Origin of the sequence: Mycoplasma anserisalpingitidis, from assembly GCF_007858495.1 — a bacterium.
In the GTDB taxonomy this organism is placed as follows: domain Bacteria; phylum Bacillota_I; class Bacilli_A; order Mycoplasmatales; family Metamycoplasmataceae; genus Mycoplasmopsis; species Mycoplasmopsis anserisalpingitidis_A.
On sequence record NZ_CP041663.1, the window covers coordinates 173,015 to 230,685 of the forward strand.

A 57,671-nucleotide genomic window follows, 5' to 3' on the forward strand; every position below is an offset into this window, starting at 1 on the left:
TATGAAATTAAGGATCCTACTTCACTTATTGACTCTAAAGAAGGTGAAAATAACACCAAAAAGGCTTATGCAGAGCTAAATAGCGCTATAACATTAGCTAAAAATATTTTGATGCAACCTAAAAACGATTCAACTGAAACTACTAAAGTTGAGATTGGTAAACAACTTGAATCAAAAGTTATTAAATTGATGAATGCTAAATCTGCTGATATTGATAGATTTAAGACACTTGCACAAAATATTTTAGATTATGTTAAGACAGAAAACAAAGAAGTCATACTAAATGCTGAATTTAATAAAAAAACTATTGAATTATTAGATGAAACTAAAGCTAAATTTGAAATCGCAATTAATAATAGAAATAACAATACTGTCGATAGTGAAGATATTTCAATTGATCAAGTAAACTTAAAACTTAAAGAAGTTTATAAAGAAGTTCAAAACCAAACTAAATTATTATTTGAATCATATCGTGAAGATCTTGTAAACACTAGAGATAAAGTTCAAAACTACATAAATGACTTCAGTAATTCAAATACTAGAGTTGCTGCTGAAGTAATAGCAAGTACTTATAATAAAATGAACACTGAAATTAATAATAGTAAAACTTCTTCAACTCTTAAAACTTTTAGTACAGAAGAAATTATTAATTTTGAAAATACTATTAATACTAAATTTAAGTCTCACATTAGCAATCTTGAAACTTCTTTAGAAAACTTTGTAAATGAATTTGTAACTGGTACTAAGAAATATTTAGCAACCGATACTGGTTTATTCAATAAATTTGACCAATTTATATCACCATATGTAAATAATACTGTTACTGATAAAACTGATTTATTTATCAATTCTGAATTTACTAAATCTATTTCTGAATATACAAATAATTTCAAAGTTAAATTAAATGCTATATTAACTAAATATGATCAAGTTTTAACTTCAAATGATTCAAGTTACTTATCTACTTTTGGAATTGAATTTACAGAAGTTCGTGAATCATACTTTAGTTTAATTACTAGCTTAAAAGAAGAAAGCACTAGATTTGTTTCACCTCAATTTAGAGGGGATTTACATGAAATTCTTAGTGAAATGAGTTCTGAACCTACAAGTAGTGGTTTTGCTAAAGTTAAAACTAAATATCAAAGCGAAATTGATAAAATTAATAACATTTTAGTAAATATTAGTAATACTTCAACTGATATTGATTCTGCTATTAATAATTTAACAAGTGTCTTTAGCAATATTCATGAACTTTATACATGAACAAATGTTGAAGAAAATAATAAGTTATTCTTCGATTATCTTGATTGAAATATCGATAATACTCAAAGATATCAGTATATCAAACCTAAAGAACAAGCAAGAAAAAATGAATTCTTAGATAATATTAAACTTATAAAACCTAAAGATGTAAACATAAATGAAGTAGATATTACCGAATCAAATATTTTCTTAAATCTTTTTGATGAATTTGCATTCACTAAACTTGGTATCAAAAATCAAGAATCATTATTTAACATTAACAATGTAAGAGTATCTTTAGTTAAAGATGGAACTGAATGAACTAAAGTTACTACTAATTCAACAGACATTGCAGACCGTAAACAAGTAGTGCAATTTAAGTTAAAATACGTTTATACTCCAAATAATTTATCTAAATTTAAAAATCAAGAGGTTATTAGTGTAACTAAAAACGTAAAAATCGCATTTAATACCGTTAATGATATTACAATTCCTTCTGGAACATCCAACTTATTCTACCAAGAAAAAGATGGTCAACTTGTTTATGGTCAAGATGCTAAGGTTGAAGTTCTTGATTTAGCTTCATCAGGACTAATGGATGTAAGCGAGTCAAGAAATAATCCAGTTCAATTTGTATATAATAGATTTAAATCTAATGTTTTAGATAATAAGGAAAAATTAATTATCACTCCAGAAATTAGAAATAATTCAGCATACACTAATTCTGAATTAGCTTATATGGTAGATATTCAAACTCAAACTAATAACAGTTTAGACCAAAACGTATCTGCTGCAGCACAATTTGATAAACGTTATACTATTATTTTTGGTGATGATAGTGACCAAAGTATTAATATTATTAACGTTATACCTGGAAGTTTTGATAGTACTAATAGTAATGAAAATTCTTGATTTGATACAAGTAAAGGTGCACTTCTTGATAGAAATGATATCACCAAATTAATGCCAAATGCCTTAGTGAATTACGTTAAAATTAAGCTTTCAAATGATGATAGCAAAATGTATGCTCACATAGATCATTTACAAAATTCATACCTTTCTAAGGTTTATAATTTCGATTGAACTAAAGCTGATAATTTTGATATTTATCAACCTGTTGATCCAAGTACTACAAGAGCAACTGGAAGCAATAGAGTGGTTTGAGAACCTGAAAAATTCGTAGAATATGTAGTAGCAAATTACAAAGATGTGTTATATAACCAAACTGCAAAACGTCTTTATACAACACAAAAAGATGGAAATTTTGGAACAGATTATACTAAACCATTAATTAAATCTAATATTGTAATCTTACCTACAGACAATAGATCAGAAGCTAAATTGCTTCAAGAAAAACCACCTCTTCACAAGAATTTTAACTACCGTTCCGGAGCTATTTATATCTCTAAAGGTGTATTGAATGCAGATTTAACTGTTAACCAAGCAGCCGTAATCTATAACTCAGGAATTGAAAACTTCAAAATTAATTTTAGAAAATAGCACTAAGTTGTAAATTATTAAACTTCATCAATGAAAGTTAATAAAAATCGTAAAAAAGAACAGTCATACAACAATTGTTGCATGACTGTTTTATATTCTTGGTCCTTTTAGTAAAATTATAGTGCAAAAAAATAAGAAAGGAACCAATATGATTATAGCAAATATTAAAAATTCTCTTGAAAAAGTTGTGTGTATTAAAACTAAAGAAAAACATTTACCAAACAATCACTATTTAATCAAAAATTCTGAAGAAGAAATCAGAATTCTTCATTCAAAAGTTATAAATAACAGATTACTCAAAGCGAATCAAATGAACATTCTTCATTTAAATGAATGCCTAAGATTATTCAAAGAAGGAAAGAATTTTTCTAAAGTTTCAGAAGTGATTGGATTTCAAACACACACCATTAAAAAGTTATTGAAAATTTCAACAACAAATCAAGGTGATTTTGTCAAAAAATATAAAAAAGTTTGTCGCAACTGTGATCAATATATTAATTATGTAAACTATATTGATTTCCAATTAATTGCCGAACATCTTATGCTTTATAAGTCCAAAAGAACAAGACTTCATTCAAAGACTATTAAAAATAAATGAAGAGATTTTATTAGATTTTGAAAATCTGAAGTTAGTTATTATAGGAAAAATAGATTCAATAAAGATTTTACAAAAAGAGCAATCAAAGTTTCAGCTAAAGCTCTTGTTAATAAATTTAAGAAGATGTTTCCTAACAGTTTCTGCCCTACTCCTAGCACTGTATACAAGTGCTTAAAGTCAAATGAGTTTAATTTATCTATAGATATTTTGCTCTTTCTTTCTGTAGGAAAATATCACAAGAAAACTAGAAAAGTTCAAAAAAGTTCTCTTAAAAATGCTGTTAGTATTCATCAAAGGCCTGATGAGGCCAACCATAGATTAAAGGAAGGTCATTTTGAACTTGATACTGTGATTGGACAAAGCAAGGATAAGAATTGTTTGGTAACTTTATTAGATAGAAAAACTAGAAAACTTTATGTAATATTATCACGCAAAACTTCTGAGGCAGTGAAAGATGCTTTACTTGAAATGATTAAAGTTAATTCCATAAAAATAACAACATTAACGGTTGATAACGGCTCCGAGAACGTGCGCTTGCACGAAGTTATTTCTAATAACAATTTGTTTAAATGTGATGCATATTGTTCATACCAAAAAGGTTCAATAGAAAATATCCACAGACACATTAGAAGATTTATTCCTAAGGGTGTGTCTATGGATAAATTCACAAATAAACAAATTTATGTGATGAGCAAAAGAATTAATGAATATTTAACACTTATCAATCAATAATTTTACTAAAAATTTTAAAATCGGTCATGACCGATTCTTTTGGTGTGCTTTTTTATATAAAAAAGCATTATAATTATATAAATCGTAGCACTAACGTACTTCAAGGACTTTGATTAAAATGCATTGTTAAATGACTTTTCTATTTCATAAGTTAATAAAAATAATTAATAATTTATTAATTTTGTAATAAATTGCATATAATAATATTGTATGTCGATAAATAAAAGATTAAGATTCGTGATTGGCATACAACATGATGTCCCCTAAACAGGGACATTTCTTTTTTATTTTAAATACACTATGGAACTATTATTTATTGATTTTGGTTGTTTATATTTATAAACATCCGTTTTTTTATTATTAAATTTATTTTTTAAAACATGATAAATTAATTAAAAATATATTTTGAAATTGTTATCAGCGGAATAAATTATTCATATATTTTGTGATAAAAAACATGTTTTCATATTAAACTATTATGAATTTGAATTAAATATACAATCATCATTACTCCTTAATTTTAAAAAAATAAAATTTAGTAGAAATTATTTAATTAAGGTGGTTTTAATGAAGAAACAAAACAAGAAAAAAGCATTAACTATTATAGGGATAGCCGGTTCAATTGGAGCTGCTTCTTTAGGATTTATTAGTGCAAATACTGAAAATAATAATATCAGAAGTACGTATGAGATATATCCAAATCCACACACAATTTCTTATGATGGAAAGCAATCGCTTATTTCAACAAGCGTAAATGTTGTTATTGAAGATGATGTTGACCAAGCTACAATTACTAGATTCAAGGAAGCTCTAGCACTTAGAGGCATAACTAATATAAACTTTAGTAGAAGAATTGTTGATGATCAAACTAACTTTATTTTAGGGATAAAGGGAAATAGAGACACCTTTGTTGATGATTATATGAGTTCCGAAAATATTAGTTATGAATCTGATTTGATGAACAAAATCGATGCTTATGTTTTAAGTGTAAAAGATAATGTTATAGCAATTTATGGTAATGAGGCTGATTCAACATTTTACGGAGCCACAACATTATGGCATATTCTAAATCAACTTGAAGGATTAGAAATTGAAAATATTAAAATTCAAGATTATGCTGATGTTAAAACTCGTGGTGCTATCGAAGGATATTATGGAAATCCTTGAACAGTTCAAGATAGAATTAACTATATGAGTTGGGGGGGTTATTACAAACTAAATGCATATTTTTATGCACCTAAAGATGATCCAAAACACAACTCAAAATGAGCTGAATTATACACAAATGAAGAAATTCAAAATCTTATCAGACCAATTGCTGAGGCAGGTAATAATTCAAAAGTTAGATTTATTTATGCATTGCATCCATTTATGCACAACAGACTTGATAATGGAAATGTAGCGGATAAAAAAGAAAAATTGAAAGCAAAATTTCTTCAAGTCATTGAAGCTGGTGTTAGGCAAATTTCTATTTTAGCCGATGATGCCGCCAAACCTAATGAACAATTCCAAATTGATTTATTAACAGAAATGGTCGATTGACTTAAAGAACTTAAAGCAAATAGATTTCCAGATTTAAAAACAACTCTACCATATGTTGTTCAAGAATATATGGGTTGAGGTCAAGAATATTTTAAACGATTTCCTCCTGAAGTTCAAATAGTTATGACTGGGGGTACAATTTGGGGACAAGTTACTAAAAATTTCACTGATTCATTCACTAATAAGATAGGTGAAGGTCCGATGTTATGAATTAACTGACCATGTACTGACAACTCTAAAGAGCATTTAATTATGGGTGGTTTTAAAGAATTCTTAAAACCTGATGTAAATCCAAAGAATGTAGAAGGTATTATTTTAAATCCTATGCAACAATCTGAACCTTCAAAAGTTGCGCTTTTTGGTAATGCAGTTTACTCATGAAATTTATGAAAAACTAATGAACAGGCAGATAAAGCTTGAAATGATGCATTTAAACATGTAGATAACAAATCAAGTATTGAAACACCAACTTCTAAAGCTTTTAGAGAACTTTCAAAACATATGATTAACCAAAAAATGGATGGTAGAGTTGTAAAACTCGAAGAATCTCTTGAGCTCAAACCATATCTTTATGGTCTAATCAATAAACTTTCAACAAAAAGTTATTCTAAAGAAGAGTTAACTAAATTAACTGAAGAATTCACTTTATTAAATGAATCAGCTAAAATCTTTCTTGAAAATGGTAATGATCGTAATTTAGTTGAACAAATGCGTCCATTTTTAGAATCTTGAGTTGATTTAACCGACTCAGCACTAATCTATTTAGAAATTTTAGAACACATTTTAAGTGATAACATTACTAGTGTTAATAACCTTTATCAACAAGCTAAAAATAAATTAATTTTAGCTAGAAATAACCATAAATTTAGATACTTAAGTGAAATGAAAAATGCTGAAGTAGGACCTCAGCACATTCAACCATTTTTGGATGAATTAGATTCATTTTCATCTAAATATCTTAAAGAAAATCTTGATGATAATTTTGTTAGCTTAACTTGAATTTCGGATGTGTTTACTACTCCAAGCAGTGGAAATAAAGATGAAGTATTTAATCAAACTTCTCCAAAAGCAATGCAATTTAAAAATCCATTATATATCATGAAAGATAATTATATCGGAGTTGAATTTAGTAAAGAAATTGAGTTAAATAATGTAGTTATATCAATGGGTGGTGGAAAGAACCATTTTTACAAATCTAAATTACAATATAAATCTACCAATGGTGAGTGAATTGACGTAAATAGTAATGTATATGAAAGACCAAATGGCTCAATTATACCTATTGAAGAATATAATTTATCTATACCTAATGTTAAAGCATTAAGATTAGTTTCACTTCAAAATGATATTGATGACAAATGATTAATGATAAACAGTTTTATTGTTAATAAACCATTAATAAAGAAAGCACAAACTGGGGATAATAAATTAACTTTTTCAAGTGTTGAACTAGATGGACTTCAAGTTGCTGGTGGTGAGTTAGATAAAATTACTGATGAATCAGAAAATACTGAAGCACATTTACGTTCTAGCGAGCAACCTAAATATGATGGAATTAGACCGAATAATTCAATTGTTTTCAATTTTGATGAAGTAACAGAAGTTACAAAGTTTGTTTTTGTGCAAGGAAGTTCTAATTCTGGAGACGTTCTTAAAAGTGGTATTGTTGAATATTATGACTCGAATACTTCAACTTGAAAACAATTTGGTTCAGGTTCTTTAGATAGTCAGAAAAAGCAAACAATTATCGGTTATGCTCAAACTAATAAAATAAGAGTTAGAAATTTAGCAGATAAAAAAGTATGATGAAGAGTTGGCGCAGCCTTTGCTTATGGCTTTGATGAAAAGTTGGACATTAACTATACAACAGACACAGAAAATATTATGATTGGTAAAAATCCTGCTATTAACGATGGTGCCAGAAATAATAAATTCGATCATCTTTATGACAATAATCCAAGTACAATAGCTTGAATGGCTGGTAAGGATAATGGTAATATTGGAAATAACAGTAAATTAATTATCAATTTTGATAAGTCAATGAGAATTGATGAAATTCTGATCAGACAAGGTGATGGTGATAATCTAAGACAGATTCTTGTAGAAGCTTACACTAATGGAACTTGAGTTGAACTAGATAGAAACACAAATGCTACAAGAGAATATACAATAGATACTAGAAATAAAGAAGAACATTTTAGTAAGTTAAGAATTAGCTCGCTTGTTAACACTAACATATGATGAAAACTAGCTGATGTAAAAATAACTGAAAGAAAAAGAGCTTCAGATGAATATGTTATTGTTGGTTCAAAAGATAATAGTGTTCTATCACTAAAAAATCAAAATAACTTTACCTTGTTGAACAAATCAAATCAAAATATTTCTTTAGCTAAAGATCAATACATTGGTTTAGACTTAAAATCAATTCAAAAAATTCAATCATTTACTCAAAGTACTCTAGAATTAAATGATGCGCAAATCCAAATCTCTGTAAATGGAATAGCATGAGAAAATATCACTTCACTTGAACAAGTTAAAAATAAAGCATTAAGATACATTAGAATTGTAAATAATAATTCTGAATCAGAAATAAATGTAAATTTTGATAATTTCACCTTAACAGCTGCAAAAACAAACGAATTTGGTGAACTAGTCAAAACAACTTTACCTGAAGGAAATTCAGGTTGAGGTGACACTCGTTATAATAAAGCTGCTTTTGATGGAAAGATGAATACATCTACTAAATTTGGTGTTTCTCCAACTTTGGGAAAAGAAATAATTTATGACTTAGGAAAAGAAATTGATATTCATAAACTAAGAATATACGCTCCAGATTCAACTAGTGATTTTCCTAGAAGTATTGATGTAATGTATGGAACTGAATTAAATGGTGAATATCAAACTTTATTTAGTATTGGTCATGAAGAAAATAGAGATATTAATTTAATTGATGTACAAAATAACTATAGTTATGTTGATTCAAAATATCCTAATGTAAGATTTTTCGGAAATACAGATAACTTAGAAACTCCAGTAAAAGCTAGATATATTAAGTTATTAATCACTAAAAATTATCCAAATAGAGCTTTAATTATTAGTGAAATTCAAATTAATGATGGTCAATATATTTCGCTTGATAATGATCCTAGATTTAACGGAGCAGAAGAAACAGAAAAAAATACTCTAGCAAGTAAAATGATTGATGGCGATTTCTTAACTTACTATGAACCAAAAATTTCAAATTCATCAATAACATTTTTTAATGATGATCCTCAACCTAATAAATTTGTTAAATTTATCACTAGTTCAGAAAACTCAGATGCAAATGTTGAAGTAAAAACAGCAGATTCAAATGGTGATATTCATCAAATAACCCTTGGTAAACTTTCATTTAACAATATTGGATTTAGAGTTCCAAGTGGTCATTCTATTTTAGAATTAAAAGTTTCTTGAACTGAAATAAAACCTAAAATTAATGAAGTGATTTTCTTTAATTCAAATGAAACTGAAGAATTAAATAAAGTTGAATTAAACACTTTGATTTCTAGTTTACCAGAAGACTTTGATTTATGAGTGAAAAGTAACAAAGATGCATATAATGAAACAGTTGAAATAGCTAAGAAAATTTTAACTTTTGAAAACATAACTCAATCTACAATAAATGAAATTAAGCAAAGTTTAAATAGTATTATTCAAAATAAAAAGCTAAAAGGTGATTTTAGTAAATTAATTGAGGAATTAAATAATGAAATTACTAATTTTGAAGATTATTTATCTTCAACTACATCTGAATATAAATTAGCTATTTCAAAAGCTAAAAACTTAATTAAGAGTGAAGAGGTTACTCAAAGATCAATAGATTCATCTCTTAATCAAATAATTAGCGCCAAAACTGTTTTAAGATATTCTCCAGTAAATAAAGATACACTTCAGATTAAAGTAAATGAATTTGAAAAATTAGATAAAAGTAGATTTAGTGAAGAAACTTATAATTTATTAAAAGATAAAGTTTTACATGCTAAGCAAACTATATCTGATGATAATGCTATTACAGAAAATTCTCAAAAAATTCATCCTTCAGTATTTAAAAATCTTTTAGATGAATATAATAATTTATACCAAGACCTTGTAGACTCTGAAAAAGGAGTTAGATACAAAGAATATCTAAAAATAAGAGATTTAGCATACAAATTTATTGATGAAAATGGTTCGAACTGACAAATTTTATCTAGAGATCTAAATGCAAAAGTTGATGAAAAAGATATTGAAGTTAAAGATGAGAGTTCTACAGTTGAAATCATTGATCAAGCTATTGCTGAATTATCTAACTTAATTGCTGAAAGCCAAAAAATTAAATCTAATAAGATTGCAAGAATTAAAGAATATGCTAATGGTGTTGTCTTAAACGAAAATAGTGTTTATACTATTGAAAGCTATAATAACTATAAACAATATGTAGACAAATTAATCGATTTATCAAGTGACAGCAGAAAAATTTATGAAGAAGAACTAGATGAATTATTTGATAACTATATTCAAGCTAAAAATAATTTAAGTTTTAATGATTCAATAGATTTAGAAGAAATTAGACAATATTTATTAAGTTTAGTTCAAGCCTTGGATGAAAATCAAGAATACATTGCTAAAATTCAAAATAGTAACGAAGCAAGTTCATTAAAGACTTTAAGTGATGAGATAAATATTAAAATCGAAGAGCAAAATACAAGAAAAATCGAATCTAAACGTCAAGAGGCCAAAGATTTATTGTTTGAACTTTCTAAAGAGAATAATGATTTAACAAATAATTTAACTTATGAGTTAAATAACTCAACAGATATTGAAAGTATTACAACTGTAATAGTAAAAATTAAAGAAGAATTAAATCAAATTAAGTCTACTTTAGTTGAAGAATTAATAAATGAATTACCAGGATTAGAAAATAGCGAATTAAAACAAAAAGCTAATTTAAGTATTTCTAATGTTGAACAAGTCTCAATTGAACAACTACGAAATCTTATAAAAGAAGTTGTGAATGGAAAAGAAAATGAACTAATTAAAAAAATAAGTAAATTTAAGGTTGAAAATAATAATTTAATTTCACAACTTGAAGAAAATGTTGAATCTTATTTAGTTAAACTTAAATCTGCAACTACCCTTGAAGAGTTGACTAATTTAAATTCTGAATTAAAACCTATTGTTCAAGATTTAATTTCTAAATACAAGAAAATTGCGCTTGAAAAATTAAATGAGTTGGAAAATAAAGAAAACTACAATAGTTTAATTGAAAATAGTGAAAATGTTAGCCAGTTAAAAAAATTAATTAGTGAAATTCAAGAAAAAATCAGTAAGGAAAAAACTAATAAGAAAGTTGATGAATTAACTACTAGAATAAATGAATTAGAGGATCCAAAATTAGTTTCTGATTTATTAAAAGAGTTAAATAATATAAATGATTTAGCTAACTATGATGCTTTTGCCGAAAAAGTTGAACAAAAAGTTGTTGAACTTATTGAAAACTTAAAACAAAAAGCTATTGAAATTTTAGAAAAATTAGAAAACAAAGATGACTTAAGCGCTGAACAAATTCAACAAATTAAAGTACTTAAAGAAATTAGAGAACTTCTATCAAAACTTGAAGTTAAACTTGAAGAACAAAATAATATCTTACTAGATATATTGAATTCTAAGAAACAAGAATTATTAAACAAAATTAAGAATTACAGTGAATTAGAAAGTTATACCGAAAACATTAATAACAGTTTAACTGTTGAAGAATTAAATATAATTGAACAACAAATCGATCTAAAAATTAATGCCTTAATTGAAGCAAAAATTAATAATAACAAAATTTGAATTAATGCTAATGTTAGTTTATTAAATAGGGATCTTGAATTGCTTAAAAATCAAGAGATTCAAGATGAATTAATTAATCTATTAAATGTAAAAATTAAAGAATTGCAAAACTTAAATCCTTTAGAAATTAGTGAAAATGAAAAAGAAATAGAAAATTCAAAATTAAGTGAATTATTAGTTAAAACAAATAACTTGCTTAAATCAAATCTAGTTTCTTTACCAACATACGAATTACCATTAAACAAAGAAATAATAAAAAATAATATTAATATAATTACAAATCTCCTCACAAATAATAACTCCGTATCCGATTTAAGTGTTGAAGATAAAGAAACTATCAAAAACAATATTTCTAATTTAGATTACTCACTAGAACTAAAAGATTTAATAAATAATCAAATTAAGATCATTAAGCAATATGACGATTTATGATTAAAAACCAAAAGAGCTCAATTGCAAAATGATTTTGACCAATTGAATAGCTTAAAATATCAAATTGACAAGCTAATTGTTGATAATAAATTAACTGACAATGTTCAAATTTATGAATTAATGTCTAAAATTAATTTAACTCCAAATAATAGTTCAATTTTAGAATTAACAACTCTTAAAAATCAACAAAAGGAATTAATAGATAAAATCAATGAATTGATTGAAAATAATAAAGTAGATTCAAAACAAACAGCCAAAAAAAATCAAACTAAATCAAATAAATCTCCAATTTTAATCGCTGTAAGTGCAATTCTATTAGTTATTATTGCATCAACTTCAGTATTTAGTTTCCTTAAATTTAAAAAACATAAAAAGAAATAATTTTTATACGCAAGTAACTACTTGCGTTTTTTGTATAAAAAAGTGTAAGATGACTTACACTTCCTATGCTTTAGTTTGTTTATAGTATTCAAATACAACTTTAGAATTTAAATAATCTTCTATAGGTGCTAAACCTTGATATTGTACTTTATCACCATTATCAACTCAAAAAATATCCTGTGCAATTGGATCTAAATTAAAATCATCATCTATAAAATAATTTTTATAAACAAATAACATATCAGAATTTATTGCAGTAGCGTAATTTATAAAATCAAAATTATCTAAATTTAGATATTCATGACTCATCTTATAATTTACTATAGAGTTGTATTGTTCCGAGTTATATTCTTTTTCATTTAGGTTAACTGTCGAAAGATAACCAGTTGCAATATGTTGTAATCTTTCTAAACTAAAGTTATTATTTTGATTAGCAAAACTTTTAGTTAAATCAAAGCTTAAATACTCACTAAATTTTTTTAATATTGCTAAAACAAGTAATTCATTTTTTTCGGTTGATTCGTTAACTAAATTTGCGTAATCCAAGTGTTTCTTTTGATTACTAAAGTTTTCGATCACTGGTTTAATAAATTCAGAAATAACACTAATATAATGATTTTCCATTAAATCATTGGTTTTATTATATTTTGAATAATGTGATTCATTGATACTATCTAAGAGTTGATTTGCTAATTGATTAGAAACATTTTCATCACGATAATAATTAAACAATTCACTATATTTGGCAAATTGAAAATCTTTGAATAATTTTTCCTCTGACTTAATTAAAGCTAAATTTTTAACTTCTTCAAATGAATAATTAGAATAATTTTGCTTTATTTCTAAAAAACTTTGGTAATTTAATGAAAGATTTTGAAATATATTATCACTAATATAATCTGTAAAGTTATCATTATTTTCCTTTGCGTTTGTTGAACTAAACATAATTCCGTCAACAAGGAAAATATTTTGACTAGGTCTAATAAATCTTATTGTTTGTCCATCTATAGTTAGTTCTGAATTATCACTAGAATAGTATGAATCAACAGCATCACCATTATACATAATTGTAGCATTGGTTGGATCGTGTGGATCGACAAGTCGATTAACAATCTCTAAACCTTCACCTTTGAATGTAATGTGGTTAGTATCATTAAAATCATACCCAGTTCCATCTTTAATTAATGACTTAAAATTATCTATTAGCCTAGTGTAAGTTTCTTCAGTAACTTCACCAGTGAAATTTTCACTGGTTCTTAAACCATCCGAACCTAAAATTACATCATAAGTTGATCCATATAACATATTATCTCTGAACGCGTCAGTGATCATGTATTTGTTATAACCGACAGTTCTAAGAGCTTTTAAAATATCTATAATATCGAATTTTGTATTAGATGATTCGAATCCTAATACTTTATTAAAATCAATCTCATTTAATAATTTACCATCTTGGTCAACTTTTCTGTATTTATCATCGATATTTAATTTATTGATGTTGTAAGTTATGACCATATCTTGGATGATATATGGAAAGAAATATTCTCAAAGATGAGCGTTAATTTCATTTCCATTTTCATCATATTGTAAGTATTTGTCATAACTTTTAAGATGCAGGAAGACGTTGTCACGTAAAATTACTTTAACAGCTTCTTCATAATCTTCTTCTTTTAATTCAGGCATTTTAAGCAATTTAGAATAATTTATTTTACTTAATTTACCTTGCCTTATAAGTTTAGTTGCTAAAAATTCTGTACCAATACCAAGTGCAGCATGGTTATTTAACATTGCGGTTTGAAATTCATTTATTTCATTAAATTGTTTGTATAAGAAATTTTTACTTAGTTCTTTTTCATTATTTTTCGATATTGCGGCTTTATAGTTATAAAAACTAGGTTTAAATTTGTGTGTTACTTTATAAATGACGCTAGCACCAAAAGCTCCAACAGCTGCAGCGATCCCTAGTGAATATAAGATTATTTTTGCTTTACGCTTTAAAGTTTTCATTATCACCTTTGTTAATTTTTGGTTTTTATTTTTATAATCTTTTTTGTTCTTTTTAAGTTAAATATTTAGCAAATTATACATAAAATAATTTTTATTTTTCAAAAAAATAAAATTCTAAAATTACTATAAAATAGAGATATTTTATGATTTTGTTTGTTTATAATATTCAAAAGTAATTTTACTATTTAGATAATCTTCAATTGGTGAAATTCCTTGATATTCGATTTCTTCATTTTCATCAATTCAAAGAATTTTTCTAACTGTTTCATCATGTGTTAAATCACCATTATAGAAGTAATTTTTATAGATTATATTCATATCTAAATTTACTCCAGTGGTATAGTTAACATAGTCAAAATTATCTAAATTTAAATATTTTGTAGTTATTAAATCATTAATGAATTCATTATATTCATCTGAATTAACTTCACTTTCAGTTATGGTGATAAATCCTAAATAACTTGCAGCTTTATCAATTCAATTCATTTTAAATTCATTGGTGTATTGTTCGATGATATTTTTTTCAGGATCAAATTTTAATTCATCACTAAATTTATTTAATATTGCAAACATTAAAGTTTTTTCTCACGTTTTATCATCATTTTGAGTAGAATTTAATACTAATTGATCAATTTTATCTTCGAAGTAGTTTTTAATTACTTCAACATAAAAATCATCTAAGATATTATCTTGATTTTTAGAAGCAATTTCAAAATGTTTAGAATTAAATAAATCTACAATTTGTTCTGAGACTTGATTATAGTTATTCTCAAAGTATGAATCTTGTTTGATTAGCTCTGCTACTTTAGCTGTTTGTCAATCCTTAAAAACCTTTTCTTCGGCTTTGATCATTGCAAGTTTTCTTAGTTGATCAAATGAAAGATTAGGTAATTCTTTTTTAAGTTTTTGATATTCAATGTAAGCAAGGCTAACGTTTTGATATACATTATCAGTAAGATAATTCATATATAACTTATTATTTTCATCAGAATTTGATGCGCTAAACATTATACCATCTACTAAATATACATTTTTATTAGGTCTAACAAAACGAATTGTTTCACCATCAACAGTTGAGGCTGCATTATCGCTAGAATAATATGCATCAATACCATCACCATTATACATAATAGAAACATTAGTTGAGTCACTAGGATTAACTATTGTATTAACAATTTCTAATCCATCTCCTTTAAATGTAATATGTGAAGTGTCATTAATATTAAAACCTGAACCATCTTTTATTAAGTCTTTGAAATTTTTAATTAGACGATCATATGTTTGTTCAGTCACTTCACCAGTAAAATTTTCATCCGTTCTAGTATAAGGCTCGTCAAGTAAGATATCATAAGCCGAACCATAAAGCATATTATCTCTTATTGCATCAGTTATAATGTATTTATCATAACCAACCATACCAAGAGTTTTCATGATATCAACCATGCTAAATGCATCTTTATTTTTAGAATTTAATAATTTTGAAAAATCAATTTCATTTAATAATTCACCATTTTCATTAACTTTTTTGTATTCATCGTTAATTTTAACTTTTTGAACGTTATAAGCAATAATAGCATCTTGGATAAAGTATGGAAAGAAATATTCTCAAAGGTGAGCGTTGATTTCATTTCCATTTTCATCGTATTTTAAGTATTTATCATAACTTTTTAAGTGGTTGAATACAGATGGTTTTAAAATTACTTTTATAGCTTCTTCATAATCTTCTTGTTTTAAATTTGGAAGGTTTAGAAATTTTGAATAGTCAATTTTAGCTAACTTACCTTTAATAATTAATCTTGTAGCTAAATATTCAGTTCCAATTCCAGTTGCTGCTCTATTATTTAGAATAGCATTTTGAAATTCACTTAGTTCATTGAATTGTTTATATAAAAAATGTTGTCCGATCTTTTCTTCATTACTTTTTGAAATAGAAGCACGATAGTTGTAAAAACTAGGTTTAAATTTTTCTGAAATTTTATAGGTTACTACGCTTGATAAAATTCCGATTGAAAGAAGTGAACCTGTAATTAAAGCTGTATTTCTATATACTGTTTTTTTAAAGTAATTTTTAGACATCCATCTCACCTCCTCGTAAATTTAGTTCAATAGTATTTTCAAAATTTCCTTTATTCTTATTTTTGTTAAATAATCTTTTAATGACTATTGTTTTTTTATTTCTTTTAATGTGTTTATTTTTGATACTAATGTAAATTGCATTTCCAAAAATAACTATAATTAAGGCAATAACACCAAAACAAAGTGCTCAAGCCTCGAATTGTCCTTCATAAAGTTTAAGACCTAATGTAGGGGTGTTTGATGTTGTTCTAGTAATAATAAAATCATCAAAACTAAATACACAACAAACTACGGCAGTCATTATTATTGAAGGGATCATGTATATAAAATATGTTTTAAATCAAGATCTAATTTTTGAGTATCCTAAATCCATTGATGCTTCAAACAAGTTATTGTTGAATTTTTCACTTCTTGGATACATTAAAAATATAGCATAAGGTAAAGTCATAACAGCGTGACCAATTACAACTCTTAAAAATCCTTCGTTATCTGAACTAATAACTCCAAAGAATAAAGTAAAAACTAATACTAAGCCAATAGCTGTAATATTATCTGGATTAATTAAGGGTATGTTTGATGTTGCGCTAAGAGAACTTCTTAAAACTCTACTTTTTGAACGATAAACTGCATAAACCGAAATCAGAGAAATGGTAATTACAATAATTGAAGTAAGAACTGCTAAAATAATTGAATTAATTAAAGCAATATCTCTACCTGAGTTAAATATAGTCGCTCAGTTACTTCATGAGAATTTTGATCAAGATGTTAAATAAGTACCTTTATCACTACTTTTATTGAATGTAAAGATTGCGCCAACTACAAGCGGAATATAAACAAAAGCTAAAATTATAAAAACATAACTACGTTTAATTGTTTCTCAAATCTTACTCATAAGTAAATCCTCTCTTGAATCTAAAAACAATTTTAGGCGCAATAATAATAATTGAGTAAATTCCTATAAAAATAAATGAAACAACAATAACTAATGATGAACCTTTAGCTAAATCGTATTTATTTCCTGGGTTAATTGTAATATTGATTAAATCCCCAACCATTTGTTTTTGGGTTCCGTCAGGAAGTAATTTAGCTGAAACTAAGAACGTAGTTGCTGTACTTAAAAAGATCATGCTGTAACCACTTAAAATAGCCTTAAGAGAGTAAGGAATAATAACTTTAAATACAGTTTTAAATGTGTTGTACCCCATGTCGCTAGATGCTTCAATAATATTTCTAGGCATGTCTTTTAACACTGTATAAAGAGGCATTATCATTAATGGTAAATTCAAGTAAAATAAACCAAAAACTAAAAATCACTCTGAATTTAAACTGTCAACATTGTTTGGGTCAATAATATTTAAGAATAATGTTCTGATTGAATAAATTCTTGCAATAGTGAAAATAGCCATAGGACTTAAAATTAAACTAATGGCATAAATTTTAAATATTTTTGACTTACTACTTGAAACAAAATATGCATAAGGAAAACCTACTAACAAACATAGAATTGAAGAGATAATCCCAATTCTTAATGAACGAAAAATGATACTTCAAGTTGAGTAAGTTTTTAGTAATTCTCAGTTGTCACTAATTGAACCATTTGGTGTTTTTAAAGGAGCAAAAGCACTAACTATAATTAAAATAATTGGAAGAATAATTAATAGCAGAGCAATTAATAAGTATGGACTAAGCAATCAACCACGTTTATTATCAGTGGTGAATAATCTATCTTTAATTTTTGAAAACATTAGATTCGTAATCTCACTTAGGATCTTTAGCCATTAAATGAATTGAGTCGATAGTTCAACTTAAGTAAACTGTATCGCCAATTTCGAATTTTTTAGCTGTTTCTACAAAAATTTCTTGTCCATCATTAACAACTACTTTAATGTAGTAATAACTTCCTCTATATGTTAAATCTTCAATTACCCCTTTAATTCTTTTGGCGCTTTTTACCTCTTTATCAGTAATATCAATATCTTCAGGTCTAATTAGCGCATCAACTTTTGAATTAATTGGAAATTCATCTTCGGTGTGAATTGTCTTAAATTCGCTGTTAAGCATTTTTACATTTCCGCCTTTTACAAATTTAGCGTCAAAGATGTTCGAGTCACCAATAAAACGAGCAACTCAAATGTTTTTTGGATAGTCATAAATTTGTTTGGGAGTGTCATATTGTTCAATTTTTCCGGCGCGTACTATAGCAATTCTATCTGATAGAGCAAGTGCTTCATTTTGATCATGTGTAACGAAAATAAATGTTAAACCAAGTTCTTGTTGAATGCTTCTGAGTAAAACTTGCATTTTTTGCCTAATTTTAGCATCAAGTGCACTAAGTGGTTCATCAAGAAGTAAAATTTCTGGTTCAATAACTAAACTACGAGCAAGTGCAACACGTTGTTTCATACCACCGGAGAGTTGAGTGATTGCTCTGTTTTCATTTCCTTTTAGACCAACTAATTCAATCATTTCAGAAATTTTTTGGTCCATTTCTTCACGTGTCATTTTTCTTTTGAAATAACGGTTTTCAAATGCTTGAGTTTTTTGGATGACGTAATTTTCTCAATATGAGTATTTAAAGTCAGAATCATCTAATCAATTTTGACGTTTTCTGTATTGTAATGTTTTTGGTTTAAGAGTTTCTAATTCTTTTTCATACTGTTCTTGAATTTTGTCAAGTTTTTTCATTTCAAGATCAGCTTTTTTAGTTCATATTTCAATTTTTTTCTTTAATAAATTAATGTGTTTTTCATTTACAGTTTTTTTAGGTACTCTTTTTAGTTTAAGACCATATCTAATATTTCCTTCAACATTAAGATGTGGGAAAAGTGCATAGTCTTGAAAAATTGTAGATAAATTTCTTTTATATGGTGGCAAATCCTTGATATCACGATTATTAAATTTAATTTCACCACGAGTAGCTCATTCAAAACCGCCAATAAGTCTTAAAATAGTTGTTTTACCTGAACCAGAAGGACCAAGCAAAGTTACAAATTCACCTTTAGTAATTGTCAAATCAACATTATCTAAAACTACTTTAGAGCCAAATTCTTTAACAACTTCTTTTAATTCAACAATTGAATTTTTTTTAGCTTCTTTTTTAGCCATTTTAACCTCCTTAATAAATAATTAATTAAAAATTCAAAGTTTATTTGGATTAGGGGAGGCTAAATCATATAAATCTTTAAGATATTCCTCAACAAAAAAAGATAATTTTGGGTACTGAATATCACTAAAAATTACAAGAATAAATCTTGTAATGTTTTGGTGAATTTTCTTCAGTATTTTAATCATGTAAAACATTATACAAAAATTAAAAAAAATTTACCAATAATAGTTTAAAAAAATAATTAGCTTTTTTTCACTAAAATAACTATTTTATAGTAATAAAAAACTGAAAATAAATTTTGTTTTTTCTAAAAAAATTATCAAAAAAATAAAACTAAAAAATTTACCATATTTTTGCAATAAAAATTAAGCGATTTCACTGCTAAAAAACATTAAATGCTATAATATTTTCATTATACTAGAAGGGGATATATGTGAAAAATGTTTAAAATGCTTCCAAAGAAGATTAAGTTTTTCTTCTTCGTTGGAATATTTTTAATTTTGCTTAATGTTATTATAAGTTTAATCTTACCTGGATTTATTTCACAATACGTTGTTTTAGCGGTAAGTTCAAGTGATGAACAAAGTGTTTCACTTAAAGTTTTTAATAAATTTATAGTAGCAACTGGAACTAGAAGTGAAATGTTAACTGAATTAACAATAATTTCAGTAATATTGATTCTTTTAGCATTTTTAACTTCATTTTTAAGTATTGTAATTACTACTTGAGGTGGTGAAAGAAGTAGTGAATTTTTTAGAAATAAGATTTTTAATAAGATTCAACATCTTTCTTTACATGATATTAATAAGGTAACTCCTGAGAGTCTAATTACTAGAATTTCAAACGATGTTGCTATTTACTGAGAATTACTTATCAGCGCAACTAATGCGCTTATTAGAGCACCATTACTCATTGTTGGTGGAATAATCTTTACTATTATTACTGATCCAAAATTATCTTTATCTATCTTTTTATACTTACCAATTTTAATTATTGTTTTAATTGTAATGATTAAAATTAATAACCCACTATTAGTTAAAAATCAAATTACTATTGATAAAATCACTAAGGAAGTTGAAGAAAATATTCTTGGCGCTAGATTGATTAAAACATTTAATCTTAAAGAAAAACAAATGGATAAGTTTACTAAACAGAACAATAAATGATTAAAATTTCAAACAAAAATTAACAATGTTTTTGCTATCGGTCATCCAGTTTTCTTTGCACTAATTAACCTTGTTGCGGTTGCTATTTATGCTTTAACGGCTAATACACTTTTTAATAGCACCAATCCAGATGTGCAAGAATTAGCAAACATTAATGTTTTTTTAGAATATATTTTTACTATTTCTTTAGGTATTGTTCTTTTTAGTACATTCTTATTTGTGTTTTTTAGAGCTAGAGTTAGCTGTGAAAGAATTAATGAAGTTTTAGACTTTAAAAACCAAGATCTTAAGGTTGAAAATGGTCTTTCGATTGAAAGTACTGTTGAAAATCAAAGTGGTCTTTCAGTGCAATTCAAGAACTTTAATTACAAATATTTTAATGACTCAGAAGAATATGCCTTATATGACATCAATATTGATCTTAAATCTGGTGAAACTCTTGGAATCATCGGACCAACTGGTTCAGGAAAAAGTTCATTAGCTAATTTGTTAATTAATAATTATAAATATGATACAAAAATGAATGGACATATTTTAGTTGACAATAAAGAAGTAAATCGAATTAATACAACAGATTTACATAAAAATATTGGTATAGTATATCAAGATGCACTATTATATTCTGGAACAATTAAAAGTAATTTACTTTTTGCTAAACTTGATGCTACTGAAGAAGAAATTAATAAAGCTTTATATAACTCTTGTGCAATAGATTTTGTTCAAACTTTTGAAGATCGAAGTGAACATATAGTTGAACAACGTGCTAAAAATTTAAGTGGTGGTCAAAAACAAAGACTTTCTATTGCTCGTACACTAATAAATGATCCTAAGATTTTGATTTTAGATGATTCAACAAGTGCTCTTGATAACATCACAACTAAAAAGTTGTTAAATAATATTAAAGAAAATTATAACTGTACAACTATTATAATTAGTCAAAAAATTAGTTCAATTAAACATGCTGATCAAATTATCGTACTTGAAAAAGGTAGAATTACTGGTCGTGGAACTCACGAAGAACTTATAAAAAACAATGAATGATATAAAAATACTTTTACAAACCAATTAGAACAATAAAAGAAAGGAAAAAATGCGTAATAGCGAGTTTATTCTTAATAAGAAAATCAAAAACAAAGAATTTTCAGCTTATAAAGTTTTTAAACAATTATTAAGTTACGTGCAACAAGAAAGAAAGCGCTTAATTTTAGGTATTTTTTGTTCATTGTTCAATGCGGTTTTCTATGTTTTAGGAAGTATATATATCGGTTATGTTTTCAGAAATTATTTTGAAGTAATCTTTACTAGCAATGAACCAAAATTGGCAATCGCTAATTTTGATGTATTCCACTTTTGTATAGACTTAATTATCCTTGGGGGAGCTTTTATTCTTTATGGTATTTTTAGATACATAGAAAGTGTTATATATATAAGAATTTCATACAATCAAGCCGCCAGAATGCGTCAAGAAGTGATGGAAAAATTAATTAAAATGCCTATTTCATACTACGATAAGCAAAAAGCTGGTGATTTAATTTCCACTATGATTAATGATGTCAACAATGTATCAAACACTTTAATGAACACATTAAATCAATTCTTTTCTAGCTTTTTTAATGTAGTAATTTCAATTTGTATAATGTTTATGATTTCTTCAGTTTTAACATTAATTGCTGTACCAATGTCACTTATTTTATTTGGTTTATCACTTTTAGTAATAAAACGCGCTCAACCATATTTTGTCAAAGTTCAAGATTGTTTTGGAAAGTTGAATGCTTTTGTTGAGGAAAATATAGCTAATATTAAGGTTACAAATTCATTTGACAGAGAAAAATTAGTTTTTGATCAATTTAAATTAATTACCCAAGAAATTAAACGCACAGCATATAAAGGAGATCTAACTGCTCGTTCAGTTGACCCTTGATTTGGTTTTACATCATACTTTGTTAATCTAGCTGTTTCAGCAATAGCTGTTGCATTCTATTTTGCTAAAATAAAAGTTTATGGAATGAGTTATTTTGGAGCAAATTCTGATGGAACTGCTAGCGGTGGGTTGATCATTACCTTTGTTGCATTAAACTGAAACTTCATGGGTCCATTTAACACATTATTAAACATTAACTTTTCACTTCAGGTAGGTATTGCTTCATCAAACAGAATTTTTAAATTGTTAAACCTCAATCCAAATAAAGATCATGTTGAAAATATCTTACTTGAAAAAATAAATGGAGAAATCGAGTTTAAAAATGTATTTTTTAGATATAGTAAAAAATCTAAAAAGTATCAACTTAATGATGCTAGTTTTATTGTTAAACCAGGTCAAACTGTTGCTATAGTTGGTCCTACTGGAGCCGGAAAAACTACAATAGTTAATTTACTAAGTAAATTTTATGATTATGAATCTGGTTCAATCACAATTGACTCACATGAATTAAGACACATAGACACTGAAAACTTAAGAAACTTAGTTTCAGTAGTACTACAAGACTCATTTTTATTTAATGACACAATTAAATGAAATCTGACAATGGGAAATCCAAAAATCACTGATAAAGAAATAATTGAAGCAGCTAAACTTACTGGTGCTGAACACTTTATCAATCAATTTCCAGACAAATATGAAACAAAAATTGAAAATAATGGAACCAATCTAAGTCAAGGTCAAAGGCAATTATTGAATATTACTAGAGCAATTTTGGCTAATAGAAATATGTTAATTTTAGATGAAGCAACTTCAAATGTTGACTCACAAACTGAAAAAGTAATCCAGAACTCATTATTGAAATTAATGGAAAATAAAACAAGTTTCATTATCGCACACAGACTTTCCACAATAAAAAACGCTGATATGATTTTAGTTGTTGACAATGGATATATCATCGAAAGAGGAACTCACAAAGAGTTATTAAAGCAAAAAGGTTTTTACTATAATTTATATAGTTCAAGCTTTAAATAATTAAGGAGAAAACATGAAAAAATCTAAATATATATTAACAGGTGCTGCAACTTCGGTTGTAGGTTTAACAAGTATGTTCTTTGTAAGTTGTGAAGATAAAAATAGTGAAGAGTATATTTATAAAACACATGAAGTTGAAATTGAATTATTATTACAAAAAAGTTCTCAAACATTAAATTCTATAAATGGTGGACTTGTATCTGCACCATCAGACTACCCTGAATTATTAAATCAATACGAAGAATTAAATCAGAAATTTATGAATGCCAAAGAATCTAAAAAGATTTCATTAGAATACTATAAAACTTTGGTTGAATTTGACAAAACACTAGTTAATAAGTTAAATGCAAATATTGAATCGAAACTAAATGAATTAAAAAATCAAATTAAAGAAATTCAAAAAGAAAAGGATGCTTTAAGTTCTTTAACTAAAGAAGAAGCAGAGCAAAAAGACAAACTAATTGAAAAATTAACTAGTGAGTTAAATAAATTCCAAACAGAATTAAATAGTATTAAAAATACTTGAGTAAAAAGAAATTATTCAGCAAAAAATACTTTATTAGATTTAACTAAATTAACAATAGAAACTTTTGGTGTATTGGAAAATAAACCTGAGTTAAAAACATTTTATGATGAATATAAAGAGTTTTTTAAAAATGAAAGTGTTAAATATAGTGAAATTTTAGAAGAAGAGGATAATTATAGTAGTTTAAATAGTTTCACATACCGTATTATTCAAGCGGCTTTAAGATTATATTTAATTAACAATACTGCTGCAAACACTTTAGGTCTTTCTAATAATGAGTTTCATTTTGTTCTTGATCCTAAAGTAGAAAAAAATATAGCTTTTGATTCTTTATTTGATTGGAGAATTTCTGATTTAAATAAATTACTTTCTCATTTAGAAAATAAAAATCTAGAAATTACAGATAAGGACAAAATAATAGAAACCATCGAAACAATTAAACAAAGATATAATGAAAAGAAACTAGAAGCTAAAAGTGCTTATGAACAAATTGTTTATTTTGGATATCTTGAACAAAATTATTGATCTGTGCTAATTAAAGATGGAACTACAGATGAGTATATTCCTCAATTAAAAGCAGGATTTAATGTTTCGGAAATACTTAACAATGGAAAAATTACTGATCAAAATGTCATTCAAAAAATTAATGACTTTACTATACAAAACAGAGACAGAATTAATGAAATTGTTAAAAAATATTGAACTGATTTAAGATCGGTATATAATTCAAAAATTTATAATTCTTTATTTAATAATGCTTACGATTACAAATACATTTTATATGATCAAAGTGTTAAAAATATCAATGAAATTATGGGTAAATTATTCGAAAATTCTTTAGTTGATTTGAAGTTACAAGAGCAATTAAACAAGGAATTTTTCCAAGAACAGATTAAATCTATTAATAAAGAATCATCAAAAATATTAAGAATAGAAAATAATTCTTATAAAGGATTAGTGGTTGAATTATTAAATTCATTAGATGTTAATAGTCCGTTCCATAATGTGATTATCAAGAAATTTTCAGTTTTTGATAATTCAACAAATTTATCTAAAGCTTTTTCGTTAAGTACAGAAACTGTACAAGAAGCTTACAATAGATATTTATCACTAAAAATGGAATTTGTTAAATTACAAACTACCATTAATGTTCTAAATATGTGAAATAATTTAGGAGTAAATCTCTCGAGTGATAATGAACTCCGTGAATTAATGCACCTAGATGAAGAATATAACAAATACATTGAAATATTTAATAAAACTAGAGATGAAGCACAAAGACTTGAGGAATTAAGAAAACAAACAACAGAGGCTCAAATAGCCAAAATTGAAGAATTAAAAGATTTAGTTTATCAAGCATTTGAAGACTCTTATAGTGCATGAGATTTAGAAGATTTTACAGCCAAAAAACATACAATCATTGATTTATTAAATAAAGCTAAAAATGGATTAAATGAAAATTATGGTGATTCTAAATTATTAACACCTACAAGTGATTTAGATTATTTAGTAAGTTATTTTGATGAAAAATTCGAGGAAATTAAATCAATAGTAGCTCTCAATGATGATGAGGCTAATTCTAAATTTAGAGAAATAAAAAACATTGTTTCATCAATAAATTCAGAATTTGCTAATGTTTTAGATTTAATAAGCGGTGATACAAATCAAGTTTCTCCTATTGAAACTGAAACTAAGAAAAAAACTCGTTTTGAAAATTGAATGAATCAAATATCAAACTTAAAATCTAATGCTTCTGGAATCGAACAACAAAAAAATGCAATCAAAACAATTTGATCGCAATTAAATATGATCGAAAGTGAAATATATGATTATTATGAAGGTTTCGGAGATGAAATATTTAATAATTCATATGCAGCTAAAAATGCTATAAGAAAGATTAGAGCAGAAATTATTAATAATGAATCATTAAGCGAAGAAGAAGTAAATAATAGATTAATTCAAGTTAATGAACAAATCAACATAATTGTTGAAGATTTTAAAGATTTAATTAAAGTATCAGAAGATAAAATTAACAAATATAATCAAGATGCAGAGTTGAATCAACCAGGTTATGAATTTAAACTTAAAGCATTAAATGCCAAGGCAATTAATGATGTTATATCAGGTCAAGAAATTTATGTTTTACTTCGTAATTTCTTCCAAGACCAAGAAAATTACATTAAATTTAGAAATAGTTTCTTGGACAAGGATGAGAAAAAACAAGTAGACCATGATGCTTATTTAATAACTACTAAAGTAACAAGTGATTACATCGACACACAAAAATTCAAATCGCTTACTGAGATTGATATTACAAGCATTTTCTTTAGTGATGAGCGTGAAAACGATGATAATGTTTCAAATATTAAAGCTCAATTCAAAGCTGATTTAATGAATAAAGAGATGAATTACTACAGAGCATTAAATAAATTTATTTTCGCGGATGATAATACAAATATTGAAGAAATTAAACAAGAAGTTTTTAAAACTAGAAATGAATATTACTCAAAATTGTATGAAAATGGTGTAATTATTGAAAATAACTCAACAACTAAATTTAGAACAGATGATTTAGGTGTTAATCCTTCAATCGAAAAAATTGTTGATTTGGTTGCTGAATATGCTCAAATAATCGCTTCACAAAAAGTTCTTGCTGAAATTCAAGAATTAAGTAAGTAGTACTAGCTTAGGCTAGTTTTATTTTTCAATTCACTGATAAGTGATTAAACAAAAGAAAAAAGGACAAAGTCCTTTTATAAGTTGAAATTATAATTTGTTTTTGCAATCATCAGTATTAATGTATTCATTAATGTTATCTAAAGTATATTCAATCATATTTGATGCAGCTTCATCTGTATATGAACCGATGTGAGGTGTTACTAATAATCTTGGGAATAATTCGTTACAGTCTTTTATAAATTGACTATTTAAATCAAGTTTTTTACCAAAATATTCTGATTCATAGTTTAATACGTCAATTCCTGCTCCATATAATTTGTTAGATCTGACTGCATCAATGATATCCTGATTATTTTGGATTTGCCCACGTGCTGTATTGATTAACACTGCACCATCTTTCATTTTTGAAATTAAATCTTTATTGATCATTTCATCATTTTGACCTTTAAAATAAGGCATGTGAAATGAAACAACATCAGCTTGAGCAAGTGCTTGATCTAAAGTTAAATATTCTATGATATTCTTGAAGTTATCATTTGGATATAAATCATAACCAACTACTCTAGCTCCAAGGCCTTTAAACATTTTAGCAGCTTCAAAACCAATTTTACCTGTTCCGATAATAGCTACTGTACTATTTTTTAATTCTTTTGAGAATCCATTTGGATCAACAGTTAAATCACCATTTAATGCCTTGTGGGCAAAATAAAGCGATTTTCTTGTTAACATATGTGCCATAGAAACAGCTAATTCAGCAATAGCTGTTGGTGAATATGAAGCAACTCTAGCTAATTTAATTCCTTGTTCTTTAGCATAAGGAATATCAATGTGGTCATAACCTACTGTTCTAGTGAATAAATATTTAATTCCTTTAGCTTTAACAGCATCTATAATTTCTTTGTTAACTTTATCTTGACCTCTAACAACTACTACATCAACTCCATCAAGTAAATCCATTCTGTCGAGAGAAATAACTCCAGCAGCTAATTTAAGTTCATAATTGTATTTTGAACTTAATTTTTCGAATAAAGGTCTCTCAACATCTCTAACTCCAAAAAATAATACTTTCATCATTTCCTCCTTCTTCTAGATAAATACTACGTTTGAGATAATTACTCAAATTGGTAAGATAATAACTGCAAGTAATGTTGATAATGCTGAACATTGTGCGGCAAATTCTTCTTGAGTTTTGTATTGAATAGCATATAAAATAACAACTGTAGCAGGTGGTACTGAAGCAAAAATTACCATTGAAATAGCAATTTCTCTATTGATTAATCCACCATAGTTAAGACCTAGCATTACCAAGAATACGATAAGAGGTATTAAAATAAGTTTTTGAATACTGAAGATTCATACTCATTTGTCTTTTACAGCAAGTTTTAAGTTTGATGCTGCAAGGGTAATACCAATTGCTATTCATGTAAGTGGTGATGCTAATGAACCTAAGTATTCAACGGTTTTGTAAATTCAAGGTGCAGTTATTTTTAGTTCAAATCACCCTGTAGTTCCTTTTTCACCAAATTTTGCAGCACCAGGAATCATTGTTGTTAATCAACAAACAAGACCAATGAATGTTGCAATAACTATTGGGTTTATAAAAGCAGTTTTCATAGCTTTTGTGATGTTTTGTCTATCGACACGAACACCAGAAACCATTACAAATGCAAATGAATATAAGAATATTCTATATGGAATGTTTCACATGTTGGCAGAAATAACTCCATCATTTGGATATAAACTTTTAATTACGGGTAATCCAAAGAATGTTGTACTTCCGAAGATTAACATCATTCAAATGATTAAAGCTCTTTTTTCTGTTAAACTTCCGTTTGGATTTGCAATTGTGTTATTTTGCATTTTTGAAGAAGCTCTTTTAGCACTTTCAGGGAAAAATTTAACTCATAGAACTGAACAAATGCTTAGTAAAATATAGAAAGCAAATGCAACTCCTAAAATAATTCCTTGTTGTTTTAATTGTTCTAATGAGGCTGTACCCATAAATCCTTGTAAAGCTAAGGCAGGAACAGAAATCGAAAGAACAACTTTACTAAGACTTCCTTTTCATTCTTTTTTAAGAACGTTCATTTTTGTTAAGACAAAACCTATACCAATGATAATTAAGGTAGCTAAGATAGCACCTCAAAGGTTAACATTGCTTAAAGTTTTGACTAAAACTTCTTTAATGTCTGTCATTTTAAATAACCTTTCTAAATTGTTTCTAATTTATTCTAATATTTATTTATCTTTATATTTTTAAGATGGTTTTTTTGATTAAAAAATATGAAAACATATTCACTGGTTTTTTACATAATTTATACTATATATTTAGTGAATAAAAAATATATTTGTTTACTCAACTACAAAATAGAAAAATTTTTCGCTAAAACTAAATTAAAATAAGGATGTATAATATAAATACTATTTTAAAGGAGATATAATGGCTAGATTTAAACGTATTTTTATGATAGTAACTGATGGTTTGGGAATTGGACCAGATCGTGATCAAAAAGCTTTTGGTGATAAAGGAGCTAACACAATAAAATCAGCTTCATTAGCTGAAGAATTTAAAATTGATAATTGAAAAAAACTTGGAATTGGTAATATTGCTGAATTAAATGGAAATTATCATGTTCCAAAACCACTTGCATATATGGCTAAAGTTCAAGAAGTTTCTAATGCAAAAGATACTTTAGCAGGACACTGAGAAATGATGGGAATAAAAACTCTTGTTCCATTCCCAACCTTTACTGAAAATGGATTTCCACAAGATTTAATTGATGAACTTTCGAAAGCATTTGATGGAAGAAAAATTATTTGCAATCGCTCAGGTTCAGGAACTGAAGTTATTGATGAATATGCTCAAGAGCAAAAAGAAACTGGTGCTATTATTGTTTATACTTCAATGGACTCAGTTCTTCAAATTGCCGCACATGAAGAATGAATTGGTTTAGATAACTTAAATAGATATGGTCGTGAGGCAAGAAGAATTTGTTCATCAAAACCTGAATGAAATGTTGGAAGAATTATCATTAGACCATTTATTGGTGAAGATGGTAAATACACAAGAACCTTTAATCGTCATGATTTTGCAAATCAACCAAGAAAAATGATTTTAAATAAACTACAAGATAAAGGTGTAGAAGTTATTTCTATCGGTAAAATTAATGATATTTTTGTAGGTCAAGGAATTTCAAAACACTTACCAAGCGGTTCGGATGATAAAGGAATGGATATTACAATTGAATTAGCAACTGAAAAATCAGAAAATAAATTTATTTTTACAAACTTAGTTCAATTCGACTCACATTATGGACACCGTCGTGATGTGCATGGATATGCTCAAAATATTGCTAACCTAGATGTTAAATTGGGCAAATTAATCAATGTTTTAAATGATGATGACTTGTTGATAATAACTTCCGATCATGGTAATGACCCACTTTATCCAGGATTCAATCATACAAGAGAATTCTTACCAGCAACAATTTATTCAAAATCATTTAAAAATCCTAAAGTTCTCCCAAACTTTAATGGTTTAGGAACATTAGGGAACATTGTTGCGAGAAATTTTGGTGCTGAAATCGAAACTGAAACTGGTGATGATATTTTTGATCAATTAGTGTAATTAAAGACATTTCGTCTTTTTTTATTGCAGTATTAAATAAATAAAATAAAATTAAAATAATAAGGTTTTAATTTCTTATAATTATTAAAAATTAGCAACACTTTAGGATATAAAAAAGATAATTTAGTAAAATATATTAGATATTAATTTTGGGAGGAATTATGAATAAAAGCGTTGATTTAGATAGAGCAAAAATTATTGCTGAACAAATTGTTGAATTAAAAAGTAATCTTAGTGAACTAAACAAGGAATTAAAAGAACTTTTTAAGGATACAGATGTACCAGTTAAAGAGGCTTTATCTACTGGTGGACAACTAATTTATGAAATTGTTAAACCTAAGCCTAAATTTGATTATGTGACTTATTCAGCGTTTTTATACCAGAGTATAAAGCAAGGTAAATCTTTAACTGAAGATGAACTTGATGATTTACTTCCTCAATTCACTATTGAAAAAAATGAACGTTGATCATTAAAGGTAAAAAAATAAATAGTGGAGGTAATTTATGACATTAAAGAAAATAAATGAATTAAAAATCAAAAAAACTTTAGAAATTCGTGATAAATTTACCTTCATTATAAATGTTATGTTAAAAGCCGAATTTGAACTATTCTTTGAGAAACTAAATAATTTAATATCAAAAGATGACGAGAAAAAACCTCAAAGAAATGGTTTTTACAAAAGAAAAATTCAAACTAGGTATGGTTATGTTTATTATGACTATCCAAGAATCAGAAACTATAAATTTATTTCTGAAATAATGTCTAAACATAAAGTAAATCTACCTGAATTTGAAGAATTATTGACAATAATTCTAGAGATGAACCCAATTAATCAACCTGAACTTGAAGGAGTTTTGAGGGATTTTTTTACCACAAAATTATCAAATGAATTTTATAAAAAAGTTACTCCAATTATAACTAGATACTTAATGAAATAACAGTTATTTCGAAAGGAATTTTATGACAAACATGAAGAAGTATACAGCTTCTTATTTTGAAAAAACCAAAGTTATTCTCGAAAATGAGAAACCAAATAATGTTATTATTCTGCAATTTTTTCAAAGAAAGGATAATGCAATTTTAGCTGGAATGAGTGAAGTTTTAGAACTTCTCAAATCTCAAACTGATACATCAAAATATACAATTAGATATTTACCTGATGGAACACACATAAATAATTTAGATATTGTCCTAGAATTGGAAGGACATTACCATGATTTCGGGATGTGAGAAGGTGTTATCGATGGAATTCTGGCTAGAAGCACATCGATAGCTTCAAATGGATATGCTTGTGTTCAAGCAGCTAAAGGTAAACCAATAATTTTTATGGGTGATAGAGCTGATCATTATATTAATCAAGAAATAGATGGAAAAGCTATTGCACTTGCTGGAATTAAAAGTGTTTCTACAGACGCTCAAAGACAAGAAGTTTCTGATGAAGTATTCGGTTCAGTTCCGCATGTTTTAATCCAAGGTTTTGGAGGTGATTTAGTTGCCGCAATGAAAGCCTATTATAAACATTTTCCGAACAATAAGCTTATTGCTTTAGTTGATTATCATAATGATGTAATTTCTGAGTCGACTAAAATTTTTGAAGCAATGGGAGATAAAATTTGAGGTGTAAGGTTAGATACTTCAAAAAATATGGTTGATCATATGTTTGATAATGAAGAAGCTCAATATGGAGTTAATGTCGAACAAGTTAAAAGACTTAGAAATCACTTGGATAAAATCGGTGCTAGAAACTATAAAATTGTTGTTTCGAGTGGTTTTAATCCAGAAAAAATTAAATTATTTGAAGATAACAATGCTCCAGTAGATTTTTATGGAGTTGGACAAAGTATTTTTAAACTTTCAAATTCTTTTTCAGCTGATGCAACCGTATTAAATGGTGAACCAGAAGCAAAAGAAGGACGTGGTTATAGACAAAATCCTAATTTAATTGTTTATAATTCTAAAGGGAGATAATTATGATTTTTGATAAATTGACAAATATGCACAAATATAAACATATCAGTAAAGAAATCGAAACCGCATATAAATGAATTAAAGAAAATGATATTAAAACTTTCGAAAATGGTAAACATCAAATTACTGATAAGATTTGACTTGTTAAAAAAGAAGTCAAACCAGTTGATATTAAAGATCTAGTATGCGAAATGCACTACGAAACAATTGACATTCACTTATCATCAGGGGTTGAAGAATTAGTTGTTTTTGCACCTCAAATTGAATTAAGTGCTAAAGATATTCTAAAAGAGTATGATAAACAAAGTGATACAGTGTTATTCAAAATGAAAAATAAAGAAACAGTTATGAATTTAAGTGAAGATTCATTTATGTTATTTATGCCTTTTGAAACACACTGTCCTTCAATTAATCCAAATATGGAAGTGTTAACTAAATATATTATTAAAATTAAAGTTAATTAGATTAAGTATGTGAGCTAAGGCTTGCATTTTTATTTTATAAATTTTGATGGAAATTATATATATAATTAGTAATATGAAAAAAACTAAAGAAAATAAAAATTATTTAATTCTGGGTCAGGTAAAAAATGTGTAGAGAATAATTTCTCCACACATTTTTTCCGCCACCCTTAATTCTTAAAAAGATAGCTTTTTATGAGGTGGATATTGATTATTTAAAAGCGTTGTATGAAGAAGATAAAGAAATAAGCTACAATGAGAGTTATGAATATAAAACCAAACCACATTTAGGTTTACTTGTTTCTATAAATAAAGAAATTTTTGTAGTTCCATTAACTTCCCCTAAACAAAAACATCCATATATTTCAAATAATTCTGATAGAATAGAAAAAATTTATGATGAAAATGGAAAATTCACTGGGTTGTTAATGATACATAAGATGATACCTGTTTATGAAAATATTATTAAAAAAATTAAGTTTGGTAAAAATGATAAATATACTGCATTGTTAGTTCAACAATACAATTTTATCAAGAAGAATAGAAGTAGAATTATTGGTAAAATAAATAGACATTATAAAAAAACGATTTCAAATCACAGGCTTAAGTATGATACAAATATAGCTAAGGATTTAGAATTTTTAAGTAGTTATATAAAAAGAATGTTATAATTATTATGAACATTATAAAGCATTGGGATTCGCTCCAAGTAAAATTAGGCGAGGTTATAAAGCATTGGGTTTCGCTCCAAGTAAAATTAGGCGAGGTTATAAAGCATTGGGTTTCGCTCCAAGTAAAATTAGGCGAAGTTATAAAGAATTAAATCCACTAGGATATATTAAGTGGAATTATAATGTTCTTACCACTTCGATTGAAGTGGTTTTTTCTTTCTTAAGGGGCGCAAAAAAAATCATGAACAGAAGTTCATGATCTACAACTACATTCTGATATTTCCAGCAGTTCTTGGGTAAGGAATTACATCTCTAATGTTATCAACACCAGTTACATACATCACAAGACGTTCAAAACCTAATCCAAATCCAGCTGATCCACTATCTCCAAATTTTCTTAAGTCTAAGTATCAAGCCAAATCATCAGCAGGAATGTTTAATTCATTAATTCTTTTTAATAATTTATCATAATTTGCTTCACGTTGTGAACCACCAATTAATTCACCAATACCTGGAACTAATAAGTCAAAAGCAGCTACAGTTTTATTATCATTATTTTGGTACATGTAGAATGCCTTAAAATCTTTAGGGAAGTTAATTACAGCAACAGGTCCATTAAATAACTGTTCAGAAATATATCTTTCGTGTTCTGTAGCTAAATCTAAACCGAATTTAATATCTTTATTTTCAAATTTGTCTTTAACTTTAGCTAATTCAGTGATAGCATCTTTATAATCAATAATATGTAATTCATTATCTAAGAATTTGTTTAATCTATTGATAAGTTCTGGGTCATGATGTTTAACTAAATAATCAAATTCAAACTTATTTTTAGCTAAAGTATTTCTTATAACAACTTTTAACATATCATCTGCAAGATGAATAACATCATTTAAATCATAGAAAGCAACTTCAGGTTCAACCATTCAAAATTCAGCAGCATGTTTTTTAGTATTAGAATGTTCAGCTCTAAAAGTTGGAGCAAAAGTATAAACTTTTTTCATTCCAATAGCATAAGATTCTGCATGAAGTTGTCCTGTAACTCCTAAAGTTGATTTTTTACCACCAAAAAATGGATTTTTTGAGTTATCATCAACGTTAAAAGTTTCACCAGCTCCTTCTCCATCATTTGATGTGATAATTGGACTTGACATATAGTAAAAATCATTTGCGATGAAATATTTGTGAATTTCTTGAGCTAGTGTTGAACGAATTAACATTGTTGCACGTAAAATATTTGTTCTATGTCTAATGTGAGGTAATTCTCTAAGTAGTTCAAGTGAAATTTCTTGATTTTGAATTGGAAAATCTTCAGTATTTTTAAGTAACTTAAATTCACTAACAACTAATTCAATTGGTTGTGGTGCATTTGGCGTTGCAACTAAAGTACCTACTACTTCAATAGCAGCACCAATTTTGATAGTATCTAGTAAACCAAAATCAAAATTTTCTCCTTTGATAACTAATTGAAGGTTATTTACAGTTGAACCATCATTTAAATTTATAAAACGCATTTTATTATTTCCACGGTTTGAAGAAACCCAACCACTGATTTTGAAGTTCTCTCATTTGTCGTAATAACTTGGTTTTAATAAAACTTTTTTAACTGAATGCATTTTATACTCCTTAAGCATTAATATTTTTTATATTATACTAGTAATTTTTTTAATCAATTTAATTATCTAGTATAAAAATTAAATGAACGAAATATATTTCCAAGAATTATTTTTAATCAAAATAAAAGTTTTCTAGTTTAATGAATTTGTTCTATTTTATCAACTTTAGTCAAAATTAACTCCATGATCAATAAGGATATTAAGAAATTCATTTTTTAAATATTTATTTATTTGTGCACCAGCACTTTGAAGATAAAGATTGTAATCATAAAAGAGATTAAAAATTGACTTTAAGTCTTGGATAGGAATAATTTCTATTGCATGATTTTTGCATAAAAAACCACCTTTGTAAATTTTAAAATCAACTAAATCTTTTTGATTCAAGCATTCTACACAAGCACTCAAAACTGGTTTTATTCCAAAATTATAAATTAATTTTGACAGTAAAATAGTGATTAAAAAATTATTCTTACCTTTTCCAATATTATCTATAAAATAGTAATAGAAGTTAATTATATTATTCTTAAAATTGAAGTTTTTTAATATTTTGCATAATAATATTACTGTTTTTATTTCACTTCGATTTTGACTGTTTACTTGTTTGATTAAAGTAGCTTTTTTTAATTTCCCAACACTACCTTTAAGCCTAGCCTTAAAAAAACTTATTTCAATAATAGAACCGATAAAGAGATTATAACGATTTTTACTATCGGGTTTAGTTAAACCATGTGCATAAAGTTGCATTATGCCTTCGCTTGTTAAGAAAGTTAAAAAGCTTTTATTATCATCGGAGTGAGTTAAATTTAGTAATATTGCTTTACATTTTGTTTCGGCCATAAATATATTATAATTTTTTTAAAACTAATTTAAAATATTGTAAGTATTTACTTACACAAAAGAGGCATAATGGATTTAGAACAAGCAAGAGAAATTTTTTTACAGGTTTTAAGTAGTATCCCTGGAATTGTAAGTATTCATGAAATTAATTTAAGTAGCGATCAAATTGATGAAGAAAACAGAAAAGATATAAATGAAATTTTACAAGTGGAAAAACTTCAAAAAGGTTGACGTTTTGGTTGCTCGTTAGTGATTTTGTATGGTCTATCAGCTAAAAGCATTGTTAATCAAATTTACAAACAACTTAAATTTATTCTAAGCAAAAACAAAGAAAAACTTTATGGAATAAACATTTTTATTAAAGGAGTACATTATGAGTAAGAAGTTAGATGGTAAGCTGTTTGCTCAAGCGGTTATTTCAGGTTCTAATGCTCTCGTTAATGCAAAAAATAGAATTGACGCATTAAATGTCTTTCCGGTTCCTGATGGTGATACAGGAACAAATATGGCTTCGACTATTCAAGGAGCTGCTTCAAAAATGAATTTTGAGCAAGCGAATTTAAGTAAGCTATCTGATGAAATAGCAAAAAACATGCTTCTTGGAGCTCGTGGGAATAGTGGAGTTATTTTAAGTCAAATTTTCCGTGGTCTAGCAAATGGTTTTGTTTCGATTAGTTCTGCAAGTACTCAAGACTTAATTTTTGCATTCGCTGCTGCGACTAAAAAAGCATACAGTGCTGTATTAAAACCAATTGAAGGGACTATTTTAACAGTTATTCGTGAAACCAGTGAGATGCTTTCTAATGAATTCAAAGATCGTAATGATGTAGAATTGGAAGAATTCTTTAAAAAAGTTGTTGATTTTGCTCGTATTTCTTGTGATAATACACCAAACAAATTAAAAACCTTAAGAGAAGTTGGTGTAACTGATAGTGGTGGTGAAGGGCTTTATACAATTTTTAATGGAATGTATCAATTCTTCGCAGGTAAACCAGTAGAAATTTCTCAAAGTAGCGAACAAATTGATAAATTTATCAATGACACTGATGTTTACGATGGTGAATTTGGGTATTGTACAGAATTTATTATTGATTTATCAAATCCTGATATTTTTGACAAAGAAGAATTTACTAAAAGTATTGGCGAGATAGCTACTAGTTTAGTTGTTGTTAACGATGAAAATATATTAAAAGTTCATGGTCACACCATTAAACCTGGTGAAATGTTGAATTTTGGACAAAATTATGGTGAATTTATTAAGATTAAATCTGAGAATATGACGCTACAAGCAAATAACTCCAAAGCTACAGCTAAAGACTTAAAAGAGTCAAAAGACGAACAAAAGAAAAGTCTTTGTGGAATAATTTCATGTAATTTAGGTTCAGGAATCATCGAAAGAATGCGTGAATATGGTTGCGATTACATAATTGAAAGTGGACAAACTCAAAATCCAAGTGCTCAAGATTTAATTGAAGCGATTAATTCTGTAAATGCTGAAACAGTTTTTGTTCTACCGAATAACTCAAATATTTTACTTGTTTCACAACAAGCTGCACAAGTAGTTAATGATAAAAACGTCATCATTATTCCAACTAAAACTCAAATTGAAGGTATTACTGCTTTAATAAACTTTAACAAAGATAATAGTGCTGAAGATAATCAAGAAATTATGCTTGAAGCAATTAAAGATGTAACTACTGGAGAAGTTACTAAAGCTGTTCGCACTACTAAACTTAACGGTGTAAATATCAAAGAAGGTGAGTATATTTCAATTACTCGTGGTAACATAATTGCTTCATGTGAAACTTATTTAGAATCATCTAAAAAATTAATTAATAAAATGGTTAAGAAAAATCATGAAATTATAAGCATTTATTATGGTGATGTAGCCAGCGAATCAGATGCAATTGAATTACAAAACTGAATTGAAGGAAATTTTGATATTGAAGTTGAAATCATTAATGGAAATCAACCAAATTATCAATTTATTATAGGTGTAGAATAATGAATTTTAAAATAGCTTTTGATGTTAACGGTAATGATAAAGGTGTTGAAGCTTCGATTAAAGCATCACTTTATTTTGTTAAAGAAAATCCAAATATTGAAATAATTCTTGTTGGTGATAAAGGACAAATTGATCAATTTTTAAGTGAAAAACATCCCCAAATAAGCATTATTGACAATCCTAATACGGTTAAATTTGATGAAAATATTAGAAATATGCTCCGCGAAGATACTTCAATGAAAGAAGCAATCAATTTAGTAAAAAATAATCAGGCAGATGCAGTTATAACAAGTGGAGATTCAGGTTCATATTTAGCTCTTTGCACTTTCATTCTTGGCAGACTTGAAGGAATTTCTCGTCCTGCATTTATGCCCATTATGCCTACAATAAAAGGTAAAAAATTTCTTTTATTAGATGTTGGTGCAAATTTAAATACTAAAAGTGATTTTCTTATTGAATGAAGTATTGTTGCAAATGAATATGCTAAAGTTTTATTAAATGTTGAAAATCCAAAAGTCGCTTTACTAAATATTGGTACCGAAGATTATAAAGGACTCGAGATTGTTCGTGAAGCTAATCAAAAATTAATGCAAACAGAAAATTTAAATTACATTGGCTTTCAAGAACCAAGAGATATTTTAAATTACACTACTGATATTGCGGTTATTGATGGTTATGGTGGTAACTTAGTATTAAAATCACTTGAGGGTGCAATTCTAAGTTTCAAAGATTTAATCAAGCAAAATATTATGAAAAAAACTTTAAGAAAAATTGGTTACCTTTTTCTAAAAGGCGCTTTCAAAGATGTTTCTGAAACTTTAGATTATAGAAATGTTGGTGCAGCTTGAGTAATTGGTCTTAAAAAACTTGCCATTAAAAGTCATGGTTCAAGCGACTATAAATCTTATGTTGGCGCACTAAATCAAATTAAATTAGGATTAAATAAAAACCTGAATCAAAAAATCGTCAGTTCATTAAATAAACTTCCATCAACTGAGTAGTTGATGTTTTTAATTATTTACATTTATTAAATAAAATATTAAAATATATAATATGAAAACAAAGTAGGGAGAAATGGATATAATCAAAGCTAAAAATCTAGATGAATTTTTTCATTTTAATGATATAAAACCCAAAAATAAAACATTATATATTTTGGCTCTAACTCACCCATCTAAAAGTCAAAATAATAAACTTCAAAGTTATGAAAGACTTGAATTCCTTGGAGATTCATTATTACAATTTATAACAACTTCATATATTTACAAAAAATTTCCAAAAATGTTACAAGGAAAAGGTACTTTATTACGCTCGAAAGTCGTAAGTACTTCATCACTTTCAGAAATTTCACAAATGATCGGTCTCCCAAAATTAGTTTATTCAGCTGGAGGCGAAGCTGCTAGAGAAGTTAAAACTTCAGCTAAAGTTCAAGCTGATTTATTCGAGTCGATCACTGGTGCAATTTTTGAAGATTTAGGGCTAAAAGAAACTATAAAATTTGTAGGAAAATTTCTTTATCCGGCCATTGATAAATTTTATAACAAAGAAAATAAAGATGCCAAAACGGTATTACAAGAAATTTTTCAGTCAATGAATAAAATGTCTGTCATTTATCAAGTTGAAGTTCTTGATGAAAAGCGTTTTGGTGCAAAAGCAATTCATGATGGAATTGTTTATGGCGAAGGAATTGGATTAAGTAAAAAAGAAGCTGAGATAAAAGCTGCAGAAAATGCACTTAAAAAGCTTAATCTCGAAACTAAGGAGAATAGATAATGAAATTAGTAAAAATTGAAGCGCATGGATTTAAGTCTTTTGCTGATCCAATTGTTTTAAGATTTGATGGAGGAGTTTCTGGAATCATTGGTCCAAATGGTTCTGGTAAAAGTAATATCAACGATGCCATTAAATGAGTTTTAGGAGAACAATCTTCTCGTGAGCTTCGTGGTGATAATATGGATGATGTAATTTTTACTGGATCAAAAATTGTCCCAGCTATGGATAAAGCATATGTAACTTTAACTTTTGACAATCGAGAACATTTATCAAAATTTGAAGAAGACTATATATCAATAACAAGAAAAATTACAAGAAATAAGGGCAGCGAATATTTTATTAATGGTGAACCTTCAAGACAAAAAGATATTAAAATGATTGCAATGGAAACTGGAATCGGTAAATCTTCTCTAGCAATTATTTCTCAAGGTACTGTTGCAGAAATTGCTGAAGCTACAGACGAACAAAGACGTGCAATTTTTGAAGAAGCTGCTGGTGTTTCTAAATATAAACTTAAAAAAGCCGAAACTGAAAGAAAACTCGAAAAAACTTCTCAGTCATTAAGTCAAGTAAAGACCATTATTAATGAACTTGAAAAACAACTTACTCCACTTCAAAAGCAAGCTGAAAAGGCTAAATTATTTCTTGAAAAAACTGATCAATTAAAAAAGGTTGAAATCGCACTTCTTGGTAGGGATATTACTGTTGGAACTGAAAAATTGAGTGTTTTAAGTGAAAAACTTAGAGGTGTTGATGAAACTAAGGTTGATTACAAAAAACGTATTGATGAATATAATAAAAAATGCACAAAATTAACTATTGATATTACTGATCTTAGACGTGGAATTAACGAAAAAAATGGAAAAATTAATGCTTTAAGAGATAGTTATAATGCTTTATCAGTTGCAGTAGAAAAAGAAAAACAAAGAAGAGAATTAATTGCATCAGGTCAACTTAGAAGTAGTAATTCTGAAAGACTTAGCGCACTTAAAAACTTAATTGAAACTTCAAATCATCAATTAAAAACTTATGATGAACAGATTGCTAAGTTGAGTTCCCAAAGAAGTGAACTTGATAAGTTAAATGACAACCTTACAATCCAAAAAAGATCTATTGAATTAGATAAAAATGAAAAAAATAAGAAAAAGATTGAAATTGAAACAAATATTAGAATTCTTAAACAACAAAAAGAAAGTCATAGTAATCTATTTAAAGGAACAAAGACAATCCTTGACAATAAAAGATTATTTAAAGGATATAAAGGACTTGTTGCCGACTTAATTGAAGTTAATAGCGAATTTCATACTGCAATCGACACAGTTCTGAATAATGCTGCACAATACGTTGTGGTTAGGGATAGCGAAACAGCTGTAGAAGCCGTTAACTTCCTGAAAAAAAATCATGGTGGTAGAGCTACATTCATTCCGATGAGCTCAATCCAAGCTAAGAGTGTTCGTGACGACCATCTTTTAGCAATTCAAGGATATCCAGGGTTTATTGGAATTGCTTCTGATTTAGTTAAATATTCACCTGAATTTAAACTACTTGCTAAATTCTTATTAGGAAATATTATTGTTGTTGAAGATGTTGAATCAGCTAATAAAATTTCTGAAATTATTGATAAAAAATACATGGTTGTAACTAAAGATGGTGACACTATTAGAGTTGGTGGTGTTGTTGTTGGTGGTGAAAAAATCAATAATGCCAGTTCATTACTTGGAGTTGATGAACAAATTCTTAAATTAGAAAATCTACTCCCACAAATTAATGAATATTTGGATGAAAAAGAAAATTTAGTTTACGATATTTCAAATAAAATTGAACAATTATTTAGAAATAAAAATGAAATCGACAAACGTTTAGTGTCAATCTCAGAGTATAAAAGAAATACCGAAAAAGAACTTATTGAATATACTAATGAATTAAAAAATATAACAACAGAAGAAATTAAATTTAGTGATGAAGTTAATGACATTAACGTTGTTGATATTGAAGTAGTTAAGTATAAATTGGAAGAACTTCAGTCTTCACTTAAAGTTGATTATTCACTTTTAGAAAGATATGAATCAGATTTTTCAAGATATAATAGCGAAAAATCAGAATTAGAGAGATTGTTAACTGATTTAATTGAAGACTATAGTGAAGATTCAACTAAATATGAATTAACTAAGCAAGCTTTAGAAAATGACAAGTTCAGATTAACTAATTATTATAATTTAACCCATGAGTATGTTGTTGCTAACTATGTTTTAGAAATTGATCCTGAACAAGCTAGAGATTTTGTTGATAAAACTCGTTTAGAAATCGAAAAAATTGGTAATGTCAATATTGATTCTATCGAACAACTAAGTATTATCCAAGAGCGTTATGATTTAATTAAGAAAAATAATGACGAACTAGAAGAAGCGAAAGACACAATCATTGCTACAATAGCTGAAATGGATAAATTAATCATCACTAGATTATTAAATATAGTTAATGATGTAAATAATGAGTTTGATGAAATTTTTAGAACTATGTTTGGTGGTGGAGGAGCTAAAATCTACTTTACAGACAAAAATGATATTTTAAATAGTGGAATTGGCATTGAAGCTCAACCTCCAGGTAAAAATATTAAAAATCTTAAACTTTTTTCGGGTGGAGAAAAGTCACTTATAGCAATTTCTTTACTTTTTGGAATTCTTAAAGCTCGTCCTTTACCTCTTTGTATTTTGGATGAGGTTGACGGAGCTCTTGATGAAGCTAATGTAGTTAGATTTGCTGAATATTTACAATCTCTTAAGAATAAAACTCAATTCTTAGTAATTACTCATAGACATGGTTCAATGTCTAGAATGGATAATCTTTTTGGAGCTACAATGCAAAAACGTGGTGTAACAACTTTCTTTAGCGTTGAATTAGCTCAAGCTAAAAATATGGTTGAAGATGTAAAAATTGAACAATAATATTTATTGCTCGCAATAAAGGAGAATTATGATTAAAAATGCAATTATCTTTGCTGCTGGAAAAGGTTCTAGATTAACAACCTATACTAAGCATGTGCCTAAGCCATTGATTAAAATTTTAAATAAAGAAACGAACCAAGATGAAGCTTTAATTGAAAGAAATATTAAATTTCTTCATCAAAGTGGAATTAAAGAAATTTATGTTGTGGTTGGATATCTAAAAAAACAATTCAATTATTTAGCCAAAAAATATGGTGTAACTTTAATCGAAAATGATAAGTTCGAATATGAAAATAATATATCATCTTTAGCAGTTTCAATTGAACATTGAGGTGATACATTATATATTGAAGGAGATATTTATTTAACTAAAAATATTATTCCAGATTTAATTAAAGAAATTGAAGAATCTAACTATAAAAGCATTTATTGAGGTGCAGAGGATGAGCATATTAATGAAACTTGCTTTATTTTAAGAAATAATTTAATTGTTGGTCAATATGCTAAAAATATGATCAAAGGTGACTTAAAATGAACTGGTCTAGGTTATGTAAATAAAGATTTTGGTGATTATATGAGATCACATTTTAATGACTATTATTCAATTCCAGAAAATAAACAAAATTATTATGAACAATTTTTATGAAGTTTAAATCAACCAGTAGAATGTCACATAACAAGCAAAAATAATTTCTATGAAATTGACAATTTCTACGATTTAATCAGTGTAGATGAACGTTATAGAACACATGATGTTGTTAAGTTATGAACTCCCGGACCAACAAATATTGATCAAGAAATTAGTGATTTAATTCTTAAAGGTATTGTTCACCATCGTTCAAATTTAGCTGAATTTTACATCACTAAATTACATGATAATCTTAAACAAGTGTTTAATACTACTAAAGCCACACCAATTATAATAACAGCTAGTGGTACTGGTGTTATGGAATCTGCTGTAGTTAACTTAATTAACTCTAAAGATAAAGTTATTTTAATTTCGGTGGGTGATTTTGGTGATAGATTTTATGAAATATTAAAATTATATCTTGAAGATGAAAAGAACATTTTATTCTTTAGATACCCAGATTATTCAACCTATAATATAGATGATTTCAAACATTTAATACCTGAAGTTAAAGCTGTATTTGTCACTCATCATGAAACAAGTACTGGTGTACTAAATAATATCAGTGAATTAGGTAAATTAACTAAAGATACTGATACATTATTAATTTGTGATTCAGTTTCATCGGTATTAAACGAAGAATTCAACTTTGATGAATGAGGGGTAGATATTGCTTTTGCTTCTTCAGCTAAAGGTTTTTCAATTTATCCTGGACTTTCAATTGTATGTATTTCACCTAAAGCTGAAAAAGTTATGGAAAAATGCAATACACCAAGATATTACTTTGACTATAGAAAATACTTAAAATACTATAGAGAATCAAAACAAACTCCATTTACTCCAGCAATTAATTTGATTGTTTCTATGTCTGAATCAATTGATGTCATGAATAATACTTCTCTTCAAGTTATTAACCAAAAAAAATGAGAAGTGTTTAATTACTTAAATGAAGAACTTGAAAAATTAAATTTTGTTAATAAAGTTCCTAAAGATCTTAGAACTTGTTCAATGTTATGCATGGAAGCACCAAAAGGTATTGATTGCGAAAAAATGAGAAATTTTGTTTCAGCTAATTCGAATAATTACTTTGAATTAGGTAGAAATGAAAAAAGACATTCAGTTATCAGAGTTGGTATTTCTAGATTAATAACTATTGATGATGCTAAAATTGTCGTTAAGAATATTAAAAAATTCATAGAAAGTGAAAAAAATGAAAAATAATGAATGAGACACTCCGAATTTACGCATTAAGCACGCTAAATTAAAAAGTCTTCTCAAAGAATTAATTTCCATTTTTGAAAAACACAATCTTAAATATGTTGCTTATTATGGAACTTTACTAGGAGCAATCAGACATAAAGATATGATTCCATGAGATGATGATGTGGATTTAGCGATTGATTATGATACTTTACAATTTTTAATTAAAAATTATCCAAATTTAGTTAAAGTTGGAAAAAATTCAAATAATTTTCTAATGATGGCTAAATTTACTCATGATAGTGAAGAAGAAGTTGACGCAACTTTTATAGATCTTTTCGTTGTTGTTCCAACAACCCAACAAAAATTAAGAAAATTTAGATCACTAAAAAATAAATTAAGATATTTCAATCACTATGCAAATCGCAAAGTCAGCAAAGAATTATGACATATAAAATTTCTCAGATTTTTCTTCTTTTGAACAAAAAAATTCCCTAAATTAACTTTAGAAGAGGCTATAGACCAAGTTATCGATACTAAAAATAAAGAAGAACAATTTATTATTACTTGACCAGATTACGCAAATATGAAAAAAACTACTTTTCCAATTGATTGAGATTTTTTTGACAGCGAATTGTGTCAATTTGATGATTTCTATATAGCAGTCCCAAAAAAATACAATGATTTTTTAGTAAAAGAATACGGAAAAAACTGACATATTGAGAAAAGAACATTACTATCTGAACACTACGGAATGTATGATGTAAAAATTTAAGCAGAATTTTCTGCTTTTTTTAATTTCCAAATAGGAAAAATAAAACAAATAATAACTAAGTAAAATTTAATCGGAGGTACAATGACAAAAGCAATAAAACAAAATTCTAACTCTTTTTTTAAAAGTCTTAGAAGTGGTCTTGAACGTTTCGGTAGAGCAATGATTTTGCCTGTTTCAATAATTCCTTTACTAGCTATTGTTGGAGCAATAGGTTATATTTTTGCATCTGTTGGACAAAAAACTGGTATTTATAATTCTAGTTTAGCTTACAAAACTTTTGCTGATTCGGTAAAAATAATTGGTATGGCACCAATTTATAACCTTGATATCTTATTTTCTATAGGTTTAGCCGCTGGACTAGCAAAAGATGAGAAAGTTTCAGCTGGAATTTGTGGTGTTGTAGCATTAATAGGATTCTATTTTGCTGGATATGCACTTTTAGAAATTGGTAAATTAAAAAACTTACTTGATGCAAACGTAGTTGGTAAACTACAAACTATAAATCGTTTTGGTAAGTATTCAACAAGTTTTGACTTGAATGCTCTTGGTGGGATTTTAGCAGGTTATTTAGCTTATGGAATTCACAAAATAACCTACAAATTACAATTTCCTACGTTTATTTCGTTCTTTGGTGGACCTAAATTTAGTCCAGTTGCAACATTGTTAACGGCATTTATTTTAGGTTTCCCACTTACATATTTATGAATTTATATTTATAAAGGAATCGCAGCTCTAGGTAATGGAATTAGAGCTTCAGGAGCTTTTGGATCATTTTTATATGGTTCAACTAATCGTTTACTTTTACCTTTTGGTTTGCATAATATTCCTAACGCAATACTTCGTTATACAGCTGCAGGAGGTACTTTTATAGGTGCTGATGGTCAAGAAGTAACTGGTTTTTACAGTATTTTAATTGCAAAAATGAGTGCAGGATTGCCAATCAATGCAACCGATTCAATGATAAGTAACGGAACTTATCCTACAAATATTTTCTCACTTCCTGGTGCTGCTGTAGCTATGTTCTTAGCATGTCCTAAAGACAAAAGAAAACAAGCAGCTCCAATAATTTTTGGAGCGGTGTCTTCGTCAATTCTTAGTGGTGTTACTGAGCCAATTGAATTTACATTCATTTTTAGTGCGCCAATTCTTTGATTGGTACACTGTGTTTTAACTGGGTTAGTTTACATGACAATGTATCTTAGTGGTGTTGGAATGATAGCTGGTACAGGGGAAGGAATTATTACTTATTTAATTTACAATTTACCTTCTTATCAAAACATCTCTAGAGTATGAATGTTATTTGTTCTTGGTCCAGTATTCTTCATTGTTTACTTCGGAGTGTTCTACTTCTTGATTAAGAAATTTAACTTCAGAACTCCAGGACGTGATGAAGAAGCATTTAAACTATTTACTAAAAAAGATTTTAAAGAAAAACTAAACAATTCAACAAATCAAACAATTATAAATGAAAAAATTAAAGATGAAAAACCTGAAGACATAAAGATGTCACAATCTCTTTTAGAATTTTATGGAGGTTTTGAAAATATCAATGAAATATCATGTTGTATTTCTAGATTAAGAATCTCAGTTAAAGATAAAACTAAAGTTAATAGAGAAGCAATTATGCAAATCGGGGCTAAAGGTGTTGTCGAATCAGGTGAACAAGTTCAATCAGTTTTCGGTGCAAAAGCAATGGTTTATTCTAGAATAATGAATAACTTAAAATAACTATGTATTTGATTATTATTTTTAGTGTTTTTGCAATATTTTTCATCTCAATCGGTACATTAATTTACTTTTTAAGAAAGAAAAATAACAAAAAATACAAAGTTGATGAAAATGCAAAATATTCATCAAAAGTTTATCAAACGTTTATAAAAAATATACCAGCTATGTTTATCTTAGCTGGAGTAGTATTAATTGGTATTTTAATTAAAGCTATATTGAATTAATTAATAAACTAAAAAAGATTGTGCTTAGTAAACTAAAAACTATAGGATTAATTTTTTCTGAATCTATATATTCTGAACAGTTAAATACTTTTATATTATTTCTACTTTTAATACTTTTATTTGATGTAAAAATAAAGCCTTTATTACTTTTATTAAATGCTAAATTTGCAGGTAGAACTGTTTCGATTGTTTTATAACTATTTGAAACGCAGATTACATAACTATATTCATCAGCATTAAATGCATTAGCATAATTAGTTGAAAAATCATTATCCTTAATAACATTAATACCCATTCTTTTTAAGCTAATATAAAATTCTTCGATATGTCTATTTGAACCACCAGAAGCAAAAATTAGTATTTTGTGAGCTTTAGTAAATTCTTTAGTGATCGACTTAAAGTTGTAATTAGAGATTTTACTATTAAATTCACTTATCAATTCACTTATTTGATTATTACTAAGTTTTTTCGTACTTTTATTAGTTCCATTCAAATATTCAGTTAAATCAAATTTGAAAGATTCAAAAGAATCATAACCAAGTTTTTTAATAAATTTACTGATTGTTGATTGAGAACAAAAAGTAAGTTCACTTAAAGTATCAATACTGATTAAATCAATTCGATGAATATTCTCTAATATAATTTTAGAAAATTGACCAAATGCACCCTCGATATTAGTACTATGCAATAATTTCTTTATCAAAAGACTTTTCTTATAGTTATTTGCCATAAAAAAATTATATCTAATTGAACACATTTATGTAGAAAGAGAACAAATATGAAATATGATTACCACATTCACACTTTTTACTGTAAACATTCAGATTTAACTGTAAAGGAAATAGTTGATCAATACCACAAAAATAATTTTGTTGAAATTGGTATTAGTGATCATATTCCCTACAAAGGAGTTTTAGACTCAAAGGATAACTCTAGAATGTTCTACAATGAATTAGAAAGTTATATTAAAGATATTAAAGTCGAACAGGAAAATTATAAAGACAAAATGAAGATTAATATTGGTTTTGAAAGTGAATTTTTCCCAAGTCAATTAAATTGATATAAAGAACTTTTATCAAGACCTGAAGTTGACTATTTAATCTTAGGTATTCATGCGGTTGAAAATTTAGATGAAGAGAATAATTTTAATCGTAATTGTACAAATAAAGAACAACTAAAAAGATATTGAAAAGCTATTGATGAAGGTATGAGAACTGGTTTATATGTTTATGCAGTACATCCAGATTTTTATATGAAATCATATGAAGAATGAGATAGTGAATGTGAAGAATTAGCTATTAAAATTTGTGATTTAGCACTTGAATTAGATTTTCCTCTCGGCTTTAATATTAATGGGTTCTGGAAAGGCCCAAGAGTTATTGGTAAAGTATTTAGAAATAAATACCCAATTCACGAATTTTGAAAAATAGCAAAAGAGAAAAAAGTTAAAATAATCCTCGAATCAGATGTTCACCACAAAAAACAATTGTATGATAATGAAATAGTTATAAAAACTTATGACTTATTAAAACAATGAGGCTTAGAAGAACAATTAGTTGACAAACTAGATTTAGAAAAGTATAAGAAAAAATTAAACCTTAGATACAATCTTTGCAAATAGTTTTAAGTAGGGAAACCTACTTTTTTATTAAAACATTAAAATAAACTAGGACAAAAAAAGTTGGTGTTTATTTATTAACTTTTTGTGTCCTAGTTTAGAGTATATTAGCATTTACATTTACAATAATAAGATTTTGTAAACCACAATAGATTCCTTCTGATCGGAACTATTGTTACCTTGAATCAATACACAAGTTTTGATACAGGATAATATCTTGATAAAAGCCTTAAAGATTTATTCTTTTCCTATAGTCTTATTTCTTAGGAATATGATATTACAAGTTTCATTTTTAAAAAAATGGGTCCTCTAATCTTAAGAATTATTTAGATAATGGAAAAGATAACTACACCAATGCAATTGTAGAAACAAATCTAAAGTTCTTGATAGTTTAAATGTAGTGTGGCTACCCAAGAAACTACCCAAGAAACTACTCAAGAAACACCCAAGAAATCAAAGTTGAGAAATCTGTATCATATGATATTATTTATTGATGACGATATAACTAATATAATAAATTTAATTATTTCCTTTGATGGCGTTGCTATCGCATAAAAAAGATTGATTTAAGGAGGTAAAATTAAAATAAAAGTTTTACTAAATCAAGTAAATAGGTAGTAATAAAATAATATTAATAATAAAAAATATAAAGATAATTAGATAAAAATCTAGTTGTTTTTTACTTTTTAATTTTTTACGTGTTTCTTTACAAAAAAAAACATATGAAATAGCAAAAATTAAATCGTTAAGATATTTCGATGATCCAAGTTAATATGAAAATAACACTATCTTTTAATTTTATAAAAACATTAGAAATTGCATTATTTTTATCAAATTTTAGTTCTTTTAAGTAAAATTCAAATATAAAGCATCTAAATTAATCTAAGGAGAATTATGAATAAAAGAAAAAAAGTAATTGCAATAACTTCTATAACTGCAACAACAACAATCCTCGCTTCTGCTATAGGCGCTTCTTTATTATTTAACAAAAACAATAATTTAGAAGAAAATAATAAAAAAACTAAAATATTAAATGAATTCAAAAATTTATTAAATAATATTGACAAAAATAATTTACTTGAATATAAATTAATAACAAATAATTTGCCAAATAATTTAGTTTTTATAAATGAAACCATTGAATTAAGTCAAGAATTCATTAATAATTTCAATGAAAAAGAAATGATCTTATTAAAAAATGAGTTTATTGATTTAGTTAATGAAATCAAGGAAAAAACTATTAACATAAATTTACTCTTTGCTAACTTAGAAAATCTTAAAGAGTCAAAAGATATTTTCTCTGAATATAATTCTGAGTTATCTTTAATTATTCAGAAAAATAACAAAAGCTTGAATGAATTGGTAAATATTCAAGAATTAGATAAATTTTTAGATAAGCTGTCAAAAATATATACTCAAAAACAAGAATCTAAAAAAATAATCTTTGATGAGATTCTTGCTAAAGAAGTAAGCACAAAAATTCAAAATATTATTGAAAATAACTCAAATAATAATCTATATCATGAAGTGTTAAAAAAACTAGATTATTTGAAAGATGATATTCAAAACAAGAAATTAAACAACAACACTTTTAATGATACTTTTAACTTTCTAAACAATCAATTAATAATATTGCAAGAAACATTCAAAACTTATGAATTAAAAATAAATAATTTAATAAATAAAATAATGATATTGATACAAAAAATAAACAATGATGAAGAAACTAAAGATATACAAAAATTAGTTAGTGAAATTAAATTAAATAACCAAACTAGTTTAGATAATTTGGAAAATATACTTCAAATTCTTATAAAACATAAAGATAAATTAGAAGATATTTTAAGTTATAATGAAAATAATAATGACAAAAACTCTTTGGAAATAGAATTAGTTAAAGGTAAATTTAATGAACTATTATCAAAGATAGAAACAGATTTGATTGTAAATAATTTCGAAATATTTAGAGACGTAAATAGCCAGAAAAGCAATTTAATTAAGCTTTTAAATAACTCAATCAATTCCTTGAATTTAAGCATCGATGATTTTACTGAATTAGAGCTAGAATTTAATAATTTAGTTATTAAAACTAATCAAATTAATGAAATGTGAACTAAAGAAGTAGAAAAATTTAACAATTTAATTTTAAAAATTAATCAATTAAAAGAAGTTTTCAATAACCAAGAAGAACTCAAAAAACTTGAAGAATTTCTAAATATTTCATGAACAAAAAATAACTTAATTGATGAAATTGTCACAAAAAATACACAAATAAGCACAATAATAAGTGAAATTGAACAAAAGAATAATCAAAATATTGAACTTTATATTATTAAGCTAAAACAACATTTATCTAATTTACAGAGTTTATTGCAGGATTATCACTCTATTGAACAAGTAAAAAACAAACTATTAGAAATTATTAATCAAGTTAGTAAGAAAATTCAAGATAAATCATTTTCTTATCGGAATATTTCTGATTTAGACGAATATATCAATAATAATTTATCAACAATAAATCAAATTGTAATAGACACTATTGAAGAACTTAAAATTGATTTGTATAAACAAATAAATGATAAAGATTTCATAAGTCAAAACTATAAAAATAGTTTTAGAAATCAAATAAATAATATTGATAATTTTAATGAATTGATTACTTTTTTTGAAAAAACTATTGAACTAATTGATGGAAAAGTTAATTATATAGTTAAATTATTAACTAATCAAATCAATGACAATAAATTTAAATTTCTAGATTTTTCAAATAATGCAAAAGAATTTAATAAAATAGTCGAATCTATAAAGAATAGAAACTTAATTTATAATAACGAAATTAAAGAATATATATTTAACTATTATTCTGAAGATTTCGAAAGTAATGCAGTAAAATTTTTATCGCTTTATGAAAAATTAGATGGCGAAAAAATATTTAACAATAAAATTTTAAGCTTAGACACTTCCTTAGAAGAAGTTAAAATATCCTCTGAATTAAAGGCGTTAATCATTGATAAAATTAGTTTATTATCAAATATAGAAGAATTCGAAAATTATCTAAATGAAATTAATACTCAGATTCGCAGTCAAAAAAAATTAATTGTTTTAATTAATGATGTTGAAGATTTTATTAACTCAAATGAGTTTAATAATTACAGTATCGATTCAAAATATGAATTCATTAATTCTTGAAAAGCGTTAAATCCTTTTATAAATAACAAATTTGATAAATTTTTTAGTCAAAGTGAAATAGAAGATTTAAATAATCAAATTGAATCATTAAAAAACAATTTAATTCCTAACGATGAACAAGAATTAATTGATGAGAAAAACAGAGTTAAAAATTTAATAAAAAACTTAAATTATATAAATAATAAAGATAGTAAATATAGCTATCTTGATAGCTTAACTTCGATTTCACAAATTACTAGTTATTATGAAAATTTAATAAATGAAAATAATGAAATTAGTGATCAAATATATGCTGAAAAATTAACTAATTCAATGAATATTAGTATTAATCCCAAACTTGAATTAGCAAAATTAACTAATCATTTATCTTCTTTAAGCATTAATAAAAATAACATAAATTTATTTTTAGATATTAATTTAGGTAATGATAATTTAGAACAGTTGATTAAAGAAGATAAGTTATTTCTAACATTGGATGAACAAAACAAAAATAAATTATTGATAAGCTATAATTCGATTAATCCAGAAACAAAATCTGAAATACAAGTGTCAAAAAGTTTAATTTTTACTAATGATGTTGGTTCAATAATTAGTGATACCATAAACGAAATAACTTCAAAAACCCTTGATGATTATTTTGAATATGATTCAAGTAAATTTGTTTCTCTTGATAAAAAGAATATTAATATAAAATGATTTAAACCAAAAAATAAACTAATTAATAACTTTTTTACTTTAGAAATAAAAGACAATGATTTTAGTTATGTAAGTAAACTTGGTAAGAAATATCTTGTTGTAAATTCACAATTAAAGTGAAATGATCAAATTTTGAGCGAAATCAAATTAACTTCTAAAGAAATAATTTACGAAAAATCACTCGATCCAATTGATTTAAACTTAACAGCAAGTAATTACTATAATCAAACTAGTTACTCTTTAAATGAATATCAAAAAGTCAATTTTTCACTTTTTAAGGAAATTTATGATAGTAATTTAAGTGTTTTTGGTGTTTTGGATAATAATGACAACTATTTTAACTTTCCTAAAAATTTAACCGACCCTAATCCTAAAGGTTTTGATAGAGTAAAAGTTATAAGAAATATTTTAACTAATTTAATAGATTTTAACCATGAAAAATATAAATTAAACAAACTTTATAACTATTCAATCGATAATGAAAAAGGATTTATATTTGCTGAATATGAATTTACTGATAAGTTAACTAACGAGATATTTTATGCAAACTATTATTTTAGTAATTTATCAATAGCTAATTCAAAACAAGATTTAGAAGATTTTAACTTTATTCAAGGTATTTTCGAACAAACTAAAAATGGAACAAATCATTCTAATAAAACAACTAATTCTAATATTTGAAAAGAGTTAAATATTCTTGATAAGACAGTAACTCATAGTAATTTTATCGCTTCGGAGTATAAGAAAGTATTTAATGAAGTTTATCACTTACCTAAAAAAGGAAGGTATTCAATTGTTTTAGTTGATGATATTGATAATAATTATTCAAATATTAACGGTTGAGCTAAATTTAAAATTGGTATTGCAAAAGACAATCAATTAATTAATGATCCGAATTTACAAACAAGTATTTATTTGAATTTTTTCAAACCAGTTACTTTTAATGATTATCTACCACATGATTCCAACCTTACTGTAGCTGATTTTTCAAATTTAAATAGAGAAAAAGAATTTGAAAAAAATGCCTATTTAGCTGAAGTGAATAAAATTAATTCACGCAATTTTACACTTAAAAAAATGGATGGTTATTCAGTAATTGATTTAGATTTATTAGATTACGAAAAATCGTATTCTCAATTAAATTATTTATTACAAATTGGTGTAAGTTCTACTACCCAAAATGATAATTCTTTTGGGGGAGATTTTAATAATAGTGAAAAAAACTCACCAAATATACAAGACAGCTTTATAAATAAGGAATATAACATATTTAATCCTATAGATTTAGAATCACAAATTAGTAACGAAAAACTAAATGAAATTAAAAATAAATTTTTCATTTACTATGTAGATGTAGTTACTTCTTCATCAATTAGATTTGCTGAAAAAGATAAAGTCACTTTTAAGTTAGGATTTATAAATAAAGAAGATCCTACATATAGGTTTGTTTCAGAAACTAATATTACTTTATTCAATCTTAAAAATGAATTAAAAGAAGAATTTTATCCTAAAGTTGCAATAAATAATATTCCTAGTAATTTTGTTTCATTGCAAGAAAATTCATTTGGAATTAAAATTAAAGCTAGTTCATATAAAGAGCAATTTGATAATCAAAATCAAATTCTACAAAAAATTATTGTTAATGATAATCTTGTTTATTCACCATTAACTGGCGTAGTTAGATTTAAGGCAAATTCTCATGTTGGTTCATGAAAATTACTTAGAAAAGAAAATTTCTCGGTTGCTGAAATAATTGAAGTTGATGATTTTAATGGTACTGCATTAGTTAAATTAAAATACATTGACCCAGAATTTAATTACGAAGTTATTAGCGATGTATTATATCTAGTTGAAGGCTTTGAAAAAGATAAAAATGCAACTCAGATTGACAAATCAGATAAAATTTCTTATATTGATTCAGTAATGCAGCAAAATAATTTAAAACAAATCATTGCACCAAATAATCTAGTAATGCGTAAACGTGAAGTTGAAATGAATTTAAATGATGCTCTTTGAGAAATTAGTCAAAATAATGCTAGTTGAAAATTAAAAAGTAAATACTATAATGACATACTCAACAATCCAAACAACACTAATAAGAAAATTATCTTAACTTTATTTGCAGGAAACGCTTCATGAGATCCAAATAGGTTTAACCGTCTTACTGGACAAGATGCTAGAAAAATAGTAATTGACTTCGAACAATTAAAAAGCGATGGTAAAATAACTTATCAAATCGATGATAATGTTACTTATAAAAATTCAAATGTTAACATTGATCTGAATAGCACTGTAACTTATACTCTGAATGTAACTTTAGAAAGTTTAGGAATTAAATTTGATTTAGAGTTAAATGATAAAAACCAAAAAATCATTACTGAGGATATTGTTAAAAACCTTAATGCACATGCATTTGAACGGATTGAGGCAACACAAGATAATATTTTTGATAATTCAAGAGCTTTTTATGTAGATAATTACGCAGCCAAAATTGCTATTTATTATGAAAATAATGAAATTTTTGAACATTTTACCCAAAATCCAACAAACTTATTTAGTTACAAGAAAATGACTTACAATCAGGAAAATACACCTATTATTTGATATGATCAAAAAAATTTAGATGATCTATTTGAATATAACCCAAATCAAAATGTTATTTTTAACTTAAATAATGGTTACAAATTCAATACAGAAATTATTAATTTTGCTAATAAAAATAATAGTTCTATTAAAAACTTAATGGCCCGCTCAGTTGCATTCAACAGAGGTGGAGCATCAATGTTAGCTAAAGTAAATGAAGATCCTGATGATGGAAAATTCTATCTAATTACAAACAATCACGTTATTGGTATTTCATCAAACGTTAACGACTCGCCATCAAATAAACCAACTAATTTATTGATTACTCGCAGTGGATTTAATTATGCAAATAATGTTGATGCTGGTTTTGGGTACTGAAGTGGTCTTTATGCCGATACTACTAACGCCACTGTGGTATGAACTGGAAAAAACGTAACTGATCAAAAAAATAATGATGGAGTTTCTAAAGCTGCTGATGCTGATATAACAATTTTCACTATTGACATTAATGAACTTATAGAAAAATTTTATAGAAACGGACGTATCGAAAGTGCTCTTTGATATGAAAATTGAAAAAAATTAGAAGGTGTAAAACTTTCTAAAAGAAAATATCAGTTGTATACTGCAAATATTGATCGTAAACTTTCGTTAATAAATAACCATGTCGATCAACTTTTATGAAATGGATTCCCATATGGTAAGCAAAGTGGTTATATAATTAATCGCCATGATCCATTAAATGATACAGGTTCAAATTTCTCTAAACAAGGTAAGTTTATGCCCACATATTACAATGCAGGTAATTCTGGAACCGGAGTGTTTGATCAAAATAATTTTTATATCACTACTATTAATTCTGGTGCACCATTAAAATTCTTACACGCACCTAATTACTACACTAATAATGTCAATTATTTAGGTATTTCAAATAGTTTTGATGAATTATTAGATTTACCAAATACTGGAAGTTTTGCTCATAATGTTATTAAAAATATGATGGCTAAGCCACATGAATTTGAATTGCCTTGATTTATTAAAAATAATTAATATATGAAATTTTTTTCAATGAGTAAATTGCTTATGATTATTTTGGTTCTTTGTGCTAAAATTTAAAAGATATATTAACTTAATATTTTATTAATAATGTAATACAAACGTAATTTTAATAAAATTAAAATTGTAGAGAAATTTAGTTAGTGTTTCACTAGCCAGTAAAATATTAATAAAAAAGAAATTAAGGAGATAATATGACACCACACATTAGTGCCAAAAAAGAAGATATTGCAAAAACAGTTATTATGCCCGGAGATCCACTTAGAGCTGAATTTATTGCTCAAAAATTCTTAGACCCAGGATACAAAAAGGTAAACGTAGTTAGAAATATGTTTATGTTCACCGGTACATACAAAGGAAAACCAATTACTATTGCTGGTAGTGGTATGGGATGTCCTTCAATAGGAATTTACTCATATGAATTATTTAAATTTTATGATGTAGACACAATTGTAAGAATTGGTTCAGCTGGTTCATATAAAGCTGATTTAGGTTTATATGAAGTTGTTCTAGCTAGTGAAGCTATTGCTGATGGAACCGCTTATAGAAAATTAGTTCTAGGTAAAGACGAATTAATTGCTAAACCTTCTATAGAACTAAATGATGAAATCAAACAAATTGCTTCAAAATTAAATATTAATTTACATGTTGATAGAATTCACTCTTCGGACGTATTCTACAGTTCAGTTCCACTTGAAGAAAGAATTAATACAACAAAAGCAAGTTGTGTTGAAATGGAATCATATGCTTTATTTACAAATGCTGAAAAATTAGGTAAAAAAGCAGCTTGTTTATTAACTATTAGTGATAATTTAATTACTAACGAATTAACTACTGCTGAACAACGTCAAACAGCATTTACAAAAATGATGGAGATTGCTCTTAACTTAGCAAAATAATTATGAGAGCTGTTGATTTAATCGAAAAGAAAAGACATGGTCTTAATCTTAATAAATCAGAAATTGAATTTTTAATTGGCTCATATGTTAAAAATGAAATTCCTGATTATCAAATTTCAGCATTTTTAATGGCTGTTATGTTTAATGGGATGAATACCGAAGAGATCGCAACTTTTACAAAGGTCATGATGAATTCTGGTAAAGTTATGGATCTTTCTGAAATTCCTGGAATTAAAGTAGATAAACACTCAACGGGTGGAGTTGGTGATAAAACAACTTTAGCGGTTGCACCAATTGTTGCTGCATGTGGCGCACCAGTAGCAAAAATGAGCGGACGTGGTTTAGGTCATACCGGTGGAACAATTGATAAATTAGAATCA

The 57,671-nt window shown here is 26.5% G+C and carries 36 protein-coding genes (2 of these 36 running past the window's edge); 25 read left to right on the forward strand and 11 right to left on the reverse strand.

All coding sequences use genetic code 4. The annotated features are described in order from the left end of the window. From FOY43_RS00645 to FOY43_RS00655, 3 genes are all read left to right on the forward strand, one after another. Window positions 1-2,742, forward strand: the 3' end of a protein-coding gene (locus FOY43_RS00645) for a hypothetical protein (protein WP_146308593.1). It extends 5,613 nt beyond the left edge of the window; 2,742 of the gene's 8,355 nt are visible here — the last part of the coding sequence; its start codon lies off the left edge, out of view; the stop codon is at window positions 2,740-2,742. A 121-nt stretch (window positions 2,743-2,863) separates the two neighbouring features. Next, the gene (locus FOY43_RS00650; protein WP_146308596.1) at window positions 2,864-4,072 is read left to right on the forward strand and encodes an IS30 family transposase; all 1,209 of its coding nucleotides are present in this window, start codon (window positions 2,864-2,866) and stop codon (window positions 4,070-4,072) included. Window positions 4,073-4,639: 567 nt separating this feature from the next. After that, window positions 4,640-12,280, forward strand: a complete 7,641-nt coding sequence (locus FOY43_RS00655; RefSeq protein WP_146308598.1) for a beta-N-acetylglucosaminidase domain-containing protein — start codon at window positions 4,640-4,642, stop codon at window positions 12,278-12,280. Window positions 12,281-12,343: 63 nt separating this feature from the next. Here the strand turns inward: FOY43_RS00655 and FOY43_RS00660 are convergent, their stop codons facing one another. The 6 genes from FOY43_RS00660 to FOY43_RS03850 all read right to left on the reverse strand — a co-directional run bounded on the left by FOY43_RS00660 (window position 12,344) and on the right by FOY43_RS03850 (window position 19,654). Beyond that, window positions 12,344-14,287 (reverse strand): hypothetical protein, encoded by a 1,944-nt coding sequence (locus tag FOY43_RS00660; RefSeq protein WP_146308600.1) that lies wholly within the window; start codon window positions 14,285-14,287, stop codon window positions 12,344-12,346. Between the two features lie 141 nt (window positions 14,288-14,428). Continuing rightward, window positions 14,429-16,363 (reverse strand): hypothetical protein, encoded by a 1,935-nt coding sequence (locus FOY43_RS00665; RefSeq protein ID WP_146308602.1) that lies wholly within the window; start codon window positions 16,361-16,363, stop codon window positions 14,429-14,431. Continuing rightward, window positions 16,356-17,255 carry an ABC transporter permease gene (locus tag FOY43_RS00670; protein ID WP_146308607.1) on the reverse strand — a complete coding sequence of 300 codons (900 nt, stop codon included), beginning with the start codon at window positions 17,253-17,255 and terminating at the stop codon, window positions 16,356-16,358. Before FOY43_RS00670 ends, FOY43_RS00665 begins: the two co-directional genes overlap by 8 nt. Continuing rightward, window positions 17,248-18,108: an ABC transporter permease gene (locus tag FOY43_RS00675; protein WP_146308609.1), complete on the reverse strand. Its 861-nt coding sequence runs from the start codon at window positions 18,106-18,108 to the stop codon at window positions 17,248-17,250. Before FOY43_RS00675 ends, FOY43_RS00670 begins: the two co-directional genes overlap by 8 nt. Next, window positions 18,092-19,468, reverse strand: coding sequence for an ABC transporter ATP-binding protein (locus FOY43_RS00680; RefSeq protein WP_146308611.1), 1,377 nt, complete (start codon window positions 19,466-19,468; stop codon window positions 18,092-18,094). The genes FOY43_RS00675 and FOY43_RS00680 overlap by 17 nt, the downstream gene beginning before the upstream one ends. A 21-nt stretch (window positions 19,469-19,489) precedes the next feature. Further along, window positions 19,490-19,654: a hypothetical protein gene (locus FOY43_RS03850; RefSeq protein WP_162847749.1), complete on the reverse strand. Its 165-nt coding sequence runs from the start codon at window positions 19,652-19,654 to the stop codon at window positions 19,490-19,492. 246 nt (window positions 19,655-19,900) lie between these two features. On the opposite strand from FOY43_RS03850, the gene FOY43_RS00685 reads away from it, so the two are divergent. From FOY43_RS00685 to FOY43_RS00695, 3 genes are read left to right on the forward strand one after another with little or no spacing between them, the layout of a single operon-like run. Then, window positions 19,901-21,712 carry an ABC transporter ATP-binding protein gene (locus tag FOY43_RS00685; RefSeq protein ID WP_146308613.1) on the forward strand — a complete coding sequence of 604 codons (1,812 nt, stop codon included), beginning with the start codon at window positions 19,901-19,903 and terminating at the stop codon, window positions 21,710-21,712. 13 nt (window positions 21,713-21,725) lie between these two features. Then, window positions 21,726-23,588, forward strand: a complete 1,863-nt coding sequence (locus tag FOY43_RS00690; protein WP_146308615.1) for an ABC transporter ATP-binding protein — start codon at window positions 21,726-21,728, stop codon at window positions 23,586-23,588. A gap of 13 nt (window positions 23,589-23,601) precedes the next feature. Then, window positions 23,602-26,793: a hypothetical protein gene (locus FOY43_RS00695; protein ID WP_146308617.1), complete on the forward strand. Its 3,192-nt coding sequence runs from the start codon at window positions 23,602-23,604 to the stop codon at window positions 26,791-26,793. Between the two features lie 87 nt (window positions 26,794-26,880). On the opposite strand, the gene FOY43_RS00700 is transcribed toward FOY43_RS00695, so the two are convergent. Together FOY43_RS00700 and FOY43_RS00705 are read right to left on the reverse strand one after the other, a co-directional pair. Further along, complete coding sequence (locus FOY43_RS00700) at window positions 26,881-27,867, reverse strand: NAD(P)-dependent oxidoreductase (protein WP_236094572.1); 987 nt, start codon at window positions 27,865-27,867, stop codon at window positions 26,881-26,883. Window positions 27,868-27,879: 12 nt separating this feature from the next. Beyond that, on the reverse strand, window positions 27,880-28,989 hold the full coding sequence (locus FOY43_RS00705) for an AEC family transporter (RefSeq protein ID WP_146308619.1): 1,110 nt from the start codon (window positions 28,987-28,989) through the stop codon (window positions 27,880-27,882). A 244-nt stretch (window positions 28,990-29,233) separates the two neighbouring features. Between FOY43_RS00705 and FOY43_RS00710 the strand changes: the two genes are divergently transcribed. The 6 genes from FOY43_RS00710 (at window position 29,234) to FOY43_RS00735 (ending at window position 33,522) form a co-directional block, all read left to right on the forward strand. Continuing rightward, window positions 29,234-30,421 carry a phosphopentomutase gene (locus FOY43_RS00710; protein ID WP_146308621.1) on the forward strand — a complete coding sequence of 396 codons (1,188 nt, stop codon included), beginning with the start codon at window positions 29,234-29,236 and terminating at the stop codon, window positions 30,419-30,421. Between the two features lie 161 nt (window positions 30,422-30,582). After that, on the forward strand, window positions 30,583-30,909 hold the full coding sequence (locus FOY43_RS00715; protein WP_146308623.1) for a hypothetical protein: 327 nt from the start codon (window positions 30,583-30,585) through the stop codon (window positions 30,907-30,909). Window positions 30,910-30,925: 16 nt separating this feature from the next. Beyond that, a complete protein-coding gene (locus FOY43_RS00720) occupies window positions 30,926-31,360 on the forward strand; it encodes a transposase (RefSeq protein ID WP_146308625.1) in 435 nt (144 codons plus the stop codon). A 22-nt stretch (window positions 31,361-31,382) separates the two neighbouring features. Then, window positions 31,383-32,390, forward strand: a complete 1,008-nt coding sequence (locus FOY43_RS00725; RefSeq protein WP_146308627.1) for a nicotinate phosphoribosyltransferase — start codon at window positions 31,383-31,385, stop codon at window positions 32,388-32,390. A 2-nt stretch (window positions 32,391-32,392) separates the two neighbouring features. Then, window positions 32,393-32,854 carry a YhcH/YjgK/YiaL family protein gene (locus FOY43_RS00730; protein WP_146308629.1) on the forward strand — a complete coding sequence of 154 codons (462 nt, stop codon included), beginning with the start codon at window positions 32,393-32,395 and terminating at the stop codon, window positions 32,852-32,854. A gap of 197 nt (window positions 32,855-33,051) precedes the next feature. Then, window positions 33,052-33,522 carry a type III toxin-antitoxin system ToxN/AbiQ family toxin gene (locus FOY43_RS00735; protein WP_162847750.1) on the forward strand — a complete coding sequence of 157 codons (471 nt, stop codon included), beginning with the start codon at window positions 33,052-33,054 and terminating at the stop codon, window positions 33,520-33,522. A 266-nt stretch (window positions 33,523-33,788) separates the two neighbouring features. On the opposite strand, the gene asnS is transcribed toward FOY43_RS00735, so the two are convergent. Together asnS and FOY43_RS00745 are read right to left on the reverse strand one after the other, a co-directional pair. Continuing rightward, window positions 33,789-35,138: an asparagine--tRNA ligase gene (gene asnS / locus FOY43_RS00740; protein WP_146308633.1), complete on the reverse strand. Its 1,350-nt coding sequence runs from the start codon at window positions 35,136-35,138 to the stop codon at window positions 33,789-33,791. A gap of 165 nt (window positions 35,139-35,303) precedes the next feature. Next, a complete protein-coding gene (locus FOY43_RS00745; protein WP_146308635.1) occupies window positions 35,304-35,975 on the reverse strand; it encodes a recombination protein O N-terminal domain-containing protein in 672 nt (223 codons plus the stop codon). A gap of 69 nt (window positions 35,976-36,044) precedes the next feature. On the opposite strand from FOY43_RS00745, the gene FOY43_RS00750 reads away from it, so the two are divergent. The 9 genes from FOY43_RS00750 to FOY43_RS00790 all read left to right on the forward strand — a co-directional run bounded on the left by FOY43_RS00750 (window position 36,045) and on the right by FOY43_RS00790 (window position 47,253). Next, complete coding sequence (locus FOY43_RS00750) at window positions 36,045-36,356, forward strand: hypothetical protein (RefSeq protein ID WP_146308637.1); 312 nt, start codon at window positions 36,045-36,047, stop codon at window positions 36,354-36,356. After that, window positions 36,349-37,980 (forward strand): DAK2 domain-containing protein, encoded by a 1,632-nt coding sequence (locus tag FOY43_RS00755; protein WP_146308639.1) that lies wholly within the window; start codon window positions 36,349-36,351, stop codon window positions 37,978-37,980. The genes FOY43_RS00750 and FOY43_RS00755 overlap by 8 nt, the downstream gene beginning before the upstream one ends. Further along, window positions 37,980-38,981 (forward strand): phosphate acyltransferase PlsX, encoded by a 1,002-nt coding sequence (plsX, locus tag FOY43_RS00760; RefSeq protein WP_146308641.1) that lies wholly within the window; start codon window positions 37,980-37,982, stop codon window positions 38,979-38,981. The genes FOY43_RS00755 and plsX overlap by 1 nt, the downstream gene beginning before the upstream one ends. Window positions 38,982-39,054: 73 nt before the next feature. After that, window positions 39,055-39,753 (forward strand): ribonuclease III, encoded by a 699-nt coding sequence (gene rnc / locus FOY43_RS00765; protein ID WP_146308643.1) that lies wholly within the window; start codon window positions 39,055-39,057, stop codon window positions 39,751-39,753. Further along, window positions 39,753-42,698, forward strand: a complete 2,946-nt coding sequence (locus FOY43_RS00770) for an AAA family ATPase (RefSeq protein ID WP_146308645.1) — start codon at window positions 39,753-39,755, stop codon at window positions 42,696-42,698. The genes rnc and FOY43_RS00770 overlap by 1 nt, the downstream gene beginning before the upstream one ends. A gap of 28 nt (window positions 42,699-42,726) precedes the next feature. Beyond that, window positions 42,727-44,547: an aminotransferase class V-fold PLP-dependent enzyme gene (locus FOY43_RS00775; RefSeq protein WP_146308647.1), complete on the forward strand. Its 1,821-nt coding sequence runs from the start codon at window positions 42,727-42,729 to the stop codon at window positions 44,545-44,547. Beyond that, a complete protein-coding gene (mf1, locus tag FOY43_RS00780; RefSeq protein WP_146308649.1) occupies window positions 44,537-45,301 on the forward strand; it encodes a diacylglycerol cholinephosphotransferase Mf1 in 765 nt (254 codons plus the stop codon). Before FOY43_RS00775 ends, mf1 begins: the two co-directional genes overlap by 11 nt. Window positions 45,302-45,382: 81 nt before the next feature. Next, a complete protein-coding gene (locus FOY43_RS00785; protein WP_146308651.1) occupies window positions 45,383-47,029 on the forward strand; it encodes a PTS transporter subunit EIIC in 1,647 nt (548 codons plus the stop codon). A gap of 2 nt (window positions 47,030-47,031) precedes the next feature. Beyond that, complete coding sequence (locus FOY43_RS00790; RefSeq protein WP_146308653.1) at window positions 47,032-47,253, forward strand: protein O6-alkylguanine-DNA alkyltransferase domain-containing protein; 222 nt, start codon at window positions 47,032-47,034, stop codon at window positions 47,251-47,253. Here FOY43_RS00790 and FOY43_RS00795 read toward each other — a convergent pair. Further along, window positions 47,240-47,983, reverse strand: coding sequence for a MurR/RpiR family transcriptional regulator (locus FOY43_RS00795; RefSeq protein ID WP_162847751.1), 744 nt, complete (start codon window positions 47,981-47,983; stop codon window positions 47,240-47,242). The genes FOY43_RS00790 and FOY43_RS00795 overlap by 14 nt on opposite strands. A gap of 48 nt (window positions 47,984-48,031) precedes the next feature. Between FOY43_RS00795 and FOY43_RS00800 the strand changes: the two genes are divergently transcribed. The 4 genes from FOY43_RS00800 to FOY43_RS00815 all read left to right on the forward strand — a co-directional run. Further along, window positions 48,032-48,874: a histidinol-phosphatase gene (locus tag FOY43_RS00800; protein ID WP_146308657.1), complete on the forward strand. Its 843-nt coding sequence runs from the start codon at window positions 48,032-48,034 to the stop codon at window positions 48,872-48,874. Window positions 48,875-49,765: 891 nt separating this feature from the next. Then, window positions 49,766-56,386 carry an MGA_1079 family surface serine endopeptidase gene (locus tag FOY43_RS00805; protein ID WP_146308659.1) on the forward strand — a complete coding sequence of 2,207 codons (6,621 nt, stop codon included), beginning with the start codon at window positions 49,766-49,768 and terminating at the stop codon, window positions 56,384-56,386. 200 nt (window positions 56,387-56,586) lie between these two features. Further along, window positions 56,587-57,291: a purine-nucleoside phosphorylase gene (gene deoD, locus FOY43_RS00810; protein WP_146308661.1), complete on the forward strand. Its 705-nt coding sequence runs from the start codon at window positions 56,587-56,589 to the stop codon at window positions 57,289-57,291. Between the two features lie 2 nt (window positions 57,292-57,293). After that, on the forward strand, window positions 57,294-57,671 hold the beginning of the coding sequence (locus tag FOY43_RS00815; RefSeq protein ID WP_146308663.1) for a pyrimidine-nucleoside phosphorylase. Its footprint extends 918 nt past the window's final position; the window shows 378 of its 1,296 coding nt (coding positions 1-378); the start codon lies at window positions 57,294-57,296; its stop codon lies beyond the right edge, outside the window.